At 40.8% G+C, this 57,671-nt stretch carries 49 protein-coding genes, 10 tRNA genes, 1 rRNA gene, 4 pseudogenes and 1 riboswitch (2 of these 65 running past the window's edge); of the genes and pseudogenes, 15 read left to right on the top strand and 49 right to left on the bottom strand.

Annotated features, from left to right (window positions below; all coding sequences use genetic code 11):
• The 3 genes from BRLA_RS01445 to BRLA_RS01435 all read left to right on the top strand — a co-directional run.
• Window positions 1–159: the 3' end of an anaerobic ribonucleoside triphosphate reductase gene (locus BRLA_RS01445; RefSeq protein ID WP_003333682.1), read on the top strand. 2,100 nt of this gene lie to the left of the window's left edge; only the last 159 of its 2,259 coding nucleotides appear in the window; its start codon lies off the left edge, out of view; its stop codon occupies window positions 157–159.
• Window positions 160–167: 8 nt separating this feature from the next.
• Complete coding sequence (gene nrdG, locus BRLA_RS01440; protein ID WP_041752453.1) at window positions 168–668, top strand: anaerobic ribonucleoside-triphosphate reductase activating protein; 501 nt, start codon at window positions 168–170, stop codon at window positions 666–668.
• A gap of 85 nt (window positions 669–753) precedes the next feature.
• Window positions 754–1,686 (top strand): acetamidase/formamidase family protein, encoded by a 933-nt coding sequence (locus tag BRLA_RS01435; RefSeq protein WP_003333684.1) that lies wholly within the window; start codon window positions 754–756, stop codon window positions 1,684–1,686.
• A 206-nt stretch (window positions 1,687–1,892) separates the two neighbouring features.
• Here BRLA_RS01435 and BRLA_RS01430 read toward each other — a convergent pair whose 3' ends face one another.
• The 5 genes from BRLA_RS01430 to BRLA_RS24125 all read right to left on the bottom strand — a co-directional run bounded on the left by BRLA_RS01430 (window position 1,893) and on the right by BRLA_RS24125 (window position 7,177).
• Entirely contained in the window at window positions 1,893–3,041 is a 1,149-nt protein-coding gene (locus BRLA_RS01430) for a cation:proton antiporter (RefSeq protein ID WP_003333685.1), read from the bottom strand.
• Between the two features lie 350 nt (window positions 3,042–3,391).
• Window positions 3,392–4,600 carry an MDR family MFS transporter gene (locus BRLA_RS01425; protein ID WP_003333686.1) on the bottom strand — a complete coding sequence of 403 codons (1,209 nt, stop codon included), beginning with the start codon at window positions 4,598–4,600 and terminating at the stop codon, window positions 3,392–3,394.
• Window positions 4,600–5,502 carry an ArsR/SmtB family transcription factor gene (locus tag BRLA_RS01420; RefSeq protein ID WP_003333687.1) on the bottom strand — a complete coding sequence of 301 codons (903 nt, stop codon included), beginning with the start codon at window positions 5,500–5,502 and terminating at the stop codon, window positions 4,600–4,602. The genes BRLA_RS01425 and BRLA_RS01420 overlap by 1 nt, the downstream gene beginning before the upstream one ends.
• A gap of 243 nt (window positions 5,503–5,745) precedes the next feature.
• Window positions 5,746–6,723, bottom strand: coding sequence for a hypothetical protein (locus tag BRLA_RS01415; protein WP_003333688.1), 978 nt, complete (start codon window positions 6,721–6,723; stop codon window positions 5,746–5,748).
• Window positions 6,724–7,033: 310 nt separating this feature from the next.
• Complete coding sequence (locus BRLA_RS24125) at window positions 7,034–7,177, bottom strand: hypothetical protein (protein WP_003333689.1); 144 nt, start codon at window positions 7,175–7,177, stop codon at window positions 7,034–7,036.
• Window positions 7,178–7,373: 196 nt separating this feature from the next.
• Here BRLA_RS24125 and BRLA_RS01410 point away from each other — a divergent pair, with 196 nt between their 5' ends.
• Window positions 7,374–7,955, top strand: coding sequence for a TetR/AcrR family transcriptional regulator (locus BRLA_RS01410; protein ID WP_003333690.1), 582 nt, complete (start codon window positions 7,374–7,376; stop codon window positions 7,953–7,955).
• Between the two features lie 369 nt (window positions 7,956–8,324).
• Window positions 8,325–9,413: a DUF418 domain-containing protein gene (locus tag BRLA_RS01405; protein WP_003333692.1), complete on the top strand. Its 1,089-nt coding sequence runs from the start codon at window positions 8,325–8,327 to the stop codon at window positions 9,411–9,413.
• Window positions 9,414–9,419: 6 nt separating this feature from the next.
• On the opposite strand, the gene BRLA_RS22935 is transcribed toward BRLA_RS01405, so the two are convergent.
• A complete protein-coding gene (locus BRLA_RS22935) occupies window positions 9,420–9,608 on the bottom strand; it encodes a hypothetical protein (protein ID WP_003333693.1) in 189 nt (62 codons plus the stop codon).
• Window positions 9,609–9,643: 35 nt separating this feature from the next.
• Between BRLA_RS22935 and BRLA_RS24465 the strand changes: the two are divergent.
• The 4 genes and pseudogenes from BRLA_RS24465 to BRLA_RS01390 form a co-directional block, all read left to right on the top strand.
• Window positions 9,644–9,766 (top strand): annotated as a pseudogene (locus BRLA_RS24465) (LuxR C-terminal-related transcriptional regulator); the annotation flags it as partial.
• A gap of 198 nt (window positions 9,767–9,964) precedes the next feature.
• Window positions 9,965–10,117 carry a hypothetical protein gene (locus BRLA_RS24120; RefSeq protein WP_164496770.1) on the top strand — a complete coding sequence of 51 codons (153 nt, stop codon included), beginning with the start codon at window positions 9,965–9,967 and terminating at the stop codon, window positions 10,115–10,117.
• A pseudogene (locus tag BRLA_RS25180) lies at window positions 10,114–10,221 on the top strand (enoyl-CoA hydratase-related protein); the annotation flags it as partial. The gene BRLA_RS24120 and the pseudogene BRLA_RS25180, both read left to right, overlap by 4 nt.
• Window positions 10,222–10,232: 11 nt before the next feature.
• Window positions 10,233–11,273: an enoyl-CoA hydratase/isomerase family protein gene (locus BRLA_RS01390; protein ID WP_003333695.1), complete on the top strand. Its 1,041-nt coding sequence runs from the start codon at window positions 10,233–10,235 to the stop codon at window positions 11,271–11,273.
• 42 nt (window positions 11,274–11,315) lie between these two features.
• On the opposite strand, the gene BRLA_RS01385 is transcribed toward BRLA_RS01390, so the two are convergent.
• The 8 genes from BRLA_RS01385 to BRLA_RS01350 form a co-directional block, all read right to left on the bottom strand.
• Window positions 11,316–12,770, bottom strand: coding sequence for a CoA-acylating methylmalonate-semialdehyde dehydrogenase (locus BRLA_RS01385; RefSeq protein WP_003333696.1), 1,455 nt, complete (start codon window positions 12,768–12,770; stop codon window positions 11,316–11,318).
• 15 nt (window positions 12,771–12,785) lie between these two features.
• Window positions 12,786–13,673 (bottom strand): NAD(P)-dependent oxidoreductase, encoded by an 888-nt coding sequence (locus BRLA_RS01380; protein WP_003333697.1) that lies wholly within the window; start codon window positions 13,671–13,673, stop codon window positions 12,786–12,788.
• Between the two features lie 5 nt (window positions 13,674–13,678).
• A complete protein-coding gene (locus BRLA_RS01375) occupies window positions 13,679–15,385 on the bottom strand; it encodes an acyl-CoA dehydrogenase family protein (RefSeq protein ID WP_003333698.1) in 1,707 nt (568 codons plus the stop codon).
• A gap of 142 nt (window positions 15,386–15,527) precedes the next feature.
• A complete protein-coding gene (locus BRLA_RS01370; RefSeq protein WP_003333699.1) occupies window positions 15,528–16,922 on the bottom strand; it encodes a sigma-54-dependent Fis family transcriptional regulator in 1,395 nt (464 codons plus the stop codon).
• A gap of 166 nt (window positions 16,923–17,088) precedes the next feature.
• Entirely contained in the window at window positions 17,089–17,997 is a 909-nt protein-coding gene (gene prpB, locus BRLA_RS01365) for a methylisocitrate lyase (RefSeq protein WP_041751890.1), read from the bottom strand.
• Between the two features lie 15 nt (window positions 17,998–18,012).
• On the bottom strand, window positions 18,013–19,437 hold the full coding sequence (gene prpD, locus BRLA_RS01360; protein ID WP_423752630.1) for a 2-methylcitrate dehydratase: 1,425 nt from the start codon (window positions 19,435–19,437) through the stop codon (window positions 18,013–18,015).
• Between the two features lie 116 nt (window positions 19,438–19,553).
• Window positions 19,554–20,666, bottom strand: a complete 1,113-nt coding sequence (mmgD, locus tag BRLA_RS01355) for a citrate synthase (RefSeq protein ID WP_003333703.1) — start codon at window positions 20,664–20,666, stop codon at window positions 19,554–19,556.
• On the bottom strand, window positions 20,663–20,887 hold the full coding sequence (locus BRLA_RS01350) for a hypothetical protein (protein WP_041751889.1): 225 nt from the start codon (window positions 20,885–20,887) through the stop codon (window positions 20,663–20,665). Before BRLA_RS01350 ends, mmgD begins: the two co-directional genes overlap by 4 nt.
• Window positions 20,888–21,055: 168 nt before the next feature.
• A riboswitch (cobalamin riboswitch) is annotated at window positions 21,056–21,252 on the bottom strand.
• Window positions 21,253–21,551: 299 nt separating this feature from the next.
• On the opposite strand from BRLA_RS01350, the gene BRLA_RS01345 reads away from it, so the two are divergent.
• Entirely contained in the window at window positions 21,552–22,754 is a 1,203-nt protein-coding gene (locus BRLA_RS01345; protein ID WP_003333705.1) for a serine hydrolase domain-containing protein, read from the top strand.
• Between the two features lie 165 nt (window positions 22,755–22,919).
• Here the strand turns inward: BRLA_RS01345 and rpmG are convergent, their stop codons facing one another.
• From rpmG to BRLA_RS01325, 4 genes are all read right to left on the bottom strand, one after another.
• On the bottom strand, window positions 22,920–23,069 hold the full coding sequence (gene rpmG / locus BRLA_RS01340) for a 50S ribosomal protein L33 (protein WP_003343192.1): 150 nt from the start codon (window positions 23,067–23,069) through the stop codon (window positions 22,920–22,922).
• Between the two features lie 27 nt (window positions 23,070–23,096).
• On the bottom strand, window positions 23,097–24,317 hold the full coding sequence (locus BRLA_RS01335) for a GTP-binding protein (RefSeq protein WP_003333707.1): 1,221 nt from the start codon (window positions 24,315–24,317) through the stop codon (window positions 23,097–23,099).
• A gap of 301 nt (window positions 24,318–24,618) precedes the next feature.
• Entirely contained in the window at window positions 24,619–25,092 is a 474-nt protein-coding gene (ybaK, locus tag BRLA_RS01330; RefSeq protein ID WP_003333708.1) for a Cys-tRNA(Pro) deacylase, read from the bottom strand.
• 143 nt (window positions 25,093–25,235) lie between these two features.
• Complete coding sequence (locus BRLA_RS01325) at window positions 25,236–26,366, bottom strand: MFS transporter (RefSeq protein WP_003333709.1); 1,131 nt, start codon at window positions 26,364–26,366, stop codon at window positions 25,236–25,238.
• Between the two features lie 99 nt (window positions 26,367–26,465).
• Between BRLA_RS01325 and BRLA_RS01320 the strand changes: the two genes are divergently transcribed.
• Window positions 26,466–27,326: a LysR family transcriptional regulator gene (locus BRLA_RS01320; RefSeq protein ID WP_003333710.1), complete on the top strand. Its 861-nt coding sequence runs from the start codon at window positions 26,466–26,468 to the stop codon at window positions 27,324–27,326.
• Between the two features lie 96 nt (window positions 27,327–27,422).
• Window positions 27,423–27,647 carry a hypothetical protein gene (locus BRLA_RS01315; RefSeq protein WP_041751888.1) on the top strand — a complete coding sequence of 75 codons (225 nt, stop codon included), beginning with the start codon at window positions 27,423–27,425 and terminating at the stop codon, window positions 27,645–27,647.
• An 86-nt stretch (window positions 27,648–27,733) separates the two neighbouring features.
• Here the strand turns inward: BRLA_RS01315 and BRLA_RS01310 are convergent, their stop codons facing one another.
• The 5 genes from BRLA_RS01310 to BRLA_RS01285 form a co-directional block, all read right to left on the bottom strand.
• Window positions 27,734–31,552: an Ig-like domain-containing protein gene (locus BRLA_RS01310; RefSeq protein ID WP_003333712.1), complete on the bottom strand. Its 3,819-nt coding sequence runs from the start codon at window positions 31,550–31,552 to the stop codon at window positions 27,734–27,736.
• A gap of 152 nt (window positions 31,553–31,704) precedes the next feature.
• Entirely contained in the window at window positions 31,705–32,238 is a 534-nt protein-coding gene (locus BRLA_RS01305; protein WP_041751887.1) for a DoxX family membrane protein, read from the bottom strand.
• 505 nt (window positions 32,239–32,743) lie between these two features.
• The gene (locus BRLA_RS01300) at window positions 32,744–33,370 is read right to left on the bottom strand and encodes a C39 family peptidase (RefSeq protein ID WP_003333714.1); all 627 of its coding nucleotides are present in this window, start codon (window positions 33,368–33,370) and stop codon (window positions 32,744–32,746) included.
• Window positions 33,371–34,201: 831 nt separating this feature from the next.
• Window positions 34,202–34,336: a hypothetical protein gene (locus BRLA_RS24925; RefSeq protein WP_003333717.1), complete on the bottom strand. Its 135-nt coding sequence runs from the start codon at window positions 34,334–34,336 to the stop codon at window positions 34,202–34,204.
• A 65-nt stretch (window positions 34,337–34,401) separates the two neighbouring features.
• The gene (locus BRLA_RS01285; protein WP_041751884.1) at window positions 34,402–34,941 is read right to left on the bottom strand and encodes a hypothetical protein; all 540 of its coding nucleotides are present in this window, start codon (window positions 34,939–34,941) and stop codon (window positions 34,402–34,404) included.
• Between the two features lie 411 nt (window positions 34,942–35,352).
• Here BRLA_RS01285 and BRLA_RS01280 point away from each other — a divergent pair, with 411 nt between their 5' ends.
• Entirely contained in the window at window positions 35,353–35,661 is a 309-nt protein-coding gene (locus BRLA_RS01280; protein WP_003333719.1) for a transposase, read from the top strand.
• A 181-nt stretch (window positions 35,662–35,842) separates the two neighbouring features.
• Window positions 35,843–36,124: an IS3 family transposase gene (locus tag BRLA_RS25175; RefSeq protein ID WP_003333722.1), complete on the top strand. Its 282-nt coding sequence runs from the start codon at window positions 35,843–35,845 to the stop codon at window positions 36,122–36,124.
• Between the two features lie 278 nt (window positions 36,125–36,402).
• Here the strand turns inward: BRLA_RS25175 and BRLA_RS01270 are convergent.
• Window positions 36,403–38,787, bottom strand: a pseudogene (locus BRLA_RS01270) (type I restriction endonuclease subunit R, EcoR124 family); the annotation flags it as partial.
• Between BRLA_RS01270 and BRLA_RS01265 the strand changes: the two are divergent.
• Window positions 38,787–39,104: pseudogene (locus BRLA_RS01265) on the top strand (type I restriction endonuclease); the annotation flags it as partial. The pseudogenes BRLA_RS01270 and BRLA_RS01265 sit on opposite strands and share 1 nt — an antisense overlap.
• 434 nt (window positions 39,105–39,538) lie before the next feature.
• Here BRLA_RS01265 and BRLA_RS01260 read toward each other — a convergent pair.
• The 25 genes from BRLA_RS01260 to BRLA_RS01140 all read right to left on the bottom strand — a co-directional run.
• Window positions 39,539–39,877: a cupin domain-containing protein gene (locus tag BRLA_RS01260; RefSeq protein WP_003333727.1), complete on the bottom strand. Its 339-nt coding sequence runs from the start codon at window positions 39,875–39,877 to the stop codon at window positions 39,539–39,541.
• Between the two features lie 31 nt (window positions 39,878–39,908).
• Window positions 39,909–40,892, bottom strand: coding sequence for an ABC transporter substrate-binding protein (locus tag BRLA_RS01255; protein WP_003333728.1), 984 nt, complete (start codon window positions 40,890–40,892; stop codon window positions 39,909–39,911).
• 87 nt (window positions 40,893–40,979) lie between these two features.
• A complete protein-coding gene (locus BRLA_RS01250) occupies window positions 40,980–41,807 on the bottom strand; it encodes a helix-turn-helix transcriptional regulator (protein WP_003333729.1) in 828 nt (275 codons plus the stop codon).
• A 263-nt stretch (window positions 41,808–42,070) separates the two neighbouring features.
• Window positions 42,071–42,580 carry an SRPBCC family protein gene (locus BRLA_RS01245; RefSeq protein WP_003333732.1) on the bottom strand — a complete coding sequence of 170 codons (510 nt, stop codon included), beginning with the start codon at window positions 42,578–42,580 and terminating at the stop codon, window positions 42,071–42,073.
• Window positions 42,581–43,028: 448 nt separating this feature from the next.
• Complete coding sequence (locus BRLA_RS01240) at window positions 43,029–43,736, bottom strand: hypothetical protein (RefSeq protein ID WP_003333733.1); 708 nt, start codon at window positions 43,734–43,736, stop codon at window positions 43,029–43,031.
• 417 nt (window positions 43,737–44,153) lie between these two features.
• Window positions 44,154–44,327 carry an aspartyl-phosphate phosphatase Spo0E family protein gene (locus tag BRLA_RS22925; RefSeq protein ID WP_081870792.1) on the bottom strand — a complete coding sequence of 58 codons (174 nt, stop codon included), beginning with the start codon at window positions 44,325–44,327 and terminating at the stop codon, window positions 44,154–44,156.
• Window positions 44,328–44,743: 416 nt separating this feature from the next.
• Complete coding sequence (locus BRLA_RS01235) at window positions 44,744–46,042, bottom strand: helix-turn-helix domain-containing protein (protein ID WP_003333734.1); 1,299 nt, start codon at window positions 46,040–46,042, stop codon at window positions 44,744–44,746.
• A gap of 1,025 nt (window positions 46,043–47,067) precedes the next feature.
• A complete protein-coding gene (gene glmS / locus BRLA_RS01230) occupies window positions 47,068–48,903 on the bottom strand; it encodes a glutamine--fructose-6-phosphate transaminase (isomerizing) (protein WP_003333736.1) in 1,836 nt (611 codons plus the stop codon).
• Window positions 48,904–49,467: 564 nt separating this feature from the next.
• Window positions 49,468–50,814, bottom strand: a complete 1,347-nt coding sequence (gene glmM, locus BRLA_RS01225) for a phosphoglucosamine mutase (RefSeq protein ID WP_003333737.1) — start codon at window positions 50,812–50,814, stop codon at window positions 49,468–49,470.
• A 45-nt stretch (window positions 50,815–50,859) separates the two neighbouring features.
• Window positions 50,860–52,095: a CdaR family protein gene (locus BRLA_RS01220; RefSeq protein WP_003333739.1), complete on the bottom strand. Its 1,236-nt coding sequence runs from the start codon at window positions 52,093–52,095 to the stop codon at window positions 50,860–50,862.
• Entirely contained in the window at window positions 52,088–52,906 is an 819-nt protein-coding gene (gene cdaA, locus BRLA_RS01215) for a diadenylate cyclase CdaA (RefSeq protein WP_003333740.1), read from the bottom strand. The genes BRLA_RS01220 and cdaA overlap by 8 nt, the downstream gene beginning before the upstream one ends.
• Before the next feature lie 111 nt (window positions 52,907–53,017).
• On the bottom strand, window positions 53,018–53,641 hold the full coding sequence (locus tag BRLA_RS01210; RefSeq protein WP_003333741.1) for a zf-HC2 domain-containing protein: 624 nt from the start codon (window positions 53,639–53,641) through the stop codon (window positions 53,018–53,020).
• A gap of 20 nt (window positions 53,642–53,661) precedes the next feature.
• The gene (gene sigW, locus BRLA_RS01205) at window positions 53,662–54,225 is read right to left on the bottom strand and encodes an RNA polymerase sigma factor SigW (protein WP_003333742.1); all 564 of its coding nucleotides are present in this window, start codon (window positions 54,223–54,225) and stop codon (window positions 53,662–53,664) included.
• Window positions 54,226–54,788: 563 nt separating this feature from the next.
• Window positions 54,789–55,685: an arginase gene (gene rocF, locus BRLA_RS01195; RefSeq protein ID WP_003333744.1), complete on the bottom strand. Its 897-nt coding sequence runs from the start codon at window positions 55,683–55,685 to the stop codon at window positions 54,789–54,791.
• 178 nt (window positions 55,686–55,863) lie between these two features.
• A tRNA-Gly gene (locus tag BRLA_RS01190) sits at window positions 55,864–55,937 on the bottom strand.
• An 8-nt stretch (window positions 55,938–55,945) separates the two neighbouring features.
• Window positions 55,946–56,022 (bottom strand) — tRNA-Pro (locus BRLA_RS01185).
• Between the two features lie 6 nt (window positions 56,023–56,028).
• Window positions 56,029–56,105: transfer RNA gene (locus tag BRLA_RS01180), tRNA-Arg, on the bottom strand.
• Between the two features lie 5 nt (window positions 56,106–56,110).
• A tRNA-Gly gene (locus BRLA_RS01175) sits at window positions 56,111–56,186 on the bottom strand.
• Between the two features lie 10 nt (window positions 56,187–56,196).
• A tRNA-Lys gene (locus BRLA_RS01170) sits at window positions 56,197–56,272 on the bottom strand.
• Window positions 56,273–56,276: 4 nt separating this feature from the next.
• Window positions 56,277–56,351: transfer RNA gene (locus BRLA_RS01165), tRNA-Gln, on the bottom strand.
• A gap of 7 nt (window positions 56,352–56,358) precedes the next feature.
• A tRNA-Tyr gene (locus BRLA_RS01160) sits at window positions 56,359–56,443 on the bottom strand.
• Window positions 56,444–56,477: 34 nt separating this feature from the next.
• Window positions 56,478–56,553 (bottom strand) — tRNA-Val (locus tag BRLA_RS01155).
• Between the two features lie 7 nt (window positions 56,554–56,560).
• Window positions 56,561–56,637: transfer RNA gene (locus BRLA_RS01150), tRNA-Glu, on the bottom strand.
• 5 nt (window positions 56,638–56,642) lie between these two features.
• Window positions 56,643–56,717, bottom strand: a tRNA-Asn gene (locus tag BRLA_RS01145).
• A 58-nt stretch (window positions 56,718–56,775) separates the two neighbouring features.
• Window positions 56,776–57,671: ribosomal RNA gene (locus tag BRLA_RS01140) — 23S ribosomal RNA — on the bottom strand; it runs 2,034 nt beyond the window's last position.

Raw genomic sequence — 57,671 nt, 5'->3', positions numbered from 1 at the left:
GGGATTATCGGCACGCAATGCCCAAACTGTGGAAGTACGGAAGACTCCGTTCATTTCCAACGTTTACGCCGTGTAACAGGTTATATTACAGGCGATTATACACAACGTTTTAATTCTGCAAAACAAGCGGAGGTTCTGGATCGGGTGAAGCACCAGTGAGTCAATCCATGCATATCTGCGAATATCGAAGGGAAAGTATTAACGAAGGCATTGGGTTACGTGCGGTCGTGTTTATAAGCGGCTGCCGTCACGCATGCCAGGGTTGTTTTAATCCAGAATCGTGGGATTTCAGCTATGGACAACCTTTTACACGAGCGTACCAGCAAGAGGTGATTCAGGAAATTTCCGATAATCCATTATTACATGGTCTGACCTTATGTGGAGGAGACCCATTTTTCTCCGCTACTGCCTGCGCCGCCTTTATCACTAGCTTTCGCCAAGCTTGTCTGGATAAAACAGTCTGGGCATATACTGGATTTACTTTTGAAGCATTACTCCTGCTAGATGAACAACGGCAGTTATTGGAGCTATGTGATGTCATTATTGACGGTAAATTTAAAGCGGAACAAAAAGACACCTCCCTGCGGTTTCGCGGAAGTCGTAATCAGCGCATCATTGATGTGAGGAAAAGTCTTGCAATAGGCACCGTTATCGAATGGACGGAATAGCAATATTTAAATCTGTACCTTTTACCTCCTCAGTATTATTCTGATAGAAAGCTATTGTAATAATCTACCAAGGAGGTAACTGTGTATGGCTATATATACCATCCAGCCTAAGCGCTCGACTCTGCATGGCTCCTTTAGCAGAGAGGCTTCCCCTATCCTGACAATACAATCTGGTGACACTGTTCGTTTTGAGACGCTTGATGCGGATTGGAATGCAGGACCGGAACAAGCAAACGGCAGAAGAGTAGAATTTTGTACGCGAAAGCACCCTCAGGATAGCGGACATGCCCTGATTGGTCCCTTGTACATTGCCGATGCCAAGGTTGGACAAAGCTTAGCAATACATATTAATGAATTACGTGTAGGCACATGGGGCTGGAGTCAGGGTGGCGGATTTGCCAGCGCCGTAAATAACCGTCTGGGAATGCAGGAAAAGGAAGGATATCATTTAATCTGGGAGTTAGATGCGACGAACATGATCGGAACCAGCGATAAAGGGCATAAAATTCGCCTTCATCCATTTATGGGAGTAATGGGCATGCCGCCAGACGAACCAGATATTCATTCTACTATTCCTCCTCGCTACTGTGGCGGTAACATAGATTGTAAAGAGCTAATCCCCGGGAGTACGCTCTATTTACCTATCCCTGTAGATGGCGGGCTCTTTTCCGTAGGAGATGGACACGCCGTCCAAGGCGACGGGGAAGTATCTGGACTTGCCGTAGAATGTCCAATGGAGTTGGTTGACCTCACTTTTACAGTAGAAGATCGAGCGCTGTCCTTCCCACGAGCACAAACACCAACTAGTAAAATCACATTTGGAGTCCATAAGGATTTGCACGAAGCCTCTATGATCGCATTAGAGGGCATGATTGATTGGATGCAGGAGCTGTATGGCTATGAACGAAAAGAAGCCTTAAATCTAGCCAGCCTGCTTGTTGATTTACGCATAACCCAGTTGGTTAACGATGTTGTGGGTGTTCATGCAGTGCTAGACGAGGATAAGCTTATCATATAAATAAAGAATCGAAGGGTGCATGAACGAAATCATCTCTTCTGCTCTCGTTAAATAAAGGGTGCCGACTGGAATAGTTAGCACCCTTTTCCCTTTTTATACGATGAACAAAAATCTTCTCCAGCTATCAAGAAAGCTTCCTATCCTCTCTACTATAGCTAATAAGAAACCCCGCTCTGTCCACACAACAACAATCTTTTACCTGCTACTTACGCATTTTGTTTGCTCCCACTAGAATTACTCAAAAACGCCTTCATCATCATAGGTGTCACAATTGTCGTAATCAATACTACAACTACAATAACCGCAAACATATCGCTGCTTAGCATTTGAGATTCAAGCCCCATTGCTGCGATGATAAGTGCTACTTCACCACGTGATACCATAGCTGCACCAACACCAAGGGAGCTTCTCCACTTAAAGCCTGCTAATCTGGCTCCGATCGCAGAGCCGATGAGCTTTGTTAGGATCGCTACCACACTCAAACCTAGGATTAGCCAGATGTTCTGTGTGATTCCTATAAATTGAGCCGTTACCCCAATCGAGGTAAAAAATACAGGAACGAAAATCGAGTAACTGATCGTTTCTACCTTTTCGAACACTTCATGCTTATGTTTCGTTAAACTAATAGCAACACCTGCAATATAAGCACCGATAATACCAGCAACACCTGCATACTCAGCTACGTAAGCATACACGAAACAAATGATGAGACCTGCTGAAATCACGGCTTCTGATACACGAAGCGGAGCAAATTTGTTTAACACCCATGGAACCACTTTCCATGCGAAAAGGATAGCTATGGCAAAGAATGCTATCTTTTTCAAGACTACTTCTCCCAAATTGATGTCTCCACCAGCAAAGCTTATAACAAAAGCCAGAGCAATAATAACAAGTACGTCATCAATGACAGCAGCTCCTAGAATCGTTGTTCCTTCTCGTGATTTTAATTTCCCCATTTCTTTCAATGTCTGAACGGAAATACTCACGCTTGTTGCAGAAAGTAACAGACCGAGGAAAATAGATTCAATTGTAGATAGCTGTAAGTAAATACCCACTAGATAACCACATGCGAAAGGAAAAATAATTCCGGCAACACCTACAAATGCTGATGCCTTACCAGTACGTTTGAATTCCTCTGTATCGGTTTCAAGTCCGGCAATAAACATCAATAAGATAACACCTATTTGACTCAATTCCTGAAGAATGTCTGTATTCGTCACTACCCCAAGTACAGTCGGCCCTAATACGATACCAATAAGGAGCTTTCCTAATACAGAGGGCTGACCTAATTTAGCACTGATATCTCCAGCGATTTTTGAAGCTAGCAAGATGATTGCTAATTGAAAAACAAGCATAGTTCTCCACCTCTTTTATGTTTATATCTTGAGCACACGAAGGGAAAAAAATACAAAAGGAGCCCATCGACCGTAGCTAAAAAAAGACATAGCAAAGCTGCGGTGGCAGGCTCCTCCAAAAAACAGATATGCTGTTTTATGTAACACATTTTTGTTTCCCGATTGAGGTATACGGATTATCTCAAAAAAGGTTTCAAAATTAACTGCATTCCCAAAAAGTAAAATATGTTTTATTTTAGCTATCAATCTTCAAATCAGAGCACGTCATTACACTTTACAAAAAGAAAAAACCTGACAACATACAGGAGCTTCAGCCTGAGTTCTGCCCGGTTCTTGGTTCGATTTTTATTCTATTCATGAATGGAGACTGACGTCCTCTGTTCTTTTAAGCGGGTTCCCCCAACATAAAAGATAATGCTAATAAGAGATAAAAGTGCTAAAAATAGGAACATCGTCAATCCATTAAAATGTGACAGAATCATACCTGACACTCCCGGTCCGATAAAGGAGCCTAGTGTGGTAGAGCTAACTGCTCCAAAATAAGTTCCGCGAATATGATCAGGTGTAATCTCATCAATGATCGCATATTCAGCAGGTATCAAGAATATTTCACCTATAGTAAAAATGATCATTGAAATTAAAAATGATGGAAGGCTTAGCGAGAAAGCAAAACCAATGATTCCCGCACAAAATAGGGAAGTTCCAATCACAATCGATTGCAAGGAGGTTCTTTTTTCCATAAGACGCAAAATAGGGACACTCAACATAATGATAACAATCGCATGGGCAGACCATAAGACTCCTAAGAATGTAATGGCACTCTTTAGATCCGCGTAAAAATATTGAGAAAGAGTCACGGAAAATTGTCCATGAACGGTGGTCGCTAACAATCCTCCCAGAAGGAATAACAACAAAATTTTATCTCTACCCAATGCTTTCATCGATGCTCGAAAGGTCACCTTCTCTTGCTGTGCTGAAATAGAAGTAACCTTATATTTTGCAAACCATAGATGCAATAGCAAACCATAGAATAGAAAAACAGCACAAGAAACATAGAAGGGAAGCGTGCTAGTTGCTTGTAAGCCGAGGAATGTACCTACTATGGGCCCAATAGCTAATCCCAGATTCCCACAAAAGTATTTCATTGAAAAGGCGCGAAGCCTTTTCCCACTCTCGGTAAGGTCAGCTATTAATGCCTTCGAACAAGGCTCAAAAAATGACAGTGTAAAACCTCTACCTATTGTCACTAGCATCAGTATGGCAGGAAATTCATGGAGTGTTAATCCAATTAACATGATCGCTGAGAGAATAAGGGATGCCATCATGACCTTTTTCCTTCCAATTAAATCTGACAAACTTCCTCCTAAAAATCCACCAAACATCGCTGCCAATGAACTAGAACCGATCAAAAAACCGATCTGAGTAATAGAAAGATTAGTATGTTCGCCTAAGTAAATGGCAAAATAGGGAATAATCATCCCGTTTCCAACGTTCATTAATACGGAGCCAATTAAAATGAGCTTTACAACAGGATGGAACTCCTTCCATGCTTGCAGCATTACTCATTCTCCTTTATATAGGAAAGCAATCTATCCTGCATAGTCGTAATCTGCTGGATACGAAGACTATAGTTAATGACTCTCTCACTTGAATGGTGGGCACGAATCAGACCGGCGCACCGAAGCAAGCTTAGATGATAATGAAGATTACTTTTTGCTAATTGCGTTATTTCAGTTAGCTCCTTAAATGTTCGAGGCTTCGCATACAGACTTTTTAAAATAAGAATCCGGTTCTCATCAGACAAGCTATTAAACATTGTAATTGTTCTTCTGGAGATATAGGGCGCGTTCCCTTGCAGCTCTATTGGATAGAGGCAGGTTACAAATCCTTTATAATAATCGACCACACTCAAAGGTGCGTAATGATATTGAGGAACCAGCAATAGCTTTTGAATCTGTTCCGATTCTATTCGTATGCCATTCGTGCTGTATTCCACAATATCAACAGGGCCCATCTTCTGTATGAGTTCCCTTTTTTCATTTGCATCATTTTCAAGCGCTTCTAATATAGAAGGGTCAATATGCTTGAAATATTGCTCATTCCATTCAGTAAAGAGATACACAAAATGCTGATGTAAATCAATCATATCCATAGGAATGACATCTACCCACGGTCGCATACAATCATACATTTCAACTGTAGATAGCTGTTCAAACCACTTAATAAAATTCTCTGGCGTCCGTTCCCCCGGACATTTATGTATCAGCAGGCTAAACCGATGAAGAATCTCCATTCGCTTATCTTTTAAAGCTTCCTTAAAGGCAGACTGTAGCTTTTGGTCTACCTCCTTCTTCCAATCAGAACCTAAGTCATATATCTTTAACCGATCCTTATTTACGTAATAATACAGACTTGTAACAAACTCATATACAGGTGAATAGTCCACTTCCAATTTGTACATGCTGTCCTCATCCTTTTTAGTTCTAATTTTTTAGAACAAATTTAGTTATAATTTTATAGAACATATTGCAAGTTGTCAATATTTTAAAAAATGATGTATTTGTGTAGAGCTTCTATACCAGACAAAGGAGACACAATTGCTTCGTTCCCATGAAAAATATAAAGCAACCCTCTACTAGATAGAGATAATCTAATAGAGGGCTGTTATATGAGTCATATTTACTGTTTTTCATGACCATGGAGATTACGCAGTAACCGACAAGCTCCAGAATTGGCCTTTCATATTGATTTTACCTGTCACTGTTGGAGCGCCCTTCTTGTGAAAGATGACCGTATCCCGATCACGTTTCATGGAGTATCCTTGTATATTAATTCCGAATACCTGCTTTACTTCTACACTGGCATTCATACTTATTTGCTTATTTGATATTTTTTTACACTTCTTCTCGGTTTCCGGCGTAATCGTAGGCATTAGATCCAGGGAGGAAACATGAACTACTTTACCTGTGTTGGTATCTATCTCTATCATAGAAGTCGTTCTCTGAAAGGACAGGGTATCATTTTTACCATTTATACTCCGATATACACGAATCCACTGCTGGGACATAGCATTCCTTGTACCTGAATAATTTTTCATTGCCTGTTGGGCAGCCTTCACCATTTTAGGGTTCACCTGTTTCAAGTCATATTGGATCGTAATGCTTGCCAATGTGTCATTTTCATAAGTAACGTTGATATCATTTCCCTCGATCGACGTCATTACTCCATTAGAAGGCAGATTGCCCATGACTCGGCTAACCTTATGAAACGCAATCGCGCGTTTGGGCTCCGCTTTTTTCAATTCAGCAAGAGCCTTATTCTTATAGGAAGGGCTCATTGCATCTAGTTCTTTAACAGTTAGATAGAGGATGGCACTATAGATTTTGCCTGTTTTTTGATTAAAAACAACCTGACCTTTTGCTTTGCCAGACTTGGGATAGATAAAGATCAGTCCGTCAACTCCATCCTCTACACCGTATAATTCAACATCTTTTCCAGCTAGTTTTTTCATTGCATTCTTAGCCAATCCAACTGTCTTCGCATCCAAATTAGCGATCGTCTTCTTGTATCTTTGCTCTTGTGCCATCACCGATAATCCTGCTTCAACAGTCCAAGCAGGCATTGATGTCACTAGCATCCCAGAGATAGTCAAAGCAGTGACGATTGTTTTATAGGATTTCATTTTTGTCTTCCCCCAAGTTGATGTTCCTTCGTATGAGATGTTATTTGTAGCATAAATTGTTTTTGGAATTTCTGGCTATTGTAAGGTTAGTTCCTTTTTCCATTCAAGCTGATTTCCCTTTTCATTCTTAAAGTAGAAAGCGACCTCTCCTTTTTCCCCCTTCATTTTGGGATTATAAAAGAATCCATGACAAATTCCCGCATGAGAGGCTCGTCTTCTACTAATAAATACTGCGTTTCATTTTGTAAAACACCTCAGTTGCCTTTGAATTACTATCATTCTAGTATAGCCCGAAGGAGAAGGGTAATGCTTACCGATTAATCGCATATATTCCAAGCTTGTCATTGATTTTACTGATCCAGGCTTCCCCATCACCGATCATAATGCCCTGATCATTGATAAACAGGTCCTTTTCCTTTTGCCCACGTATTGACTTGGTTACTGGCAGTGTCATAATTTTATCCTAATGCTTACCCTTTACAGCTAGTATAGTCTTTTCATGTGTACATCCTGTGTACATCAAATGAAAGTGACGATTATGTAGGAAGACAAATTCATATCTGATTGTGATACCATTTGCATATAAAATCAGCCGAGGACTGCCCCGTTTCTTACTAAAAATACAATTGGTTCATAAAGGAGCAATTATCATGAACAAAATCGACACCTATACAACAATTGTTGAAACTGCCTATAGGCTTTTTGCCGAAAATGGGTTTGAAAAAACCAGCTTAGCTATGATTGCAAAAGAAGTCGGAATTTCTAAACCTGCCATCTATTACTACTTTGAATCCAAAGAAGCCCTCATCGACTTTCTCTTTGAAGAAATTTGTAAAGCGATTGATTTTAAAAAATCCGTTTCAATTGAGGCATACACAAAAGAAAATTTCCAAGCTCAATTATTATCCGATGGCTACCAGATGATAGAGGCTCAAAAAGAAGATAAATATATATCGCTAATTTTCAATGAATTTCTTTTACTCTCCACTCGAAACGAGAAATATCAGCAAAGATTACATCATGTCTTAGAGGGATTTCTTGCTGGATTCTTAGATTTATTAACGAAAGGCGCAGAACTTGGGATTCTATCAAATAAAAACCTGACCACAAAAGCCCATATTCTTACTATGGTGTTTGATAATATCGGGAATTACATGCTTATGGGCTTTGATTTAGATTACGCAGACATTTGGAGACAAGCTGTGTTACGTGTTTTGGAAATGAAGGACTGATTGGGTACTCGTCTTGAAAGCTAGAACCGCCTGAAGGATCAGGCATTTGCGACTCACCTATTTTATATCGTTGGCTTTACAGCAAATAATGGGATGGGGGCTTGTTAAAGGGAGGCTTTTTCCTATACGCGGGTGATCACCAGAGCCACTTCACCAGCCCCATCTGAAAAGATTTGATCCACCCATTTACAAAAATGTATTTGGCTCTCGGATAAAAAAATCTTGAAAGTATTTCTACTTGTAGTATATTGTTTACTTAACGGTAAGTAAATAAATAATATTCTTACTTTTTAATGCTTTCTACACTGATAGATGCTCAGGATTTCCACGTTCATCAGTAAAAATGAGATGAGAAAAGAGGAGTAAGTAATGACTTTACCATCTACAAGAATATTAGGCTTTGATTTTGCAAGAGCTTGGGCCATTCTAGGTATGATCATTGTGAACTATTCTACCGTATTGAATGCGGGAACAAATGGCCCCGATTGGTTAGTAGCGTTAGCCAGCCTTCTTCAAGGAAGGGCATCCACTATCTTTGTGATTGTAGCGGGTATCGGTATTTCGCTCATGACAAAGAAAGCGAGAAACTCCAACAACCCCGCTTTCATTAGGCAGAACCGAAGTATCATTTGGAAACGCGCTCTGTTTTTGTTTCTTTCAGGAATCCTTTTATACCTCTGTAGCTGGACAGGTGATATTTTGCATTATTATGGTGTCTACATGTTTGTTGGTTCTTTTCTTATTGCCGCTTCCAGCAGAACCCTACTTCTATCTGTAGTAGGTGTTCTCGTTACCTCCCAGCTTCTCCAGCTCGTTTTTCATTATGGAATAGGCTGGGACCCATTGCAGCCGATCATCCATTATGTGGACTTCTGGACACTGGAAGGTTTTTTTAGAAACCTGCTGTTTAATGGTTATCATCCCGTCTTTCCCTGGATAGGCTTCTTCCTATTAGGAATGTGGCTAGGAAGGCAAGATTTAGCCAATAAAGTCTGTCGCAGAAAACTCCTCATCTGCTCAGCCATAGTTGCTATAGCAGTGGAGACACTCTCGTCAATACTCATTCAGCACATCGGTCATGTGATCGGAACAGATACGGCTGAATACTTCTTTTCGACTACTGCATTTCCTCCAACTATTTTTTATTTTGTATCCGGTTCAAGTACATCTATTCTTGTCATCCTACTAAGTGTGTATTTCACTGAACGATGTTCCACCAACTGGTTTACTCAAACCATGGTTAGCACCGGACAACTAGCGTTAACTCATTATGTGGGTCATGTATTTATTGGCTTTAGCATTCTGCAATATATCGGTAGGATAGAAAATCAAACGCTTGCATTTGCCGTCTCCTACTCCCTAGCTTTCTTCGTCATAGCGGCTGTACTCTCAGCCTTTTGGAGAAATAAATATAGTCGAGGTCCTTTGGAGAGTCTAATGAGAAAATGTAGCGGGTAGCCCTCCTTATATTTGATTGCCATTTATGCAACATTCAATAGCGATTTCACTTTGCAGCCAGCCTTGTAGGTTTTCCAGCTCAAATAACTGCTCAATATGATAAACGCCTGACGGGAACGATGAGCAATAGACCGCATCAGCTACAAATACAGCAACTCTCGCGGTCAGGTTAGATTGATGTTTGCCATGTAGCAAGCAACCAAGGCTCGCGTTCCTGTTTTCCTTTACATTCGCTTCATATTTCCGCCTATACGGTGCAGGATCACCTTAAATCTATCTTCGTGAAAACAGGGGTAACCAGCAGGAGACAGCTTATTTGGCACTTATTCTCCCGTTTCAGTGTTCATACCTAACAATAGTTGATGGTATAATTATCCAAAAGGAAAGCGAGCATCATTTCTCCTTTCATGAAAAACGTCATGTCAAACTGTCTGTTTTGTATAGACACTTTGACAAGTTCTCTCCTGCCTTACCCTTTCAGGAAGCGTATCTCTTGGTTGGTGCAATTTTTGCATGATGAACCTTTATATCATCCAAAGGAGGTACGCTTTATGGAGAATACATTCACTTCTATCTCAAAAAGAAATTTTGTTGCCATTGTAGAAGTAAATAACCCACCAGCTAATGCATTATCCTCTGCATCTATTGCAGAACTGCGCTCCGTTTTCCATAAGGTTATCAGGAGGATGTACAACACGGGCTAAAAAGAGAACGCAATCGCTTTGCCGAATTATTTAAAACGAACGATGCTAGGGAAGGCATTCATGCTTTTGTCGAGAAGCGCAAGCCTATTTTTACCCAATCATAAGGAGGATGTGCATGACTGAGGATGTTCTATTTACTGCGCAGAATGGAATAGGCACCATTTTATTAAACCGGCCAAAGGCTCTTAACTCCCTCTCTTTGGAGATGCTGTTACCCATGTTAGCAAAGCTAAAGGAATGGGAGACCGATCAGACAATTAGCCTGATTATTCTAAAGGGAGCTGGGTCAAAGGGATTTTGTGCAGGGGGAGATATTAAGGCACTGTATGAAGCAAAAAACGACGTTCTGTCCTTGCAAAAAGCACAGCGTTTTTTTGAAGTAGAGTATCAGCTCGACCAATATATGTACCGTTATTCCAAGCCCATTCTTGCTTGCCTGGATGGTATCGTGATGGGGGGCGGTGTAGGTCTTACCTATGGTTGCAGCCACAGAATTGTGACTAATCAGACAAGATGGGCGATGCCTGAAATGAATATCGGTTTTTTCCCTGATGTGGGGGCAGCTTATTTTTTAAATCGGGCCCCGGGAAAAATAGGGCGTTATTTGGCCTTGACCGCAACGGTTATTCGCCCTGAAGATGTGCTTTATATAAATGGTGCTGATGCCTGCATTCCAAGCGAAATCTTCCATGACTTTTTACATCAGGTAGAAGAAACAAATTGGCAGCAGCAGGACGTAGCTCGGACTTTAGAAAAACAGATTCAAGCCTATTCACAGCCCTCCGTCTTAAAGAGTGAGCTTGCCTTATGGCAGGAAGAAATCGACCGTCACTTTGCATTTTCTACGGTCGAGGAAATCATCAGCTCTCTTGAACAGACTCCCAATCCATTCACAATCAAAACACGGGAAACTCTGTTGTCGAAATCTCCTCTTTCCCTAAAAGTAACCTTGCAGCAACAGATCAGAGGAGAGCGCGCAACGCTGGAGGAATGCTTTACAAACGATCTTATTCTTGCCAAAAACTTTATGAAACACAACGATTTTTATGAAGGGGTTCGTTCTGTTGTAATCGATAAGGACAATAGACCGAACTATCAATATAGACAATTATCTGATGTTCATGAAGAGATGGTGCAGAAGTTTTTTCATGAATAAGCTAAAAAAAGCCGATCGCAAAGGAATCGGCTTTTTTGGTGATTAAAACCAGCGCTGCGTTACTACTTTTTTGCGCGTGAAAAATTGAACACCATCCTTGCCATTCGTCCCTAAATCTCCATAGAAGGAAGCTTTGTTGCCTGCAAAGGAGAAGAAAGCCATAGGAGCTGGAACGTTTACATTTACACCAATCATCCCCGCATCAATTTGATCTCGGAACATTTGAACATGCTTTCCACTTGATGTATAAATGACTGCTCCATTAGCAAACTTTGATTGATTCGTCAGCTTTATACCTTCTTCAAGATTTTTTACTCGGACAATACTTAAAACGGGGGCAAAAATTTCATCCTGCCAAATTTTCATATCTGGCTGTACCTGATCAAATATAGTAGCCCCTACGTAATATCCTCCCTCTTCCTCCACATTCCGGCCATCAACTAATAGAGTAGCTCCCTCCTTTATCCCAGACTCGATATATCCCAATACACGCTCCTTATGAGCTTCACGAATTAAGGGGCCCACAAAATTCTGCTCATAACGCCCGTCACCCGTTTTTAATGTACGTGTTTCCTCAACCAATGCCTCAATGAACTGATCCGCAATTTCATCTACCACAGCAACTACTGAGCATGCCATACAACGCTCTCCACTACTTCCAAAGGCCGCTCCCACTACCCCTGCAACCGTCTTTTCCAGATTGCAATCCGGCATAACAATAGCATGATTTTTTGCACCAGCTAAAGCCTGAACTCGCTTTCCATTAGCAGTACCCACCTGATATACATATTTGGCAACAGGCTCCGAGCCTACGAAGGAGATTGCTTTAATGTCAGAATGCTCTACTATGCCATTTACTACCTCCTTACCGCCATGCACCAAGTTCAAGACTCCCTTTGGAAACCCGGCCTCATAAAACAGTTCAACTAATCTTCCTGCTAAAATAGGAGTGCGCTCAGAGACTTTTAACACAAAGGTATTACCGCATGCGATCGCAAGTGGAAACATCCAAAGCGGGACCATCATTGGAAAGTTAAAAGGCGTAATACCTGCCACTACCCCAAGCGGATAACGCCAAATAGACCCATCAATTCCTTCAGCAATAGTAGGCAGGGTCTCACCCATCAGTAAGCTTGGGGCTGATGTAGCAAGCTCCACTACTTCAATTCCGCGCTGTACTTCTCCGCTGGCATCCTTCAATGTTTTTCCATTCTCTAATGTGATAATTTCAGCAAGCTCCTGCTTATGCTGTTGCAATAATTGGAGAAATGTATACAGGAATCTTGCCCGATTGGGAACCGGCACCTCCGCCCATCTCGTGTAAGCCTGAGCTGCTGCTTGTACGGCGCGATCTACATCCAGTCTCGTGGATAAGGGAACGATCGCGATTGTTTTTCCTGTGGCTGGATTAGGGACTTTTTCATATTCTGAGCCTGTGGAATCCACCCATTCTCCATTAATATGATTCTGAATGGTTTTTACCTGTAGCGTTACCATATCATTCACTCCTTTTTAGAGAATGCTTTTGGCTTGTTCATTCATTTTTTTATAAAGAACAGACATATCCTGTTCTCCCCATCCCTCTTTTTCAGCTTCTTCATAAAGCTTGAACAAGGCCTTACTAATAGGCAAATCTAATTCGCTATTTTCGGCTAAATCGAGGGCTAAGCCTAAATCCTTTAGGAGTAGCTTCAATGCAAAGCCAGGGTTATAGTCATCAGGGGCGATAAAGCTTCTGTAATTTCTTTCGTAGATTCTGCTTTGTCCATAACTGACATTTACTATCTGAAATAGAGTGTCTAGATTCATCTTGTTCTTTTGAGCTAAGGTAAGAGCCTCACTGACTCCTGCTGTATAAAAACCAATCAGTAGATTATTAATGATCTTCGTATTGGTTCCGCTATCTATCTGGTCGCTTACATGAAAAATATTGGTTCCTAGCACTTTCATAATGGGCAGAACTCGTTCATAGATTTCCTTTGACCCGCCCACCATAAAAGTAAGCGTCCGATTAATCGCGCCAATGACCCCTCCGCTGACAGGAGCAGCCAGAAAATGCACTCCTTTGGCGTTGGCCGCTTGCAATATCCTCACATTTACATCAGGTGAAACCGTACTTGTGTCAATGAAAACAAGGCGAGAATGGCTATGCTCGATAAGCCCCTCTTTTCCTAAATATAGATCCTCTACTACTTGAGGGGAAGGAAGGCTGGTGAAAATAACCTCGCACATGGCCGTCATGCTTGGAAGATCAACATCAACGAACCCGCCTGCTCGTTTAAAGGAAGCTTCTGCCTCTTTATTTAAGTCGATCCCATATACCGAGAAATTGGATTCCACTAGGTTCGTAGCCATCGGAAGCCCCATATTCCCCAGTCCGATAAACCCTATCTGCTTCATTGCCTTCAGCCCCCTTCAACTACGTATTTACCTGAAATTATCATTTTGTTCGCAATTTTCCGCTTCGCAAGCACAAGATTTGAGTACATGGAGAGTGTTTTGGATCGAATACTGTCCACGAGCGCCCTCCTGCTTGTTTCCTTAGACTCTAGGCTTGAAATAATGGAGATCGTAGCCGCTTCTACTTGGCGATAGCCTTCCTCACAAAGCACATCCGTCATCAATTGTTTTACTTCCTCTTTATCTGCTCCATGCTTTGCCCGCGCCTTCTGATTCCGAATAAGTACGGACTCCATCATATAGATATCCCGGATACTATCAGCCAGTAACCGCAGGTATTCTTGTTCCTGCTCCACTTGCTGATTGATCCGCTTTGCAAGCATTTCTAACGCGTCATAAAGCAACTGCTTGGCGTAGTAGAGAAACTGCTGATTTCTACTAAGCTCGTCATGCATTCTGATCTCTTCTTTTGCAATAGTCCTTTTTAACAGCGCTCTTGCAATCGTTAGACGATTGATTTCATTTGTCCCCTCAAAAATGCGACTAATCCTAGCGTCACGATATAGTCGTTCCACTTCATAATCCTGCATATAGCCGTATCCACCATGAATTTGAACCGCTTCATCCACAATCCAGGCTAACGCTTCGGAGCTTGCAACTTTATTAATGGCACACTCCATTGCATATTTAGATAGTTCGTTACTCGCCTCTTCCTTGCTGTGTAAAAAATCATCGATTACGCCTGCTGTTCGATAAGCAGCGCTCTCCGAAGCGTAAATAGCCACTGCCATATTTGCTATCTTTTCTTGGATCATCGGGAACTCGACCAATTTCTTTCCAAATTGCTGGCGTGTGGTGCCATACGCAATGGATAACTGAAGAGCCTGCTTTGCTGTGCCAATATTACCAAACGCCAGCTTAAGCCGAGCTAAGTTGAGAATATTTAGTGCAACACGATGCCCTTTGCCCACCTCCCCTAGAACATTGGTAACAGGAATAGAAACCTCTTCTAGTAATAACGTGGCTGTAGAAGAGCCCTTGATGCCCATTTTCTTCTCTTCAGGCCCTAAGGAAACCCCACTTGCGCTTTTTTCAACAATAAATGCTGTCATCCCCAGCTGTGTTTTTGCAAATACCACAAAAACATCTGCAATCCTTGCATTGGTAATCCACTGCTTTTCACCATTTAAAATCCAAGCTGTACCAGCATCGTTTAGATATGCAGATGTTCTTGCTTGAAGAGCATCAGAACCAGCGTTTGGTTCCGTTAAGGCATAGCCAGCAATCCATTCCCCTGACACTAGCTTGGGTAATATACGTTGTTTTTGTTCTTCGGTCCCATAATATACATATGGGAGTGTGCCAACACCTGCATGAATATTAAAGGATATGCTAAAGGAACCAGCATAACCCATCTTTTCTGCAACCAAGCCCGACACTTTTTTCCCCAAGGAAACTCCTCCGTATGCCTCTGGAACATCCACTCCCAACAGGCCAAGCTCCCCTGCTTGTGTAAACAGCTTCCTCGTCACACTGTAGTCATGTTGTTCTATTCTCTCTAATTTGGGAATAATGGCACTCTGAACAAACTGCTCTGTTGTTTTCGCAATCAGCTCTTCCTCAGCTTCAAAATCCTCGGGTGAAAAGAAAGATTGATTATCAAACAAGCATGATCCTACGACCAAACATTTGTTGTCTTCTCTTATCCCCATCCCTATCCTCCTCTTCGGCATTCTTACATCTCACCTATATTGCAAGGGCTGTGCCAATGAATAGCCTCCGTAATATAAGGGGGAAACACGGAAGAGTTTGTATATTTTGTTTGAACAAATGGACAGAGTAAACACTTTCCTATTAGACATGAAACCTAGCTAGTTTATTGTATAGGGTAGCTCGTGAGATACCCAAACGCTCGGCCGCTTTTGATTTGTTCCCTTTGACCTCCTTTAGGACATTTTCAATTCGTTTTTTTTCTTCCTCTTCTTGATGCGGCATAGCTCTCTTGTGTCGATTTTGGAAGGAAACAAGCGTCGAGTTCAATTCCGTTTGAGCGTGATAATGGTATATAAATTCCTCTGGCAAGTCTTTTGTGCCTATATGAGAGTGATCGATCAATACATACATTCTTTCCATAACATTGATTAGTTCACGGACATTTCCTGGCCAATCGTATTTAAAAAAGAGTTGTAACGCTTCTTCATCCATTGTTTTTTTGGTGGTTCCGTACGTGGTACAAAGTCTGCTGGAGTATTCCTCCATAATACGCGGGATATCAGCTTTTCTTTGTCTAAGAGGGGGGATATGAATAGGAATAACGTGAAGCCGATGATAGAGGTCCTCTCTAAATTCACCCCTTTTCACCAGTTCCCCTAAATTTTTATTCGTCGCTGTGATCAATCGAAAATCTACAAATACGGAAGATACACTGCCAATGCGTTCAATCTCTTTTTCCTGTAAAACCCTTAAAATCTTCACTTGAGTAGATAGCGGTAAATCACCAATTTCATCTAAAAATAAGGTACCCCTATGGGCAAGCTCAAATTTTCCAGGCTTTCCGTCCTTGTTTGCCCCTGTGAACGCTCCACCAATATAGCCAAATAGTTCTGATTCTAATAGATTATCTGGAATAGCTGCACAATTTACAGGGATAAAGGAACCTTCTCTGGTCATTCCCAGATCGTGAATGGCACGCGCAAACTGTTCCTTTCCAACCCCACTCTCTCCCGTCAGCAAAACAGGAGCTCTCGACATTGCAGCCTTCCTAGCCATTTGTTTTGCCTTCATAATAGCCGGACTTTCCCCAAGTATCTCCTCCATGACAGCCGATGCAAAGGGCTTATCCGGCCCATTAGCTGGCTTGGTTCTCATCAACATGGCATGCAAAGACTTCTGGTACATCAGCAGTTCTTTGTTACGAATTGCCCCTTCGTATTTCTGATTCTTTGCATTTGTGATGTATAAAGGAAGCCTTTCGATATCCCGCATGGAAAAACTAGACGTTTCCGTATAAGAATGCTTGGATAGCAAAGGGGCTATGATACCATCTAAGCCGATTCCTTCCTCCAATCCCTGAACACAATCCTGCAATTTGATAACCCCAAGTAAACTCCCCTTTTCAATAACGGGAAGCTCCGTACTCTCTAATTGGACCATTCCTCGCATAACTTCTCTAATAGAGCTGTCTTTACGTACCATCCACTTATCTTTTTTCATCCAATTCAGGACGGAATAGCGGTCCACATTATTCATAGCTACCTTACTCCTTCCCCCTAATTTCATCCTGCCCAATTCAAAGGAACAGGGGTATTTCGTTCCTTATTCATTCATGGTGAAGAAAAAAGCGACTGGTTAGTATCTGCACGTACATGACCCGCAAAGAAACCCCTCATCGCTTTTTATCGTTTTATCCCGTGTTCTATTGTTCTTTGGTTAAAATCGTTTTCGCTATTTCCTTATCTAACGCTTCAAACTCTTCATATGAAATAGCTTCGTACAATTCGCTTCTAGTCTGCATATTAGCTAGTTCACCTTTTTGTGTACCTTGTTTTTTCATCACTTGAAAAACACGCTCGTATGCCTTAGCCGCCACTCTAAGCGACGTTACTGGATAAATAACCATGCGGTACCCCAGCTTAGCGAATTCCTCTGCTGTATAATAAGGAGTTTTCCCAAATTCAGTCATATTTGCTAGTAAAGGTGCCGATATACGCTGGGCAAACATACGAAACTCCTCCGCTGATTCTAGTGCTTCGGGAAATATGGCATCTGCCCCAGCCTCCACATAAGAACGTGCCCTTTCTATCGCCGCGTCCAAACCTTCTACTGACCTAGCATCAGTACGTGCGACAAGTACTAACGTTGGCGCTGCCTTTTTAATCGCGATAATCTTCTGGACCATTTCTTCTGTCGTCACAAGCTTCTTGCCATTTAAATGTCCACATTTTTTGGGAAGCTGCTGATCCTCTAGTTGCACCGCAGCAACATTAGCCTCTAGCATTTCTCTAGCAGTCCGGGCAACATTAAGAATCCCGCCAAATCCTGTATCTATATCTACTAATACTGGCAAATCAGTTGCGCGTATCAATTCCTTTGCCCGTTGAGCTATCTCAGTAGACGTGACGATTCCTAGGTCTGGCAAACCACAACTGGCCGTGTAAGCTGCACCAGATAAATAGAGCGCTGAAAACCCCGCCCGCCTTGCCATAAGAGCCGCCATCGCATCGTGTGCGCCGGGAATTTGCAAAAGATCGGGCGCATTCATCAGTTCCCTGAATTTCTTTGCTAATTCAGCTTGTGATGACGGCTGATCGACAATCCAAGCCATTTCGTTTGCCCCTCTCTATAGTAAAAATAATTCGATAAATTCAGTAACGGCCATGCTGTTTACCCTTTCTGAATCCATGCAAGCTTCTTTTATTTTACGAACCTGCTTTTGTGAATAATGTGTCCTTACATTTTCAACAAATTTTTCAATGACTTTAGGGATGGCTTCTCCCCTGCGGAAGCGGTGGCCTAATGGATATTCGCATTCTATTTGCTCAGAAGAAGACCCGTCTTTATAATGCACTTGAACAGCGTTAGCGATCGAGCGCTTACTCGGTTCTAAATAATCAATGCTGTACTGTTTATTTTCAACAACTACCATCTTATTACGTAAGATATCGATTCTTGGATCAGATGCTGCTAGGTCTTCATAATGGTCTGCATTTATATCACCAAATAGCAAGCCGATAGCCGTAATATATTGTAAGCAATGATCCCGGTCTGCTGGATTATTCAATGGACCTACCTTATCAATGATTCGAATAGCTGATTCATGCGTTGTGATTGTAATGCTGTCAATCTCATCAAAACGAGCCATTACCTCCGGATGAAGCTTGATTGCGCATTCCGCGGCTGTTTGTGCATGAAATTCGGCTGGATAGGAGACTTTGAACAGCACATTCTCCATTACATAGGCATCCAAGGGTCGAGCTAGCTTTAACTCTTGTTTATTGAACAAGACATCCTGGAATCCCCAGCCTGGTGCAGTAAGAGCTGTTGGATATCCCATTTCTCCCTTTAAGGCCATCATAGCTAGCTGAACACCTCGGCTAGTTGCATCACCAGCAGCCCAGGATTTACGTGATCCTGTATTCGGAGCATGCCTATATGTCCGTAAACTGCTATTATCAAGCCAAGCATTTGATAATGCGTTGTTTATTTCTTCACGGGTTCCTCCTAGCATCTGTGCTACCACTGCTGTTGTTGCAATTTTAACAAACAATACATGATCAAGCCCGACTCGATTCAAGCTGTTTTCTAATGCCAGCACTCCCTGAATTTCATGTGCTTTAATCATCGACTCCAGCACCTGATGTATCATTAATGGCTGTTTCCCCTCCGAGATACGTACACGGCTTATATAATCAGCAACGGCTAAAATTCCACCCAGATTATCTGATGGATGTCCCCACTCTGCCGCCAGCCACGTGTCATTGTAATCTAGCCAACGAATGATACAACCAATATTAAAAGCGCCTCTCACTGGGTCAAGAACAAAGGATGTACCTGGCACCCTACATCCATTGGGAACAATTGTCCCCGGAACAATAGGTCCAAGCAGCTTCGTGCAATCAGGATAGCTCAATGCCAAAATTCCACATCCAAGTGTATCCAGTAGGACATATCTAGCAGTCTCAAATGCTTCCAAGCTCGTAATCCTCTTATGTAAAACATAATCTGTAATTTGCTCGATCAGCTCATCTGTTTTGTTTATCTCCATATTTTTTAACAAAGTATCCTTCCCTTTCTATTTAAAATTATTTATCATGGTACGTGATGTTGGTCAGAACATCATGTAGGCGTTGCTGGCTTACACATAAAATTCCCAATCCTACCTCAAAGAACATGCCGCTCGCCTACATATTTTACACGTGGCCGGAATAGACGATTTTGTGCGTGCTGTTCAAGAACATGTGCGCAAATTCCTGCTGTTCTCGCAGCGAAAAAGATAGGTGTATACAATGGAATAGGAATCCCAAGCATCCAATACACAGGCGCTGCATAGTAGTCCAAATTCGGGTAAAGTCCCTTTTCCCTCTCCATAATCCTCTCACCGGCTTCACACATGTGGTATAAAAGATCGTCCCCTTTTATATGACATAGCTGCTGTAAGGCTCCTTTCATCATTGTCGCTCTCGGGTCCATTTTTTTCATATAGACCCGGTGACCAAATCCCATTATCTTTTCTTTGTTGGACAGCTTGGTACACAGCAGCTCCTCGAACTTGGAAATTGTCCCTGCCTTTAGCAATAAGTGCATAACAGCCTCATTTGCTCCCCCATGAAGACTGCCCTTCAAGGAAGCAACCGCCCCCGTCAAAGCTCCGTACAAATCCGATTGCGTAGAAGCGATGACCCTTGCTGTAAACGTGGAATTCGGCATCTCATGCTCGCTGTACAAAAGCAGAGACAGATCAAATATTTTTTCCTCAATCGGCGATGGCTTTCTCCCGGTGAGCATATAGAAAAAGTTAGCACTATACGGTAAATTTTTGTCTGGATGGATCGGCTCCGTTTTGGTCAGAATCCGATAACTATTAGCCACTATGCTAGGAACTTGACCTAATAACCGATAAGCCCGCTCCTTATTAACAAGCATGGAGCGATCGTCAATTCGATGATCATACCCTCCCAGAACGGAAATTCCTGTTCGCAGGCCATCCATAGCGTGTGTCTGCTCAGGCAACAGCTTTAAAACCTCAAACACCGCACTAGGCAATTCATCTCGCTCTAGCATGCTTGTTTCCAAAGAGTTTTTCTCTTCCTGATCGGGAAGCCGTCCCTCCAGTAAAAGATGAATAATATCGACATAGCTAACGGATTTAGAAAGCTCAATCAGATCGTAACCCCGAATCACGATTTCCTCTTGTATGGTATCAAGGTAGGAAATGCTTGTTTCTGTAGCCACCACACCGTCTAGCCCAGGAGAAAATTTTTCAAGCTCATTCATTCTTCTTCCTCCATTCCAAATAACTGTTCTTTGGTTAGCTTGTAGGCTTTTTCAAGGTTGCGATAGTAATCTGTTTTGACTTCCTCTGTAACGTCTTGTCGCTTGATTTCATTCCCTAATAGAGCATAAATGACTTCTAGCGAATTAGGACTTTCTATACTTAGATTGTTCATGATTGCTGTGTTGAAATAATTTCTGAAATATCCTATTGTCCCAAACAAAAAATCCCTCCTAGATTTCAAAACAGCGCAACACGCAAAAAAACAACTTCCTAAAAGAAAGTTGTTGTTAATGGGCGAAAGCGAAAAACTCAAATAAACATGTAAAAATCTTAAAATACCACATGTTTCATCGCTCGCACGTAACACCTCCTATCCTCGTAGGAACTGATGTGTGTGCTAAAACAGGCAGGTCTCCTGGCTCATGATCATCGCGATTCGAACCTTCCCATTTTCATTTGAATGAAAACAGTGGTATTTTTTCGAATAGCTCTCATTTACAGTTGCGGGACAGCGTCGGATTCGAACCGAACTTCCCTTTTAAGCAAATAACGAAGGTTATCTGCACCTGTTTCTACACATATTTGATTTTCAGCTTAAACATAACAAATAGTCTAAAAAATTACAATTATTAATTTTATATCTGTAGTGACTTTATTGCTTTGATATTATCATGTTGAACTTCTTGTACATGTATATACACTCTCTAAACAAAAAATAACCAATAGCGGCTTCATGTTCTGTTTAGCAATAAACGAATGAATGTAAAATCATAAGTCCTCATATTCTAAAAACAGGATATAAACCCAATATATTGAACAAGGATATCCCGCTGTCTTATAATCAAAAGGAATACCATAATTAGGTAAATGAAGGAGGGTATTTCTTGAAGAGTAAACAACTATCGAAAAAGAAAATATGGTGGTATAGCATAAGTATCGTTGTTACTGCTATATTACTTCTCCTCATGTGGGCAGTAATTCGGAATTGGAACATTATTCACGTGCTGAATAAGGATAAGCTTAGCTATAATTTTCAGAGCATGGACAATATTTTTCCAAGTCGCGCTATAGAAGCATCGCAGCCTGTTTTCTATTTTGATACATTACAAAAAGAGTTGCCCCAAACTTATACATACAAAGATCAAACATTAGCTATTGAAGACTTTTTGCAACGAACAAAGACGAATGGATTACTAGTGCTCAAGGATGATAAGATCGTGAAGGAATTCTATCAAAACGGTATAAATGAACAAACAAGGTTTACTTCTTGGTCAGTGGCTAAGTCATTTATCTCGGCACTTGTTGGTATCGCTCTTGATGAAGGATTCATTAAAAATGTAAATGATCCGATCACCCACTATGTGCCAGAATTGAAGGGCAGCGGCTACGATGGTGTACCGATTAAAGATATTCTGCGAATGGCTTCTGGAGTTAGCTTTGATGAAGACTATGACACCACCTTCTCAGATATAAACATGATGATGTATAAGACATTTCTATTCGATAAATCGATTAATGATTATGCACTGGGGCTACAATCTCAGCGGCCATCCGGAACTTTTCAGCATTATATCAGCATTGATACACAGGTTCTTGGCATGCTGATCAGTAAGGTTACGGGCAATCCTCCGTCCCAATATTTACAGGAGAAAATTTGGGGGCCTCTTGGAATGGAATTTAATGCTTACTGGAGTACCGATCGCCTTGGCACAGAGCTATCCTTTATGGGTCTAAACGCAACCATTAGGGATTATGCTAAGTTTGGAAGCTTATATCTTCATGAAGGAAATTGGAACGGAAAACAAATCATTTCAAAAAAGTGGGTGCAAGAGTCCACACAGATAGAAAAGCCTCAGCCTAATCACGACCCTAAGGGAGTGTTAGGCTACCAATACCAATGGTGGGAGGCTGATCCCGCAGATGGTTCCTATAGCGCTATTGGAGTCTATGGACAATTCATCTATGTTAATCCAAAGGCCAACGTAGTAATCGTCAAAACCAGCGCGGACCCTGATTACGGTAGAGCTGATTACCATGATGAAAATTTTGCTGTGTTTCAATCGATCGCGAATCATTTTAGTAAATAAACTTCATTTGCTTCCTCATACTGACGGCACGATTCTCAGCTAGTTGATTTCTTTACTACCCAATCTCTAGCTACTAGCAAATGTGGTTGAACAGAGATCGCCCACTATGAGTAAGACACTCTTTTCTCTTATATGCGAAAAGAGTGTCTTTGTCTTACCTGCCAGCTATTTCGTTTCACGATGAAGAGTATATTTTTTTAGACGAGGGGAATATTTCTTTAGCTCTAGGCGTTCGGGATTATTTCTTTTATTTTTTGTTGTAATGTAGGTACGATCTCCAGATTCTGTGCATTGCAGGGTAACTGTTACTCTCATTGGTTAAATCCTCCTGATCATTTCTATTTATTCATCCTGGCTACTAAGCATCTCGACAATAACATCACTTGTTGGCAATGGATCTTTCAACGTATTCCAGTCTGCATGCAGCTCTTCATTTGTTAAAAGGCAAGCATCTAAAGACCGGATGATCTTGCCTTGATCCAGATTAAATCCAATACATACAAGCTCATTGATACGATCTCCGAATTGAGGGTCCCATTCTTCAGCCCATTCAGGGTCTTCCGCCAGTATCTGCTGCTTCTCTTCTTCGGGTAAAGCCGACACCCAATAGCCCGCTGACTCCAATTGAATCGATGGACCTGCCTGACTAATCGTCAAAGCTATGTCATTACGGGTAGCAACCCATAGGAAGCCCTTTGCTCTCACTACATCTTCAGGCCAATCCTGAAGCCATTTATATAATCTTTCAGGGTGAAACGGAATTCTTCGGCGATAGACAAAAGAGGAGATTCCGTATTCTTCCGTCTCTGGCGTATGGCTTGGCTTTTGTAATTCTTGTAACCATCCAGCCGATTGGCTTGCTTTTTCAAAATCGAACAGCCCTGTATGAAGAATTTCTTTAGGATCGATTTTGCCATAGGAGCTTCGAATGAATTTTGCCGTTGGCTGAAGCTTACGAAGAATTTGCTCCAAATGCTGTACATCCTGTTCTCTAACCATGTCACATTTATTTACGATTAAAACATCACAAAACTCAATTTGGTCAATTAGCAATTCGACGATTTCACGCGTGTCTGTTTCATCCACTGCATGGCCGCGCTCCAATAAGCTTTCTCCTGAGGAAAAATCATGCCAAAAACGGTTCGCGTCCACTACCGTCACCATTGTATCCAGCCGGCATATACGCGAAAGATCTATCCCCATTTCTTCGTCTACATACGTGAAGGTTTGCGCTACTGGTAACGGCTCTCCTATTCCGGTGGATTCAATCAGGATGTAATCATAGCGATCTTCATTGACTAGCCGTTCGACTTCCACTAACAAATCCTCACGTAGCGTACAGCAAATACAACCGTTCGACAGCTCCACAACCTTCTCGTCTATTCTGGAAATTCCACCGCCATTCCTTATCAGATTGGAATCGATATTCACCTCGCTTAGATCGTTTACAATGACCGCTACACGAAGGCCCTCTCGATTGTGTAAAACATGATTCAAAATAGAAGTCTTACCCGCTCCAAGATATCCGCTTAATACAGTAACCGGAACCTGCTTTTCACTCATATGTAAGTACCCTTCTTTCGTACAGGTATAGAAGATAATAGATAGCATGCTAGAAATCAAATCGTAATGATTACGATTTAACCAATATACTACTGCACTCACAGCAACAAGTCAACACAAATAATAATCATTACGATTTACAAATGATAGATTTGTTATAGAAACTAGCCAATCGCGTAAAGCAAAAGACTTCCAGACTAACGAAAAAAAGCCTGTAACAACAAGTTTTTTGCTGTTACAGGCTTCCAAAGAATAGCGCTACATTTCGATATCGTTATTCAACAGATAAGATAGAATCTCTCTACATAGTCAGGCTCGCAGAAGTGGCTTTACTTACCTTAATCAAATCAGCGGGATTAAGAAAGATCTGCAAACCCCTTTTACCAGCACTAATACTAATTAGCTGGAGACTAAGAGCTGACTCGTCAATAAATAGTGGGTAATTTTTTTTGGTGCCTAGAGGTGAACACCCGCCCCGTATGTATCCCGTTAACTCTAGTATCTCTTTCATTGGCACCATTTCTACCTTCTTATTCTTACTAACGGCTGCCAGTAATTTTAAGTGAAGCTCCTTATGGGCAGGAATACAAGCCATGATAACCCCGGTCTTATCACCACGAAGTACCAGAGTTTTAAAAACCTGCTCTACTTGTAAATCAACCTGCTGAGCTACATGTTTCGCGTTTAAATGCTCCTCATCCCATTCGTACTCATGCACCGTATAGGGAACCTTATGTTTATCTAGCAAACGACAAGCATTTGTTTTATTGCTCATATCATTACACTTCCTTATAAGGGTTACCCTTATTATAGCGCATGTAAGAATTTCTTTTATTCGATTTGCCTCTTTAGTTAATAGGTCTCTTTGTAAAAAGTAGTCAATAGCCCTACTGTTTGTCCCCTATACGATTTCTATCATCATTTTCTTGCTATCAAACCCCATTGTAATCCGATCGCAATCACTAAAATACCACCTGTAAGGTAAGGTAACATCACCGGTGTCATTCCTTGTTCTAGCAATATTCCATTTGTCATCGTCCCAATGGAACCAGCAAGATAATTAATAGAGCTTAACAGGGCAATGGAAATAGTAGCATGCTCTGGACTGATTTCTACTAGTGTTTTTTGCTGGGTTGCTAAGGCCGCCCAGCCACTAGCCCCCCACAGCATCAAGACGATAGCAAGTATGGCTGACAAGGAATGAATGCTGCCCATTATGATAAAAGATACTAGCATCACGATTAATAAGTACATTAATATAACTCTGGGTTTCTTATAAAAATCCATAAGATAACCAATGATAAAGCTCCCAGTAATGCCACCGATCCCCCACATCCAAATAAACACAATCGATTGCTCAAATCCATATGCCCTAATAATAAGATCTAGGTACGTATATAAGCCTAAACTGCAAAAGCTAAGGAGCACCGTTATCATCATAACAAGCTTTATATCTTTATTTTTAAACATACGCACTCGTTCTCTGAGTGTCGGCAAACTATTTGATTGTACCTCTGGGAACTTCCACCATACAGCTACGATTCCTACTACACCAATCCATACAATAAACCACATAGTCATCCGCCATTCAAAGATAGCGGAAATATAAATCCCCAAAGGGACGCCTATTACCGTTCCCGCACTCATGCCTAGCAAGATTGTACTTAACGCCCTCCCCCTTTGCTTTTCCTCAACTAAGGAAACGGATGCTGATGAGGCTAATGGCGCGTATAGCCCTGCCCCTATCCCCGCTAGTCCTCTTGAAATCAATAAAAGGATAAACTGATGCGTAACCGCAGTAATAAAATTAGCAAGTGTGAATATTGATAAAGCCGTTACTAATGTATATTTCGCATTTGTTTTGCTCATGAAGGTTGCAAATACAGGAGCTGCAATCGCATAGCATAAGGTAAATACGCTAACAGTTTGTCCTGCGACCCCAATAGATACACGAAAGTCTTCAGCGATACTAGGTAAAATTCCAGCCATAACATAAGCATCCACACCTAGTGCGAACATACCCAACAGCAATAAATATATCCTTCTCAATGGTAATCACCCTTTTTCTTTGATGTCCAATTCTTATCCTATCGGGTATAGTCATATTAGTGAAATTAATAATATGCATAGAAGGTATGAGGATAACTTATGACGATAGCTAGATATGAGGTATTACAAAAGGTTGTTGAGTTAGGGAATTTTACACGAGCTGCTGAACAGCTTAACATGACTCAATCAGCAGTCAGCCATGCTATTGCGAGTTTAGAAAAAGAGTTTGGCTATCCTTTGCTACACCGAAATAAGCAAGCAGAAATTAGCCAGACTGCATTTGCTGATCGAATCCTGCCGCATATACAGCAGATTCTCAAGAGCGAGGCTATTATTAAGCAGGAATTATCGATTCAAAATAATCAACTCGAAGGCACTCTAAAAATAGGGGCCTTTACAAGCGCGGCATCACAGATCTTACCCGCCATGCTGGCCAATTTAAAAAAGACCTATCCTGGTGTAAAAGTCATTTTATTTGAGGGCACATATGGGGAAATCATGGAGTGGATTGTAAACGGAACCGTAGATATTGGCTTTATTGTTGATGCTCCTATCAATCACCGTTTGAACGTGATACCCGTAAAAAAAGATGAATTAGTCTTGGGTTTGCCTAAAAACCACACCCTTTGTCAGCACAAAGTCGTCGATATTAAAGAAATAGCTGGTATGGACTTTATCATGCCAAAAGGCCCTTATCAGACATTCGTTTTAGAAAATTTAACCGCTCATCAGGTACGTCCCCATGTCATTTTAGAGGTTCTTCATTGTGAAACGATCGTCAACATGGTCTCTCAAGGTATCGGGATTACGATGGGGCCTGAGCTATTTTTCAAATCGCATAAGAATATTGAAATAAGGAAGGTAAAGCAAAAGAAATATCGGCAAATCTACTTGGCTTTTAAAGAAGTAACACCTATTGGTAATGCCTTTTGTCTATGTAATCAGTTACAGCATGCGTAATATGTCTATCCTGATTTCCCCTCTCTTCCTATCGTTTCTCACAAAATTGGTTGCTTGATCGTTATATGTGCAAACCGAAACGTGGAGAGGATTTGCATGCAGGAAGTAACTTGTATTGTTGTTGGTGGAGGTTATGCTGGTATTAATGCCATCAAAGCCATTCGGAAAGCCTTTGCAGAAGTCAATTCTTACACCCTTCTCCTAATTCTGATTGACAAACAGCCACACCATCTGCGAAAGGTATTACTGTTCAAACCCGCCGCATGTATGAATTACAAACGAGGTACTGAATTCATAATGCTTTTACCACAGATCAATTAAGCCGCTTCCTAAATAAAAATTGCCACTCGTAAGGCATCCGCTGGACGTCCTTAGAGTGGCACTATTTTTAGTACTGTACCATTTGATTATTTCTTCTCAGGCATTTTATGTACTACTTGTTCAAGCAGTACTGCAATTTCCGCTCTTGAAGCAGGAGCAGTTGGATTGAGGTTTTTACCGTCTCCTTTTACAATCCCTTCTGCCACTAATGCACTGATAGCTTCCTTCGCGTTATTTTTTACTTGATTAGAATCGGCAAAGCGATTCAGCTCAGCCGCTTCACCCTTTTTCAGCTCCATACCGGACTTAATCATGGCCTGATACAAGATAACCATTAGATCTTGTCTTGTAATAGGCGTGTCTGGATTGAACTGTTCACCCTCGAAGCCCTGAATGATTCCTTGATCCTTCAAGCTTGTTATTGCCCCTGAATAATAGCTATCTTGTGAGACATCAGGGGTATTTCCTGCCACATCTGGCTTCAGATCAAACATTCTCATCACGATGAGAGCAAAATCTCCGCCCTTCATGGCCGCTTTTGGAGTAAATGTGTGATCAGAGGTTCCTAAAATGATTCCCTTAGAATTCAACAGCTCGATTGAGTTTTGCGCCCACTTATGGTTTTTTAAATCATCAAACGTTCTTGTTGTCGAATTGCCTTCTTTTTCGACTTTAGCAGGATTTTGGGTTCCTTGGTTATTTGTTGGTGGTGTTGGCGTTGTTGCTGTTGTTGGCGTTGCCGTATTTTTATTTTGATCCGTATCTTTGTCTCTGTCTCTATCTCTATCCTTGTCTCTATCTTTAACCTTATCCGTCTCTTTATCTGGTTCCTTCTCTTTATCCCTCTCCGGTTCCTTATCTCTATCTTTCCCCGGTTCTTTATCTCTATCTTTCTCTGGTTCCTTATCTCTATCTTTCCCCGGCTCTTTATCTCTATCTTTCCCCGGCTCTTTATCTCTATCTTTCCCCGGCTCTTTATCTCTATCTTTCTCCGGTTCCTTATCTCTGTCTTTCTCCGGCTCTTTATCTTTATCTTTCTCCGGCTCTTTATCTCTATCTTTCTCCGGCTCTTTATCTCTGTCTTTCTCCGGTTCCCTATCTCTATCTTTCTCCGGCTCTTTATCTCTATCTTTCTCCGGTTCCTTATCTCTATCTTTCTCGGGCTCTTTATCTCTGTCTTTCTCCGGCTCTTTATCTCTATCTTTCTCCGGTTCCTTATCTCTATCTTTCTCCGGCTCTTTATCTTTCGCCTCGCCATCTGTACCTAAATCCGGCTTGCTTTCTTTTTCTTTGTCAGTAACCGTTTTTACCGCTATCTTTAATTCTTTTACACCTTCTTGAAGGGCATCGAATGTAATCTTGCTTCCTTGAGCGTTTACCTGATAGGCATATGCTATTCCGTAATCTGCTGCTAGGCGATTTGCTACCTTCTGGGCAACAGCCGCGGTATCATCATTTGCCTCTACCGGAACAGCAATTTGCTTATTGATTTTGCCATCAGCAATCTGGACAACAAGATTTCCCGCTGTATCTGCACCTTTATTTACTTGAGTGCTGAACTTAGCCTTTTGTCCAACAAATCCAAAGGTTCCTTCCGTTCTCGTCTCCAGCTCGCCCCATGTCAGCCCTTCAACCGCTGAGCCATTTCCATTATCTACTACATTAAGAATGACATTAGCGCTGTTACCTGTTCCTGGCTTTTGCTTCATGATAATTCCCGCTGGTGACGCAGAGGTGATAACTTCATAATTTCTGCCCTCAGGATGATGTAATAGAGCTGCTTTCAACACATTTTCTATTTCGGCCAGCACATCTTTATTCTTCCAGCCCACATATAGCTTGTGGTTTAATGCTAATTTGCGTCCTAAGTAGTCAACTGTATTTACTTCCTCATTATTGATGTACATTTGTAACACCAAAAGAGCCGTTCCAGGTCCATTGATGGGTTGTCCATTCGAGCCTGTGACATCTCCAGACAAAGGTAAGAAATATTCACCAAGCACCTCAGTCGTATCTCGTCCTTGCCTCTCGATAGCTACATCACTCATCGTAACTCCCACATTTACCGTCGGTTCAATCTTCGCATCAACCTTAACGTTAACTTGTGCCTTGACACCGTTACCTTTTACTCCATCAGGAAGATTGATCAACGCTCCCGTTATCGTAAATGCCTGTTCCTTAGCATTACCTTTTTCATAGCTAATGTGATGTAAATCCCACTGCACATCTGCCTTGATGCTAGTACCATCAGATAATACGACTGTTACTTGCTTTGGCAGGTGTAGCGCTTCTAGTGAAGCATTCGTACCGCTAACGATTCCGGTAATGTCTGCTATCGGATTCAACGACTGCACATAACGCATTGCGTTAACTGAAAGATTAGCAATTACCTTTTCACTAGGTTGAGCAACACCGGCTGGCAAGTGAACTAGTGTGCCCTTAACCTCCACTGCTTGTTGTTGTTCATTGGCTGGGTCATAATTTGAAGCCGTTAGCTCCCATGTGACATCCACTTTTTCCTTTTTCCCGTTACTTAACGTCACATTTACTTGCTGCGGCAGATAAAACGCAAGTGCTGTTTTGCTAATGCCGTTAGGTACTTGTGCCACCTGTACAGGATCAAGCTTTGTAACCTGAACGGCAGCATCCACTTTTACCCTCGCCTCCGCTTGTACCCCATTTGGATTTTGTAAACCAGCCGGAATATTTTTTACTGTACCAGCCACGGTAAAAGTCTGCTCCGCTGTATTGCTAGGGTCATACGTACTGCCATCTACATTCCATTCGATTGGCACCTGAGCCTTGCTACCGTCACTCAATTCGACTTCTATTTGTTCAGGCAAGCCTAGCGCTGCTTCTGTTTTTTTTGTACCATTCAAAACATTATTAATTGCTACAGGCTCAAGCTTAGTGATTGTACGTGCATCTTTGAAGGTAACATTTATTTTGGCCTTAACAGCATTGCTATTAGCAATTCCCGCAGGCAAACCAGATCGACTCCCCAAATTACCTAAGAATTGAACCGTATGGGCACTCGGATTGTTTTCGTCATAATCTCCATGTTCCCAAGAAACATCAACTGATTGGGTTGTACCATCATCTAGGGTTACATCTACGCTATTTGGTAACCCCAACTGATAAAAGCTTGTGCCATTTTCTTTTTCGAGAATGTCAGCTAACGGCTTCACACTTACAATCTGCTTTGCTGCCGATACCGTAATTTTCGCTGTCGCTTTCATATTCTTGGTGTTCGTTATGCCTTCTGGAAGAGCTGAACTATAAGAAGTTCCACGTAACGCTCCCTCGACCGTGAATGTTTGACTGTTCACCTCGTCAGGATTGTACTGGTCAAAGTTCCAGCGGACGAATAATTCTATTTGTTTACCGTTGCTTAATTGAACCATGACATTACTTGGTAAACTAAAATGATATGCAGGTGTCCGATTCAGGAAAGTTGATTCTGGAATGTCTTCTACCGATTCGATTTCGATCGTGGTAGCCTTTGGCTTTTGATCTGTTTCTTCTGGAATTGGTTGAGATGTTGGAGTGGGCACTGGACCTAGTCCTTCTTCATTCTGAGTTCCGTCGAGGTCGATCTGACTTTCACTTTCTTCAGACTGAACTGTTGAGCTGTCCACATCTGATTCTTTTTCAGTCTTAGGTACCTGGCTGGTTACTGTATCTAAAATTTCTTCGCCTTGAGTACCCGAGCCGCTTGTTATACTTTCACTTTTTGTCCCTAATTTAGAGCCATCCTTTTTATCCTCTACGGTCATTTGTTTCGCTTCTTGTCCGTCTTGTATCAGATTCTGCTCTACTGCCGCAGACACATAAGACGGTAACCCTAAAGACGTCAAAAGACTCGTAGAAACTAGAACATGAAAAATCGCCTTTTTCTGTATCATTTTGTTTACTCCCCTGTTTAATATCAACAAAGAACCATGATAATGATAATTATTATCAATAAATTTTAAACAAATTATTCAATATTTTTTAAAATCTGTCAATCCTTTTTTAGAAATGAAACTTTACATAGCACTTACCTTACCAATATGTATCAGTTCACCACTGATCTATTATTTACCGTCATACGATCAGATTTTGATATCTTCTTCTGCGCAAAAGCAGGCACGCGTTGAAACAATTGGTCTAGACTAAACAAATAGGTGTACGAACCGCTGAGCAATAAACCAAAAGCACTGGTATAAAGAACGAGACTAAGTAGATTCATGTTACCTGACAAAATGAAATTGATATGCATAAATAAACAAATCAGAATGCTTGGCAGCGTACATAAACCAACAATCAACAGAATGCCTATTACAATTTGGACAACCGGAATCACATAATTATAAAAATCAACATAAGGAATACATAAGTGCTTGATAAACTCCTTGTAAAACTCGGGCACATTCGGTTTCGTTAGCGCCGTTTCTAAATAGTCCTGTAAAAAGACACTCGGCTCCCGAAACCAGCCCTTATCAGTAATCTTGGTCACCCCAGCTAACAACCACCCTCCTCCAAAGGCCATTCGCATTAGAACAACAAGAAAGGGAAAAATGTACTGCTTGATAGAATGAGAAAAATTCATTCAGTAAGACTCCTCACTTCTTTTAATTGAAAACGATTATTATTATCATTATTTTGGTCATAATTGTCAAGGCTTGTTTTCCTTGCTAAATGAGGCCTCTTTTGCAATATTTTTGGAATATATTAGGCTGTAAAAACAAAGCGGGGATTATGTTTTCTCAAGCGATATATAGATAACGGAGTCATTACTCCGGGTATGGGTATGTTATTTTTTGTTCACTAGCCGTTTTATAAAGGGAGGATTACTTATCTAAAATACATGCTTCCAAATCCCTGAAAAATTTAATATTTAGTCTTTCGTTTGTATTTATATGCAACAAAAAAGTCGAGGCTATACAGGATGAATTTCCTGTTTTCCACTCGACTTGTCAGCAACAGATTAAGTATAAAAATTGATATTTTGAGCTTGCGTCACAATAAAAAACGGAAGTCTTTTATACTTCTTACCAATTACAAATAACTTCTCCTAACAATGCACCAATACACTTGCTTTTAGCAGTTAAGTATCACACGACTGGTCTGGGGTCTTTAATCAAAATCCCGCGCTTGGCATAAAAGCGAGCAAATTCTTCACAGCTAAGATGCACATTCTCCTGACTAGCAACTGTGTTGCCAGACGGATTGTGGAAGATGAGCTCCCGACGCTTAGCATCTCTTCCGAACACATACACCAGATGCCCCCCTTGGTTGGGCGGTGTCACCTCTGGCGTCCGAATCGTAGGGTGGACGGAAGCCATGTACACATAGCCCTGGTCAAGTAGATCATAAATCTCTTCAATGGGAGTATGCTCCTTCACCTCGGCTTGGAGCCCATATTTTTCGGCTATAAAAGACACAAACGGACGGTAGAACAAGCCTTTAATACTTCCATCCTCCTGAACCACATAGCCACCATAATCCCGGCACTGCTTCATCAGTTCAAGCGTTGAGATAATCCGATCCTGCCAATCGGCAAGCAGCATTTTTAAACAAGCCATCCCGCAAATATGGAAGCTCCACCGTGCATACTCATCCCGATCAATTGCTCCAGACAAGTGCCATAAGGGATCATCAGCAGGATGTAATTTGCCGGATAAAAAGTCCGATACTAACTGACGAGACTCCCATTGTGAAAAGTAAGGTACTGCCTTCATGTTCATCCCTGCTTTCTGTTGAAGCTGTTTCTGTTACTCTATTTATTTCATAGGGAGGGCTTCGGAAGCAACTGTATTTTTAATGGGCACTTTATTTTTATTATGTAATTTTATTTTTACTGAATTAAAATGCTGTTGTTGAGACTAAAGGTAACCATTCATCCAAAAGGGTAATCAATTATTTTTAAAAATTTCTTTCATTACTCTAAGGGACTATTCTTTTTTTCTAACGCATTAGAAAGTTCTTTTAGTACTTTTACAAGCTCATCATTTCCCTTTTGTTTAATGAAATTCCTTTGTCGAAGAATCTGAAGAATATTCAGCAAAAAATAAACGCCAAAGCTTATTAAAAATATCTTCAACATATACTCAACTATGAATATGATCATCTTCTCAACCACTCCTTGAAAAAAATAGATATATTAAGTTCCTCTGCAGAATATATAGCTGAACAAGCAGAAATGTAAAACGTCTTTCTCATCTAAGAGAGGCGCTTTTTATATTCAAAAATAAAGGGGCTACAGTTCCCTATCCTAATTTGAAAGGAATAAATCATGATAATAAAAGCACAAACGTCCGATTTTAGATTCAGACGTTTGGTTTACTTTTTATAATCTAAAGATGTTTTTTCAAATAGGGAAACATAGGTAATTTACTAGCTCTTCTTAAAACCTGCATTACCTTTTCCTTATTGGTGGTTCTCCCTTCAACGTGAAGAAGTGGAATCATTTTGGTACATAAGTCTTCTAAATCGGGAATGGAAGCACCAGCCTCTACAGCGGATTTTACATGACCATGATGCTCTCTTAGTACATCTAAAATCTGATTGGTCTAGTTCTCATTTAACCCTTCTGAAATAACATAATCCCACAAGGCAAACGTTTCTGGATCTACTGCAAACTCCCTCATCAAGTTTAGATAAAACTCTAACCTTTCTACCCTTTGTTCCAAAGCCTCTTTAGTCATTTGCTTTATCCCTCTTTAAGAGTTTTCATAACAAAAATTCAGCTACAACGCTGATGCAATCCTTTTTATATATCGTTAGGTGTTAAAGAGCGTACATTTACCCTTGCCTTTACAGCACTCCCTTTTGTTCCAGCAAATCTAAGTCTATACTCACCCTCGCCGTAATATTTATTGGTTTTCGGAACCACATACTCAACTACTTCACCAGCTTTCACAGGCTCGATACCCCAAATTTCTGTACCGTCCTCAGAAAGAAGTTCTAGCCGGAAACTTTTGCTCCCCGTATTCTCCACGTGTATTCGTAGGTGTGGGTACTTGCCATTATGAGAAGAGTAATCGAAGACAAAGGAACCTTGACCAGATTTATAACTGACATCCTCATCTTTGGCAATTGAAACGTAAGGCACTATTGCGTTTCCATCAATATTTCCTTTACTTGCTACAGCACTAGAAACCTTTGGCTTCGTAATATGATCAGAATTAACGTTAGTAGAAACTTCTTGTGAAACGGTAGGAGCAATTGGATGAGCGTTAGCACCAGTGACTACTACAGCTGTAATGAATAACGCAACAGGAACGGAATATAAATTTCTAATTTTTTTCATTGTTTTTATCTCCTTCCCTTTGTATAAGTGTATTTTACCAAAAATATAATCATTTTACATTATTAGGGATATTTATTATTCTAGTTATCTTCAATGAATAGCTGAACACGGCTCATTCATTCTAAAATGATTTCCGTCGTACAACTTATCACATGTGAGACAACTATTTTTTTAATGAATCAGCTTGGAGAGAAAGTGGACTAACTAAGTAAGGAAACAATTTGTTTGGTATTAAAGGAACAGGCTATATCTTGGGAGCTGGCTGATCGGTAAGGGTTGTAAGTAGAAAGGAACGGGAGGAATAGCAGAAAACGCTAAAAGAAGCTAAACCTCTATTATTGATATTATCCCCTTTTAGTAGACAGTAAGAAGTAAGACCCCTTACTGTATTAACTAGGAGGGGAATTTTCTATGGGGAAAATTAGAAAAACATATTCAAAGGATTTTAAATTAAAAGCCGTACAGCTCTATTTGAACGGTGAACAAGGGTACAAAACACTTACAAGGGATCTCGGCATTAGTGATCCTTCTATTTTAAGAGGATGGGTTAATCATTATAGAAAGGAAGGTATACAGGGACTAGATGAAAACCGCGGGAGAACAAAAAATCCTCTTAGAGGAAGACCACGAACAAGGCCAGAGAGTATGGAGGAAGAGATAGTTCGATTACGCGCAGAGAACGAATTCTTAAAAAAGTGGCTAGGTCTAGAAAAGAGGTGAAACCGAAAGATAAACGCTGTTTTTTCGAGCTTATTAAAGAATTGTCTAAAAAGTATTCTATTACTTTATTGTGTAAAATTACGAAAGTATCTCGTAGTGGTTTTTACAAGTGGCTTTCTCGTGAGAAACACCCCACCTCAAAACAATTGGTAAATGAAAAATTAAGAAGAATGATCATGGAGTGTTAAAAGAGGTCAAAGGCATTTACGGGTATCCCCGAATAAAAGTGTGGTTATTTAGAAGGTACGGATTAAAAGTCAATCATAAACGTGTATATCGCATCATGAAGGAACTTGGGATACAAGCGCTAATCCGTAAAAAACGAAAATTCTTTGGGCGCAAAGAGAAGGTTGTTATCTCCGAAAACAAGCTGAATCGAAATTTTTGCGCCTCACGGCCAAATGAGAAATGGGCTAATGTTATCGTTTTTTATTTTTCCTATTTACAACTATTATTCATATAATGACAATCAGAATGACACCAAGAATTATTAAACCAGAAACGCCGAATCCTGACATTGGGTTCTCTCCTCTCAAAAAAATAGTTACTTTCTAACATAATATAACTATTTTATACGTATTTTGTTTTATTTTCCAGTACCTTCAAATTTCAAGAGTTCCTGAATCATTTTTTACAGTGCTAGATGGAGTGATTGTATAATAGGCAACTAATGTTTGGCGGTCAAGTCAAGCATTCCTGCGAGTATGCCCCCTTTTAAAAAGCATTAATTGCAAAACGATTTTATCTCAACTCATCCTTCAAAGGTACAATGACTTCATCTAACGTCTTTCTCCACTGACGCTTCATTTCTGGTCCATATTTTAACGGTTTTGCATCTGGGTGTACGGCTTTAAACTTATCAAATTGCTTGCTGTCAATAATTCCCCCGATATTTGGAATAGGCTCTGATCCTATTACATATTGAACAGCAGATGAATGCAGCTCTCCTTCATCCACAAACCAAGCTTTCGCAAATTCTCCAATCGCTTTATTATAGGATTCGGTGAAGAAACGTCGTTTCACTACAAAAGTATCTTCCTCTGAATTTATTTCTTTGGCATCAATGGCATTTAAAATCGCACGGTATACCGCTTTAACAATTTCTGATTTTTTCAGTTTTTGAAGTACTTTTTCGATCTCGTCACGGATATTCTGATTATTGGCTGAGTACGTTTCTAATAATCGGTCAATATAGGTTGAGTCAATATCATAGATCTTAATCGCATTTTCTCCATAGAATTCAATGTCTGAGAAATCTGGTCCTCCTGGTCTATCACCGTCTCTTTCATCGACTAGCGATCCCTTAACCGTGTTGTACACGCCAATATATTCTTCTAAGGTCTTTACCTGATCTTGGAGTGCTTTTGATTTCTCCATTTCATCGTTATAATCATCATACGTAACTAAAGCTTCGTAGGAATTATTTAACTCTTGAAAAGCTTTCACAAATTCAATCCGAGTTTCAAGTGGAGAGTGCTCGTCAATGTCGGTTGGATTTGGCACCAGTTTTTTCAATGTTTTATGAGCCTTTTGGAATCGTTTCTTCGATTCATCATAAGTTGGATAAACAAGATTAGATTCCTCTTGTGCTTGAGAATATAACTTCGTCGCCTCTTCTACATTATGTTCCATTGTCGAAGGTTTTCGGAATGTTACAATCAATCCTTTTTTCTTTCCAGGATAGGTACGATTGGTCCGAGAAAAGGCTTGGATCAAATTGGCATAACTTAAATTTCGATCCACAAATAACGTTTGAATTGTGGGTGCATCGAATCCAGTCAATAAGCGATCCACAACAATAACAAGGTCAATTTGTTTCCCAAATTCTTTGAATTCTGCTTTCTTACGAGCTAAACGATTGTTGATATCACCATTATATCGTTCAATATCTTCTATCGACCAAGCTGTATTATAATAATCGTTATAGTCCTTAATAATTTCTTTCATTTCATCTTGAATTTGTTTGGAATTATCTTCGTTTTCTTGTATCGAATAGGTGACGGCAATCCGAGGGAAGTCCGGATCTTCAATCGTACGCCCTGTTCGGATCGGATGTCCAGCAAATTCTTTCGTCAACCATTCTGGATCTTTGGTCATTTCCTTGATTGCCTTATAGTAGCGTTTCGCCATATCAATGGAACTTGTTGTTAAGATGGCAGACTTTTGCGGGCGACCGTTTTGGAAATCAAATTTGATATAGGCATTATCTGGTCGAAAAATCTTATGAATGACTTTTTGAATATGATCATCACTTTCGAAAGTAGATGGTTCAAGATATGATTCCTTCTCTCTTCCATCCATTTGATCGATCATATCGTTAATTTCATCATTACTAAAATTGGCGTATTTTTCATTTAGACGAAGTTGATTAAAAATATAATTATTTAATGATGTGGGTTCAATCGTATCTTCATGCTCTACTTGGAACCCTAAAACAGCGCCATCATCTAATGCATTCTTAATGGTATAAGTGTGCAAAACTTCTCCATATTGATCACGAGTGATACGAGCTAATTGGCCTTTAGCTTGTTTTTTATTTTCATTAAATATCGGCGTACCTGTAAAACCAAACCATGTAGAATTTGGAAAGAACCCCCTAATCACTTCCATCCCTTCAGCACTTAACGCACGATGACACTCATCTACGACAAAGACAATATGTTGCCCCAGCAGTTTCTTAAAACGTTGGGTGCCTTTTTGTTCTTCTTGTCTTTGAGCATAACGCAAGGCAGCTTCCAATTTTTTGGCGAGTGGTAATAATCACTGTATTGGAATTGGTATCAGATAGTAGAGTATTACTCAGCTCTTTCGCACTTTCGGTTCCGACAATCAAGCTATTAGACTTGGCATTATCAGAAGAAATACCGGTATTAAACTCGGAAGCAAATTTGGTGAATTCTATCGTGGTTTGATTATCCAAGTCTTTTCGATCAATGAGCATTTGGGCAACCCATTGATTAAGAGTGTCACGTCAAATCGGCGATCACGATCATCAATGTTTGCCTTTTGTTTCGCAATCTGATGAACAACTTCATATGTAGAGATTCCGCCACCAATGTCTTGATTGGAATACAGCACTAAAGACATCGAACCTAAAGATACATCTTCACGTTCAATCGTAATTTGTTCAAATTGAATTGAAGCAAGTCAGTGCCAAAGATGGCGTATTCCAAGCCTATAATCAAATTAAGAAATACGCAGAAGAAGGGTTGTTTAGAAATAATATCTTTTCTACTCTTCAGGTGTTCGTCATTTCCAACGAACAAACGACTCGCTATTTTGCCAATGCGTTGCCAAAAGACATACATAAGAAATTTGTCTTTAGTTGGCGGACAACGGACAATCGAAAAGTAGAAAATCTCTATGAATTTGTGAAACAGGTCTTAAATATTCCAGATGCACATCGCTTGATTGTCAATTATACAATTGTGAGTGAGGACCAATTTGCATACTCTTGAGCATTTACACCAGGTTGTCCGGATCGTTGAGAAGTTATTTTAATAAATTCACTATTCTAGGGTGTGTACGCAAACCTACTTGAGCCAGACTCGATGGGTATAATGTATTAATTATTCACGAAATTCACACTTGTATTCCCTTGCCCTTATATACATTCTGTATTACAAATAAACTCACAGAATTCTATTTACGCATCGTTCCGACCAGAGTGTGACCTACCCCTGCTCCTATGGTTCGCATGATGTAAATACAGGCTCCTGCGAGCTTTTCTGTAAAAAACTTGCCGTTACTTATGATAGGGTTCACCTTAACGGATCTATCGGCGAAAAGTAAGAAGGAGCTGCCACAGAACATCTCATTCCAGCAAAAGTAGTTTTAGCTGTGTGTCTATGAATAGCGTTTTCGCATTGGCTGCTGTTCATTCGGACTCAGTACCGCCAGTGTTTATTACGCCTCTAGGCTCCACCAACATGATATGGCATTCCTTTTCGGCGAAAGGCTTATGATCGGCTCCCCCCGGGACAATAAACATCTCACCCTTGGAAATTTTCACTTGGCCATCACGAAAAGCAATGAACATCTCTCCTTCGAGCACAATAAATACCTTATCCGTCCCTTGATGCTCGTGCCACATAAAATCCCCAGCAATCTTAATGAGCTTAAATTGATAGTCATTTATTTCAGCAATGACTTTCGGAGACCAGAGATCGTTGAATGTAGATAGCTTCTCATTCAGATTAATAGCTTGGTAATGCATATATGAATCCCTCCTCATTTTTCTCGCCTTTTTAGAGCTTACGCAAGGCACTTGTTATATTTTGTAAAGCGTATTCGATAGCTAATGGGCCACCAGTAATAGCGGACACATCCATTAAATGAACATTTCTTTTCTTAACGGCATTGAGATTATTCCATACATTGCTTTGTTTTAAGTCATTCATTAATTTTTCCTTTTTGGTAATGTCACCGATAAGGAAAATATGGTCTGCTTCAACAGTTGATATTCCTTCAAACGTAGTAAATTTATTAGTCGTACCTTTAAATATATGGTCTGGTGTAAGTCCCAGTCCCTTCTCTTTATCAAACGCAAGTATATAGACCGGATTTCCTTCACCTAGGACATTAAACGTTTTTCCATCCCACGACAATATAAGGGCTACTGACTCTCCTTCAATCGATTTTAATGCTTCGCGCCCAGTTGTGATTTCTTTCATCATTTTATCAATGACTTTTTCCGCTTCATCTTCTTTTCCAATAATCTCGGCTACTGTACGGAGTCCATATTGCCAATCGTCATAGATGTCCTTGGATTTTAACGTAATGACTGGCGCAATCTTTCCTAGTGAATCATACATTTTTTCATGATTCTCAGTTGCTAAAATAATGTCAGGCTCTATCGATAGGATTTTTTCAATATTAGGTGATAATTTTTCTCCTAATTCATCAGCAGAATCCAGCTTTCCTTTTAAATAGGTTAAAGAAGATAGATACTCTTTTTCAGTAGAAGCAGCAGGCGGCTCACCTAATGCAATTAGTATTTCAGGATAAAAATACCATAATGAAGCAATATTCTCTGGTTGTTTCTCAATAACAATTTCTTTACCTAAGGCATCCTTAAATGTTCTTGGCCATTCAGTTGTATCTACCTTACCTGCTGTTGTAGATGCGCCTTCTGTCGTTGATCCTTTATTTTCAGCAGGTGTTTCATTACAACCTCCCAGTATGCCTGCTACTAATAACATGGAGATTAGCAGGCCTTTCATCTTTTGCATACGAAAATTCCTCCAACATCATGTTATCTTTCGTTTGCCATTAGTATAGAAAAGGAATGTTTAGATGAGAATGGATGCCTGTTGAAATTAGCATGGATTATTGATGAACTTCTCTCGATATTCAGTAGGAGAGATACCAAGTTGTTTCTTGAACACTCTACTAAAATAAAACGGGTCAGCAATTCCAACCGTTTGCGCAATTTGTTGTACAGACGCTCCACTTGTAAATAGCATTTCTTGCGCCATGTTTATACGATGTTTTAATATGTATTCCGCTGGTCCCATACCTGCATGTCTTTTAAATACATAAGACAGTCGATTTCGATTCACGTTATGTTGTTCTGCAAGCGATGCTATTGTAAGGCTTTGATCATAGTATTCATGAATATAATGAGATACCCGTTCGAACAAAGTTTGTGATTCACAGCTATTCTGCCTATTCACAACACATAATAAGGTTTCATTCAGTACATCACGAAACAGCATTTCGGTCTGAAACATCGATATGCCACCAGGCTGATTATACACATGCCAAAGGCGCATAATTAATTCAATCAGACGAGGAGATTGACCCGTTGATAATTCAAAATGCTGATGGGAAAAGCTTGTCTCTTCTAGTTCTGAGTTATATATCCGGTATAAAACAAGGATATATTCCCAGTTTGTGTTACCGAACATTTTTTGAGCTAGTTTCATTCTTGCACCGCCATGCACAACTTTTCCTGGCGAAAAGATATAAGGCGTTCCATTAAATTGAAATTGTACCTTCCCTGTAAGTGGAAACACAAACCCAGGAAAAGAATCTGTATATTCAGCGTAAGGTACACCTGGATTTTTCGCATATCGATATACTCCTTCTACTTGAAAAGGAATGTGTGCCAAATGCTCCGCTAACTGATTAACATCGATTTTCACGTTGCATACCTCATTTCAATAGTCGTTTGCCAGTAATACGTAAGATCGATCGTTGTACATCCTGTGCAGCTTCTTGATCAGAAGCAGATGAGGACTCTTATTTATTTTACCATTATTGATAACGATTATCATTGTTAAGCTGTGCGGACAATAAAAATGCCGCACCCGCTAATGTTCAAACAGCGGGTAACGGCAAGTGTAAAGATAACTTTTCTGCTCACGGAACTTTGGACCAAAAAAAGACATCCTATTGGACGCTTTGGCTAGTTTTTTTCCTCCGACAAATATTGTTCAAGCTGATCAAAGGTCCCCCCGAAGCCCTGCTTCATGGAATCGAACATCCCCTCAAAGAAGTTGCGCTCTTCTTCAGTAGCATTGATCGGTCGGCTGTAAAGGGTTATTTGGGTTGTACCATTATTATCGCTCATCGTTACCTTATTTCGGATTTCGAGCGGGATCAAATCACTGAATGGAGGCCTGACAATGTTTCCTGCCTCATCCGAAAAGCAGTTGATCCAGACAATCTTCTCGGGAGCCTTGATCTCCTGGTACACAAATTTACCCCACATTCGACTGCCACCAGGAGCTTGCATACTGTAGTGGAAAAATCCGCCCTCACGAAAATCGAGATGCTTTACACTTATTTCAAACCCTTTCGGCCCCCACCAGTGCTTCAGGTGCTCTGCTTCAGTCCATACTTGGAATACAAGTTCGCGTGGCGCATGAATCTCACGCGTTATTACTAACTCTTTGCTTTCCGAGTTGGGCGTCATATCGATTCCTCCATCAATCAGTATTCACTTTTAATTTATTATAAGTGCTTGGACGAGATGCCGTGCCCAACCGCGATTACTGACACCGCCAATATTATTAAACAAAGTTAATGCCTTTAAACATATCCACCCAGTTAAATATATAAATCTAATCATTACGGACTTTATTTCAAGGCAACTACTTTGTTAATGCTTGTAAATACTTGCCGTTACTTATGATAAGGCTCACCATACCGTATCTAAAAACATAGCTTGTTATAGGTAGAAGGTAGTTATTACTGTTTGAAACTTTAATAATAATGAAGAGGCTACACTTTGTTGGTTAATCTTACAACTAACACACAGAGCTTATTTAACACAAGTAAAAACGCCCGAATTTTAAGCCATTCGGACGTTAAGTTTACTCATATGAATTATCAGGAACCATCTATAGAGACTTCATTTTATTCTATAGCTCTTGCCAACCACCAACATAAGTACCATCACCACGAACTAGTAATTCTCCTTTAAGGCTTATATTTTGCAAATTAATTATGTCTCTAATTCCCCAACTTAATTTAGCATTAACTATCGCTCTTACGTTTTTGCCCTCTGGGTCATTATAATAGTTTTCGTGATCAAGATGCCAAGCATTCAAAATATTACTCGTTTTCCACTTTGTATAAGGATTTTTTTCGTACCATGTAACTTTTTCTTTTTTGATTTTTACTTTTTGATAAAGGGTATAAGTCCACAACTCAACCCCAATTGCGCTTTCTAATGTATAGGTCGTGTAACCGGTAACTCTTTCTTCCTTCTCCTCTTTTGCTTGTGTACTTATTCCTCTATTCGAGCTTGGTTCAGTAGTCATATGGGTAGTCACTCTGATTTTACTTCCATCCTCAAATTCATGAACTTTTATAGCTTTTTCTCCATCAATCTTTCCTGATGTTTTTAGTCCCCCTTCTGCAAGAGCTTTTTTAATCTCTTCAGCTCTTAATGCCTGTACTACTGTTCCATCTCTGTTTAGAGCACCAGTTTCCATTAAAAAGGATAATTCTTTTGTATTTTGAGGAATAGTTTGTTTTGTTTCGCTTTCTGTTGCAAAAGTCGGTTGAACTAAACCAGTAACTAACACAGCAGACAATGCAATAGAACTAATCAACGATTTTTTCATTAAAATACACTCCTTATTTTTTATTGTTTATTTGGAACAAAGTGGTAAAATGTTTTTGAGGTGATGTTAACGTGAAAGCATTTTTTTTTAAACCGAGCGTTTTAGTTTTTTTAATAATTCTAATTACAGGAATTATTAATATCGCTCCAACAGATTTTTGGATGGCTTTTTTCAAATTACTTATTTTTTCAACTGTAATTGCCCTAGTTATTGAATGGATAAGCTCATTCTTTAAAAAAAGGTAAGATTCTTGAAACCTTCACTTCTGTGTATCTATAATGTCATCCTCGATAAATGAGACACCCATGTTGTAAACCTCCTAGAGGTCTTTAGTGAATAGCTGAACCACGGCTATATAATTATTACCCCAACAGGGTTTCGTATAAGTTTTCCGTACAGCTTACTCTTAACGACCAACTAGTGTCTAATCTTCTCAAAAATTACAATGTACTCATCTAATTGCTGACTCATTTGAAGTACGGCAGGGTGTATAAATGAGCCTTTTCTGTAATACAACATCTCTAATTCTTTACGGAGGAGTTCAATAAGCTTCTGTAAATCATTTTCGAGTTGAGAATTTTCTGTTTTCATATTCTGTAAGTGAGTGGTAAAATGAACTTGAGTAATATTTTTTGTTGCTCAAGATAGGGGCGTTCCGATGGTGTCCAAACTAACGGGAACGCTCCTTTTAGTTAACAATTCATATAATCCGATGGCGCTACCTCCTTTCTTCCTCCTATGTATTATTTTACCATTAGTTGCAGGGACTACCTTTATTTTTTTCTCGAAGAAACGCCTTTACATCTTCCTAAAAAATAGAACTCCCCATAAAAAAAGACGCTATTTTAAGCGCCTGAAAGTTTCAAATAATTAATGACCGGGGTCTCCTGTATATACTTTGATATGTCCTGAAACTATTTGATTCTCGGTTTGCCTTTCTATTGAAAATAAAAACGTCAATGACAATGAGGCTAAAATTATGGATGTTGCTACTACTATCTTTTTCATTACACTACCACCTTTTTATCATTAGACTTCTTGTTGATGACATTATAAACCTCAACCAACTTCCCTAAAAGGTCTAAATCAATTGGTTTCTGATATAAATAATGTATTGATAAAATTTCGCCTATAGTATGATGGATATCTTCATTGGAGTTAATTTGCTCATAAGAAACCATACTCCTTAAATAAGAGGATATTGCATCATTATATTTTCCTATTTCGACTTGCCAAGCGCCTTTTAGTTTAAAAAATCTTCCTATTTCTCGATGTTTGTGAGGTGTTTTCACACCCAAGCAAATTGACTTTTCTTCTGTATCTAATAATGTCTGTATTGATTCTAACTCTCCCAACTTAAAAAATGATTCCATCAAGTCATTTAAGATATGAACACGAGTATCATCTGTAGCCTCTAATAAACACTCTTGAAGAATTGGAATTGATTTTCCATACTCACCTTTTCCAAAATATATGTTAGCTCTTATGAATTTAGAACGCTCCTCAATGAATGTATAATCTAAACTTTCCGACATTTCTAAATGCTTCTCTGCGGACTGAAAATCTCCAGTATGAATAAAAGAGTTGATCATTGCATAAATTACTCTTTGCTTAAGCATACTTGTCCCTAAATCTAAATTGTATCCTGTTCGACCAAGTTCAATGCATCTGTCATATTTTTTTATGTTATGAGCATGTAACGACATTCTAAAATAGAATATTATCTTTTCTTCTTGGGAAAGAAAATCAACATAGTGCAGAACTTCTTCTCCTACTATAAACGATTCTTCCAAACGTTTTAAATCTTCTCTCTCAATTAAGTATTTTTGATATAACCCTTTGGCTATGTAATAGGGCAGTCCATGCACTCTGGCGTACGCAACAATAGTGGTATAAAGAGTTACCTTTGCATCGTTGTTCGTACTAGTGTTTGCAAGTGTATACAAAAAGTCTAACGATGAGCATGTTTCTTTCCTAATGTTTTCTAGGAATTTGATTGCTACTTTATTAATCAAAGAAGGATTGGAAATTTCAATAGCCTCTGATAAAAAATCATCATATAATCCATAACGGCGTTCTACCTGGATGCTATATTCAATTATGTCTTCATAAGGAATTTTTAAAATATCTGCGATAGGTTTCAAAGTCCTCAACTCTGGACTTTTTGTTTCACCACTTTCTATTTTAGAAATAACCCCTTTACTGATCCCAGTTACTCTGGACACTTCTGACAAACTGATGCCTATTTCCACTCTTTTTTTCTTTATCAGTTCCCCCAATGTTGTGAAAGTTAAACTTACACTCATATTAATCCCCTTCCATAATTTATATATAAACCTATTAATTCCTTTATTAATATTAACTTGATTCTAACTTTATTGTATATTTTTGTAAATAACAACGAAAAATAATAGATTGATTTACTTTTTTTTATGAAAGGGATATTGAAAGTCGAGGATTATTAATATCTCTAATAAAATATATCTTTCAACAATGGGTATCAAAAAAGAGGAGTACGGACTACGTTATGATGACATCTGTCAACGTATTGTAAATTCAACATCTAGGGTGGATTTATGGAAGTTTTCATCCCCATATTCGAATATGCACATGCTGAATGGATGTAAAGTATCCCCTTCCAAAGGCTACTAATCCAACAACTTTCTTATACTGACCAACAGATAAGTAAAGTAGAAGCTAACATCAAAAATATATCATTCTCTTTGAGAAAGACAAGATTTCTTCTTATATCGTTAAAGAGAAGCTTGCGGTATGAAAAGGAACTTGCAACCCTCAAAGAAACAAAGGAAACCGTCATATATGAATTATCCAAACCTACGATAAAAGAAGTTTCGGTAGATTGGATACAAAACATTCTTATTAATTTCTCACAGGTACTTTTTTAACGTATCACCTGAGAAACAAAAAGATTTACTGCACTCGATTATCAATCGTATTACAATAAAATTTTCTAACAACATTAAAGAGCATTTGTCTTCGATACATCTCTCCCCATAAACTTTGTGCCTATTTATGATACGGCCCTCCGTAATGTATATAGGCACAAAACCAAATTCGACCATAGGCTTGAGATATCCTAATACGATTAGAGAAATCAACCTGATTGATCTTATTTAGCTTTCTAATTGTTCGGATTCGCTTCCCAATTGTTTGAATATTAATCACCCCTATGTATAGTAAAATCCCGGTGACTTTATAAATCACCGGGACTGAACAAGCGGTTCATAACTTTTTTTACTGGTTCGTGACTTCTTTTATTGGTTCACGACTTTTTTGTTACCAGACAAAACCTCTATCTAAAATCCAAACCCTACTCCACCGTCACACTCTTAGCCAAGTTCCGTGGTTTATCCACATCCAAGCCACGAGCTGTAGACGCAAAGTAAGCAAGCAATTGCAATGGAATGACAGTTAATACAGGAGACAGGATCGGCAGTGTGCGTGGCACATATACCACTTCATCCACTGTTTTCTCCAATTCTGTATCTCCTTCAAACGCGAGACCTAGCGTGTAGGCGCCGCGGGCTTTGACCTCAACGATGTTGGAAACCGTCTTGTCAAATAGGTCTGGCTGGGTAGCCAGTGCGATCACTGGTACATTCTCTTCAATGAGAGCTAGGGTACCGTGTTTTAGTTCACCCGCTGCGTAAGCTTCGGAATGAATGTAAGAAATCTCTTTTAGCTTCAGGGAGCCTTCCAGCGTCACAGCATAGTCGAGACCTCGTCCGATGAAGAACAGGTTTTGAACATCCTTTGTTACAGAAGTAGCTACCTTGCGTAGACCCTCTTCCATTTCTAGAATGTTAGCTGTTTGAGTTGGAATTTCTAATAGGTGATCGACAATCTCAGCGATTTGTGCATCTGTTTGTGTGCCTTTTACCTGTGCAAGATAAAGCGCAAACAGATACAGAGCCAAGCTTTGGCATGTATAAGCTTTTGTAGAAGCAACCGCTACCTCTGGGCCTGCCCAAGTGTAGATAACCTCATCTGCTTCACGAGCTACTGAGCTTCCTACTACGTTGCTGACTGCCATTACTTTAACGCCTTGTTTCTTCGCTTCACGCAGAGCCGCGAGTGTATCTGCTGTTTCTCCTGATTGACTGATAACAACCACTAACGTCTTATCTGTGAAGATCGGGTCACGATATCTAAATTCTGAAGCGATCGCTACCTCGACAGGAATGCGTGTCAGCTTCTCAATGACTTCTTTCCCGATTAATCCAGCATGCATCGAAGTACCGCATGCTACGATATACATTCTGTCAAAAGTAGCTAACTCTTCTGGAGTCATTTTCATCTCAGGCAGTAGCACACGCTTGGTTTCCAAATCAATACGGGAGCCAATTGTATCTCGCATTGCTTTTGGCTGCTCATGAATCTCTTTTAACATAAAGGAGTCATAGCCGTCCTTCTCTGCTTGCACCAAGTCCCAATCCACATGGAAAATGTCACGCTCCACAGGCTCGCCTGTCTCTGCCACTGTCAACTGGATGTTATCGCGAGTTAAAACAGCCATTTCACCTTCATTTAAAATGTACATATCACGCGTATGCTCCAAAATAGCCGGGATGTCAGAGCCAATAAACGCTTCCCCTTCACCAATACCCACGATGAGTGGACTTGCTAAACGTACCGCAATTAATTTATCTGGTTCGTGCTCTGTCATGATACCAAGGGCATAGGCACCGCGCATTTTTTGTATAGCCTTACGCACTGTAGCTACGATATCGCCATTATATAGGTCGGACAATAGATGAGCGATGACCTCTGTATCTGTTTCAGACAGGAACTCATATCCTTTTGCTATCAATTCTTCCTTGATAGTCAGGTAATTTTCAATAATCCCATTATGAACAACTGCAAATTTATGCGTTTTGTCTAAATGAGGATGAGAATTTTCATCGGAAGGCTTTCCGTGTGTTGCCCAACGAGTATGGCCAATTCCAGCCATTCCCGCTAGCGGTCTGTCTCTTAGGCGCTCTTCTAACGTAGCAATCCGTCCCTTGGATTTTGCATGATCCAAACCTTGCTCCGTCATTACTGCTACACCTGCAGAGTCATACCCACGATATTCCAGCTTACGCAGACCTCCAATAACGATATCCTGCGCCTGTTTACTTCCAATATATCCAACGATTCCGCACATAGTAATAGAAACCCCTCTCTAATGGACAGGGGTACGACCCAACTGAATTTGCTAACGGGGTGTACCCCCGTCATTCCTTTGCAAATTTTTATCTATAAGGTAATTGTGAACATATCATACTCAGATTTTGTCCATAAAGTTGCCCCTATGTTTTGTAACTGAGCTTACGGTCCTGATACATGACCGGGAGGCATCCGCCGAACATTTCGATAAACCTCCACCTCGTCCACTGTGCTCCATGTCGGGCAGCCACAGTGCTGGCGCTTTTAAAAGATATCTGTGATCTTGAAAATGAAAATCCTCTCTCCCCTCCTTTTTCTGATATTCAAATCCTTTCTTACTTTAGCACAGCTTTGTGCGGGGGACAATATCTCTTTTCCGCTATGACCCTCATAAATTAATGATAAATGGCTAAGATTTCCCCACACTTTATGTTATGTAGGTGTAGGTATGAATGTGTTACTCAAAAAATGTAGCGGAAACGATCCCCTTGTCAGGGTTCAAAATCAAAAGCACATAAAAAAAGGAGCAGACATAAGCCGCTCCTTTTTTCTACCATTACTTTTATGCTAATTCCTTTTTAACAACCTCTACGATTTTTTGAACCATAACCTCTAGTTCATCAGCATCTGGCCCTTCTGCCATGACACGAACGATTGGCTCTGTGCCTGATGGACGAACCAACACGCGACCATTGCCCTGTAGACTTTCCTCTACCTCTTTAATCGCTTGCTCAATAGCTACGTTGCCATTTAGCTTTGTCTTATCCTCCACGCGCACATTTACTAATAGCTGCGGGAATTTCGTCATCATCTGTTTTAGCTCAGACAATGGTTTGCCTGTTTCCTTGATGATGTTAAGCAGTTGCAAACCTGTTAATAAGCCATCCCCGGTAGTATTGTAATCTAGGAAAATAATATGCCCAGATTGCTCTCCACCTAGGTTATAGCCTCCACGAACCATTTCTTCCATTACATAACGATCGCCTACAGCTGTGCGTGTACTATTAATGCCTTGTTCCTCCATTGCTTTAAAGAAGCCAAGGTTAGCCATTACGGTCGTTACTACGGTATTGTTGTTTAGTTTGCCCTTATGCTTAAGAGCACGCGCACAGATAGCCATTAAATAATCGCCATCCACCAGCTCACCATTCTCATCGACAGCTATACAACGATCTGCATCTCCATCAAAGGAAAGCCCCAATACAGCCTTATGCTTCACAACCTCTTCCTGTAAGCGTTCTGGATGTGTTGATCCGCATTGATCATTGATGTTGATACCATTCGGGCTTGCACCAATCGTAATTACATCTGCCTCTACATCTGCAAATAATCTGGCTGCCAAGGAAGAGACCGCTCCATTAGCGCAATCCAAAACGATTTTCATGTCCTCAAAACGCTCATTTACAGAACTTTTGAGATGAGACAGGTATTTCTGGCTGCCTTCCAGATAATCGATTACAGTACCGATTTTGTCCCCTGTAGGGCGCGGTAACGTATCCTCTGGAGTATCCAGATATTTTTCAATCTCATTTTCGTCTTCATCTGACAGCTTAAAGCCATCGTTACCAAAGAACTTGATTCCATTATCCTCAAATGGATTATGTGAAGCAGAAATCATGACACCTGCATCTGCCCCTAAAGCTTTGGTCAGATACGCTACGCCAGACGTAGAAATTACTCCCAAACGAACTACTTCTGCACCTACAGAGAGAAGACCTGCGATTAGAGCACTCTCCAGCATTTGACCAGAGATACGCGTATCGCGACCAATAACTACCTTTGGTTTACCTTCTTCTTTGTGTCTTGTCAGTACGTATCCACCATCTCGACCGATCTTAAAAGCCAATTCAGGTGTAAGTTGCGTATTAGCAACCCCACGTACGCCGTCTGTTCCGAAATACTTCCCCATCCTTGTCCCTCATTTCTTTCCTAGTACACGTAATAGGCTATGTTCCTACTGTTTTTTTGTGATTTCTACCGTGACCTGATGAAGTGCATTCGATGCTATCTTGAGATAATCTGGTAAATTGTTATTGTAAACCAGCGGGATCTCATGCACACCTACAGGCAGCGAGCTTACATCTGCTACAATTTGAATGTCATTTGCCGTGAGGTCTTTTAGGATGTTAGGAGCACCGATCACATCGAAGCTTGCTGTGCTTAATTCCTGTCCATCCGCTGTTACAACTTTGGCAACCAAATCTTCAGCGAGTCCAGTTACCCTTAATGGCACGTTCTCCAATTTTTTGGTTTCAGATGGCACTATTTTCAGTGTGACATCTAACGTATCTGGGTCAACTTTTACCACTTTTGGCGCCAACGGCATTTTTAGTTGAAGTACCCGATCTGAAGTAATATTTTTTAAATCAATTGATGGACCCGAGTAGATATCCATAGGCTTAATCACTTCATTTGGTCCGTATACCGTCACCTCTTGCGTGTTCATGGTGATACTAGCCAAACTATATCCATCTGGCAGCTCATTCGTCAAGTTTAATTTGAGCGGCACCATTTTGGACGGACTTGTCACCGGTATACTTACTTCAGCTACTAGCGGTGAGATTTCTGCGCCCGTCATCAGATTTCCTTGCTTGTCATACACTTTTAATTGGGCATTACTAGAAACAGTATCTATCGCTCCATCTACATTGACAGCAGCTTTTACTACGCCAATCTTCTTAACCTGACTCGCTGGAACAGTAACCAGTACGCGGAATGGTTTTACGATAGGCTGTTTTAACTCATACCCATCCGCTGCCTTGCCAATTTTCTCGACCTGGACATCCATTTCAACGGTTTGTTTTTCCTCTAATGTAACATCAATATAATCCGGTGTAATGGTCACTTTTGACCCATCGGGAAATCCGCGCGACTGTACCTGCAAACGATGCACTCCACTCGCTAAACCTCTAGCGTCTATAAATACCTCGTAGTTGTCAAAAATATTATATTTTAGAAAAGGATTGTTACTCTCCACTGCTACCTTAACCGATTGTAATTTGTTCGTAATCTCAAAATTATCGGCGTCATAATAAGCTTTGACCTTTGCACTCTCGATAATTCGAGTTGGCTGTACTGCTTCACTGGAATTGCCTTGCTCTGGCTCTAAGTTTACGATCATCCACAACATAATGGCCAAAAGTAGGGCAATTCCGCGGACAAACCAATGACTGTTTAACCATCTATCCATTTTTTCGCCCCCATTGCCAACGACTTGCCATGGATTTACTCTTCGCTTGTGGAGAGAGTCTGCTCAGCATTTTTTGTGCTAATAGCTCTTCGGTCAAGTTCCGCGTTATTTCTCCGTTGGTCGTTATCGAGACGTTACCTGTTTCCTCCGACACAATAATGGTAACACCATCGGAGACTTCACTCATTCCAATAGCGGCTCGGTGTCTTGTTCCAAGCTCTTTAGAAATGGAAGGATTCTCAGATAACGGCAGATAACAAGCTGCTGCTAACACCGTATCCTTACGCAAAATAACAGCTCCATCATGCAGAGGAGTATTCGGGATAAAGATATTGATTAACAACTCTGACGTGACTCGACCATTTATGGCGATTCCTGTTTCCACGTAATCATTTAGCCCTGTATCTCGCTCCACTACGATTAGAGCTCCAATACGGCGCTTAGCCATATATGTCACAGCCTTGCCGACTTCCTGAACCATTCGTTGTACGCTGTCTTCATCATCATTCGAGTAAGAGCGGGAGAATAATTTACCTCGTCCAATTTGCTCCAATGCACGACGCAGCTCAGGCTGAAAAATAATGACAACCGCTAATACTCCAAACGTAAAAGCTTGGGACATCAACCAGTGCAGGGTACGGAAATCAAAGTACTTGCTGAGTAACCAGGTAACGATAACTACCATAATTCCTCGCAAAAGTTGTACAGCACGAGTTCCGCGGACCAGCATGATTAGTTTATAAATCAAGTACGTGACTAAAAGAATATCTATTCCGTCACGCAGTATGTTCACGTAGTTTAAATACCCCATACCGCCGCCTCACATTCCTACTCCAATACTATCCAAGAATTCTGATTGGATTGTTTGCGGAAAAAAGCACGGCTTCTCATGCCGTGCTACTTCTCTTTCTTCTATTTTCCCCTAATGAGTCAATGGAAGCAAGTCATTTCCGATATTTTTCATTTCATACCATACCCAATCGAAAATCATTTCGATGGATTCTGTATCTCCTGCCACCTGAGCCGTAGAAGCTAAAAAGACTCTGCCATCAATAGCTACGACATTTCCCTTAACTTCACCTTCTACTTCTACGCTGCCATTGCGGACAATCAGGTCTCCCGTTAAGGTAGTCCCAGCCGGCACGACAACTACATTACGCTCTTTATCTATCTTTAGCTTATCCATATTAGATGATGTGATTTGCAGGGTGTTATCCCGATCAATCCAACTGGTAAACAAACTTCCTGTCATAAGAACAAAAAAGACTGCCGCTGCCGTTACGAATGGGTGGCGTCTCATCCAGTTTCCAAAGCTCTTACGCTTCGCTACCGGAGGCAACTGAGCCATAACGCGTGCAGTAAAATCACTTGGTGCTTGAATATGGGAGGCACTCTCCACATAGGCAATTACTTTTTGCAATTGTTGTAAATGTATACGGCATTCTTCACAGTTTAGCAGGTGCTGTTGAAGACGTTGATTCGATAGTTGATCGATATCTTTATCCAAAAACACATGGTTAAGCTGCTTCGCTTCTCTGCAATCCATCTGAATACGTCTCCTTTCAATTAAAATCGCAACTTATTTCGCAGTGCTTCTCTCCCACGATGAATTCTCGTTTTAATCGTTGTAATTGGTAATTGCAAGGCATCGCTTATTTCCTGCAATGATAAATCCTCAATGTAACGCAGCACCATGATAGACCGATACTTAGGATTTAACTTGGTTAGTGCGGCCTGCACCGTTTCTTGTAATTCTTGTACGACGACTTTTTCCTCAGGGGTTTTCTCATCGGAGGCTAGTCTGGAGTACCAATCTAGCCCTTCTAAATCTCCGCCCTGCTCTTCATCTAAAGAAAATTGTGGTTTTTTCTTTCTTCCCCGGTCAATACACAGGTTAGTGGCAATACGATATATCCACGTTGAAAAACGATAATTTTCATCATAGGAATGCAGATTGGCATAAACGCGCAAAAAGGTTTCCTGTGCAATATCTTCAGCCTCTTGGCGGTTGCCAACCATTCTGAAAGCTAGCTGAAAGATTTTATCCTTGTACATTTCCACCAGTTCCGCAAACGCTTCACGGTCATCCCGTTTCGCTCGTTCTACCAAGCGTCTCTCTACAAATTCCATGCCATCCTCCCTAGAATGTAACCCGTCTTCTAATACGAACTAAAGACGATTTAGTTTCAAATTTTACTGTTAAAGTTCTGCGGAATTTTTATCTTTTTATTATATAGGTAGTTTACCTTTTATTCTTGATTAAAACTGTGTGAAACCAGTCTTTATGAAAAGAATTTTATCATCATGTATAAAAAAGAACATAAATAAGCTGTTTTGTGCTATTTCCATACTATTAACGAAAGAGTAAGATACAAAAAAATATTCAAAAAGGAACGCGCGCTTAATTATTGTTACATCTTGTACCGTATTATCCATGTAAATTTGTATACAAAAGCGATTTTGCAGTACAAGCATCGCTCCGTCTATCACTCCCGAACTTTTGAACTCCGTGTACAATGGGTTGGTTTTTCAAGCCAGTGCCAAAACTCACCCTTTGACCTACCTCCACCTTTTCCAAATGTAAAGGCATCATGAAAAGACAATTGATTGGCTTACTTTAAGTATATAAGATATGAAACAAATAAACAAAAGACAGGAGAATGGAAGATACTTTTCCATCTCCTGTCTTACTCTTACAAAAGCTTATCTCCAAATACGGAGCTCATTAATGCAACCGCCACAGCAGCTGTTGCATTTTGTTGATCGAGAATAGGATTTACTTCTACAAATTCGGCTGAGGTTAAGACATTCGCTTCAGCTAAAATTTCCATAGCCAAATGCCCTTCTCGATACGAAATGCCTCCGATAACCGGTGTTCCTACTCCTGGAGCATATATTGGGTCTAAACCATCTAAATCCAAGCTCAGATGAACCCCGTCTGTTCCTTCTGTAACATATTCAATGGTTTCTTCCATAACACGGGTCATACCTAAGCGATCGATTTCGTGCATCGTGTATACTTTAATACCAAGTTCCTTGATTAATTCACGTTCACCAAGATCCAAATCTCTAGCTCCAATAATGACGACATGTTCTGGCTTTATCTTTGGACTATATCCCCCAATTTTAACCAACGCCTCATGCCCAATTCCCAACGAAGCAGCAAGTGGCATACCATGAATATTCCCAGAGGGAGATGTTAGACCTGTATTGATATCCCCATGAGCATCAAACCAAATCACACCAAGATTCTTTTTTGTCTGCGCAACCCCTGCAAGCGTTCCTAACGCTATGCTGTGATCTCCTCCTACAACTAAAGGAAACCGTCCATTTTCTATTTCTAGTGCCACCTTTGTTGCAAGTCTTTCATTAGCCTCTAACACCTGTTGTAAATACTTATGATTGTCAGTCTCTTCGAAATTTTCAGGTCTAATTACAGGAATATCTCCCAAATCCTTCACTGAGTATCCTAAACCCTCTAAACGCTTTACTACCCCAGCATACCTAATAGCGCTAGGTCCCATATCTACACCGCGACGATCCGCCCCTAAATCGAGAGGTACACCAATCAATGATATTTTTTTATTCATATGCGAGACTCCTTCCTTGGCGAAACAAAGTCTTCTAGCTTCTTAAGCTATATTGTAGACGGAAATAGGGCAATGACTCAACTCGACATTTTTTTGCATAGTTATGAATTTATTAAACAATTCATTAGCAAACAAAAAAGCAACTCAGATCAACTGAGTTGCTTTTCCTGTACTATTATGGAGCGGGTGATGGGAATCGAACCCACGCGACCAGCTTGGAAGGCTGGAGTTCTACCATTGAACTACACCCGCATTATGCATGGTCGGGAAGACAGGATTCGAACCTGCGACACCTTGGTCCCAAACCAAGTACTCTACCAAGCTGAGCTACTTCCCGACAATATGGCGTGCCCTGAGAGATTCGAACTCCCGGCCTTTTGATTCGTAGTCAAACGCTCTATCCAGCTGAGCTAAGGGCACATATATGGAGCGGACGACGGGTCTCGAACCCGCGACCTTCGCCTTGGCAAGGCGACGCTCTACCAATTGAGCTACGTCCGCAAACTAAAAATGGTGAGCCATGAAGGACTCGAACCTTCGACCCTCTGATTAAAAGTCAGATGCTCTACCAACTGAGCTAATGGCTCCCAATGGCTGGGGTACCAGGATTTGAACCTGGGAATGACGGAGTCAAAGTCCGTTGCCTTACCGCTTGGCTATACCCCAATAGGAATGGTGGGGAGAGACGGATTCGAACCGCCGAACCCTGAGGGAGCAGATTTACAGTCTGCCGTGTTTAGCCACTTCACTATCTCCCCATATGATGCAAAAATTTGCATTTTTAAAAACAAATGGTGGAGGATGACGGGATCGAACCGCCGACCCTCTGCTTGTAAGGCAGATGCTCTCCCAGCTGAGCTAATCCTCCAGATAAATGGTGACCCGTAGGGGATTCGAACCCCTGTATGACAGCGTGAAAGGCTGCTGTGTTAAACCGCTTCACCAACGGGCCATATATGGCTCCTCAGGACGGACTCGAACCGCCAGCCTACCGGTTAACAGCCGGTTGCTCCACCATTGAGCTACTGAGGAACAATATGAAAGAATTGTTCTTTCAAAACTAGATAATGAAAGTCAGCATAAAGGCAATGTGGATAAGTCCTCGACCGATTAGTATTCGTCAGCTCCATGCATTACTGCACTTCCACACCGAACCTATCAACCTCATCGTCTATAAGGGGTCTTACTAGCTTGCGCTATGGGAAGTCTCATCTTGAAGGGGGCTTCACGCTTAGATGCTTTCAGCGCTTATCCCGTCCGCACATAGCTACCCAGCTGTGCCACTGGCGTGACAACTGGTGCACCAGAGGTGCGTCCATCCCGGTCCTCTCGTACTAAGGACAGCTCTCCTCAAACTTCCTACGCCCGCGACAGATAGGGACCGAACTGTCTCACGACGTTCTGAACCCAGCTCGCGTACCGCTTTAATGGGCGAACAGCCCAACCCTTGGGACCTACTTCAGCCCCAGGATGCGATGAGCCGACATCGAGGTGCCAAACCTCCCCGTCGATGTGGACTCTTGGGGGAGATAAGCCTGTTATCCCCAGGGTAGCTTTTATCCGTTGAGCGATGGCCCTTCCATGCGGAACCACCGGATCACTAAGCCCGACTTTCGTCCCTGCTCGACTTGTAGGTCTCGCAGTCAAGCTCCCTTGTGCCTTTACACTCTACGAATGATTTCCGACCATTCTGAGGGAACCTTTGGGCGCCTCCGTTACTCTTTAGGAGGCGACCGCCCCAGTCAAACTGCCCACCTGGCATGGTCCTTCCACCCGATAAGGGCGGCAAGTTAGAAACTCCGTACATCAAGGGTGGTATCCCAACGACAGCTCCACGAAGGCTGGCGCCCTCGCTTCACAGCTTCCCACCTATTCTGTACATGATGCACAAAGTTTCAATACCAGGCTACAGTAAAGCTCCATGGGGTCTTTCCGTCTTGTCGCGGGTAACCTGCATCTTCACAGGTATTATGATTTCACCGGGTC

It is taken from the genome of Brevibacillus laterosporus LMG 15441 (assembly GCF_000219535.2).
In the GTDB taxonomy this organism is placed as follows: domain Bacteria; phylum Bacillota; class Bacilli; order Brevibacillales; family Brevibacillaceae; genus Brevibacillus_B; species Brevibacillus_B halotolerans.
This window is presented reverse-complemented; position numbering and strand designations above follow the sequence as displayed.

Coding starts and splice junctions, on each gene's coding strand:
- BRLA_RS01380 (WP_003333697.1), bottom strand. CDS start 13,673: ATGAAGCAGATAGGGTTTATCGGACTGGGGAATATGGGGCTTCCGATG.
- BRLA_RS01405 (WP_003333692.1), top strand. CDS start 8,325: ATGACTTTACCATCTACAAGAATATTAGGCTTTGATTTTGCAAGAGCT.
- ybaK (WP_003333708.1), bottom strand. CDS start 25,092: ATGAGCAATAAAACAAATGCTTGTCGTTTGCTAGATAAACATAAGGTT.
- BRLA_RS24120 (WP_164496770.1), top strand. CDS start 9,965: ATGGAGAATACATTCACTTCTATCTCAAAAAGAAATTTTGTTGCCATT.
- BRLA_RS01430 (WP_003333685.1), bottom strand. CDS start 3,041: ATGCTTGTTTTTCAATTAGCAATCATCTTGCTAGCTTCAAAAATCGCT.
- rpmG (WP_003343192.1), bottom strand. CDS start 23,069: ATGAGAGTAACAGTTACCCTGCAATGCACAGAATCTGGAGATCGTACC.
- prpD (WP_423752630.1), bottom strand. CDS start 19,437: ATGGAGATAAACAAAACAGATGAGCTGATCGAGCAAATTACAGATTAT.
- BRLA_RS01415 (WP_003333688.1), bottom strand. CDS start 6,723: ATGAAATCCTATAAAACAATCGTCACTGCTTTGACTATCTCTGGGATG.
- BRLA_RS01315 (WP_041751888.1), top strand. CDS start 27,423: ATGCAGGAAGTAACTTGTATTGTTGTTGGTGGAGGTTATGCTGGTATT.
- prpB (WP_041751890.1), bottom strand. CDS start 17,997: ATGGCTTGGATTGTCGATCAGCCGTCATCACAAGCTGAATTAGCAAAG.
- BRLA_RS24125 (WP_003333689.1), bottom strand. CDS start 7,177: ATGACACTGCCAGTAACCAAGTCAATACGTGGGCAAAAGGAAAAGGAC.
- BRLA_RS01335 (WP_003333707.1), bottom strand. CDS start 24,317: ATGAGTGAAAAGCAGGTTCCGGTTACTGTATTAAGCGGATATCTTGGA.
- BRLA_RS24925 (WP_003333717.1), bottom strand. CDS start 34,336: ATGACTAAAGAGGCTTTGGAACAAAGGGTAGAAAGGTTAGAGTTTTAT.
- BRLA_RS01240 (WP_003333733.1), bottom strand. CDS start 43,736: ATGAAAAAATCGTTGATTAGTTCTATTGCATTGTCTGCTGTGTTAGTT.
- mmgD (WP_003333703.1), bottom strand. CDS start 20,666: ATGAATGAGCTTGAAAAATTTTCTCCTGGGCTAGACGGTGTGGTGGCT.
- BRLA_RS01280 (WP_003333719.1), top strand. CDS start 35,353: ATGGGGAAAATTAGAAAAACATATTCAAAGGATTTTAAATTAAAAGCC.
- BRLA_RS01425 (WP_003333686.1), bottom strand. CDS start 4,600: ATGCTGCAAGCATGGAAGGAGTTCCATCCTGTTGTAAAGCTCATTTTA.
- BRLA_RS01370 (WP_003333699.1), bottom strand. CDS start 16,922: ATGAATAATGTGGACCGCTATTCCGTCCTGAATTGGATGAAAAAAGAT.
- BRLA_RS01435 (WP_003333684.1), top strand. CDS start 754: ATGGCTATATATACCATCCAGCCTAAGCGCTCGACTCTGCATGGCTCC.
- BRLA_RS01305 (WP_041751887.1), bottom strand. CDS start 32,238: ATGAATTTTTCTCATTCTATCAAGCAGTACATTTTTCCCTTTCTTGTT.
- BRLA_RS01320 (WP_003333710.1), top strand. CDS start 26,466: ATGACGATAGCTAGATATGAGGTATTACAAAAGGTTGTTGAGTTAGGG.
- BRLA_RS01210 (WP_003333741.1), bottom strand. CDS start 53,641: ATGGATTGCAGAGAAGCGAAGCAGCTTAACCATGTGTTTTTGGATAAA.
- BRLA_RS01285 (WP_041751884.1), bottom strand. CDS start 34,941: ATGAAAAAAATTAGAAATTTATATTCCGTTCCTGTTGCGTTATTCATT.
- BRLA_RS01220 (WP_003333739.1), bottom strand. CDS start 52,095: ATGGATAGATGGTTAAACAGTCATTGGTTTGTCCGCGGAATTGCCCTA.
- BRLA_RS01245 (WP_003333732.1), bottom strand. CDS start 42,580: ATGACGCCCAACTCGGAAAGCAAAGAGTTAGTAATAACGCGTGAGATT.
- BRLA_RS01410 (WP_003333690.1), top strand. CDS start 7,374: ATGAACAAAATCGACACCTATACAACAATTGTTGAAACTGCCTATAGG.
- BRLA_RS01420 (WP_003333687.1), bottom strand. CDS start 5,502: ATGTACAAATTGGAAGTGGACTATTCACCTGTATATGAGTTTGTTACA.
- glmM (WP_003333737.1), bottom strand. CDS start 50,814: ATGGGGAAGTATTTCGGAACAGACGGCGTACGTGGGGTTGCTAATACG.
- glmS (WP_003333736.1), bottom strand. CDS start 48,903: ATGTGCGGAATCGTTGGATATATTGGAAGTAAACAGGCGCAGGATATC.
- BRLA_RS01390 (WP_003333695.1), top strand. CDS start 10,233: ATGACTGAGGATGTTCTATTTACTGCGCAGAATGGAATAGGCACCATT.
- cdaA (WP_003333740.1), bottom strand. CDS start 52,906: ATGGGGTATTTAAACTACGTGAACATACTGCGTGACGGAATAGATATT.
- sigW (WP_003333742.1), bottom strand. CDS start 54,225: ATGGAATTTGTAGAGAGACGCTTGGTAGAACGAGCGAAACGGGATGAC.
- BRLA_RS22925 (WP_081870792.1), bottom strand. CDS start 44,327: ATGAAAACAGAAAATTCTCAACTCGAAAATGATTTACAGAAGCTTATT.
- BRLA_RS01300 (WP_003333714.1), bottom strand. CDS start 33,370: ATGAAGGCAGTACCTTACTTTTCACAATGGGAGTCTCGTCAGTTAGTA.
- BRLA_RS01235 (WP_003333734.1), bottom strand. CDS start 46,042: ATGAGTGTAAGTTTAACTTTCACAACATTGGGGGAACTGATAAAGAAA.
- BRLA_RS01255 (WP_003333728.1), bottom strand. CDS start 40,892: ATGCAAAAGATGAAAGGCCTGCTAATCTCCATGTTATTAGTAGCAGGC.
- BRLA_RS01385 (WP_003333696.1), bottom strand. CDS start 12,770: ATGGTAACGCTACAGGTAAAAACCATTCAGAATCATATTAATGGAGAA.
- rocF (WP_003333744.1), bottom strand. CDS start 55,685: ATGAATAAAAAAATATCATTGATTGGTGTACCTCTCGATTTAGGGGCG.
- nrdG (WP_041752453.1), top strand. CDS start 168: ATGCATATCTGCGAATATCGAAGGGAAAGTATTAACGAAGGCATTGGG.
- BRLA_RS01310 (WP_003333712.1), bottom strand. CDS start 31,552: ATGATACAGAAAAAGGCGATTTTTCATGTTCTAGTTTCTACGAGTCTT.
- BRLA_RS01375 (WP_003333698.1), bottom strand. CDS start 15,385: ATGGGGATAAGAGAAGACAACAAATGTTTGGTCGTAGGATCATGCTTG.
- BRLA_RS01260 (WP_003333727.1), bottom strand. CDS start 39,877: ATGCATTACCAAGCTATTAATCTGAATGAGAAGCTATCTACATTCAAC.